Source organism: Mesonia aquimarina, assembly GCF_003667275.1.
In the GTDB taxonomy this organism is placed as follows: domain Bacteria; phylum Bacteroidota; class Bacteroidia; order Flavobacteriales; family Flavobacteriaceae; genus Mesonia; species Mesonia aquimarina.
On the sequence record NZ_RCNV01000007.1, the window covers coordinates 115,344 to 173,014 of the forward strand.

General features: G+C 32.8%; 54 protein-coding genes and 5 tRNA genes (2 of these 59 cut by a window edge). 44 read left to right on the plus strand and 15 right to left on the minus strand.

Annotated elements, in window-relative coordinates:
- Positions 1–120, minus strand: the start of a protein-coding gene (locus D9R05_RS10340) for a hypothetical protein (RefSeq protein ID WP_121667150.1). It extends 498 nt beyond the left edge of the window; only the first 120 of its 618 coding nucleotides appear in the window; it begins with the start codon at positions 118–120; its stop codon lies off the left edge, out of view.
- A 109-nt stretch (positions 121–229) separates the two neighbouring features.
- A complete protein-coding gene (kdsA, locus tag D9R05_RS10345; protein WP_121667151.1) occupies positions 230–1,048 on the minus strand; it encodes a 3-deoxy-8-phosphooctulonate synthase in 819 nt (272 codons plus the stop codon).
- A gap of 145 nt (positions 1,049–1,193) precedes the next feature.
- Between kdsA and D9R05_RS10350 the strand changes: the two genes are divergently transcribed.
- The 3 genes from D9R05_RS10350 to D9R05_RS10360 are packed head-to-tail and all read left to right on the plus strand — an operon-like array spanning position 1,194 to position 3,371.
- A complete protein-coding gene (locus D9R05_RS10350; RefSeq protein WP_162984951.1) occupies positions 1,194–1,841 on the plus strand; it encodes a hypothetical protein in 648 nt (215 codons plus the stop codon).
- A 4-nt stretch (positions 1,842–1,845) separates the two neighbouring features.
- Positions 1,846–2,145, plus strand: a complete 300-nt coding sequence (locus D9R05_RS10355; protein ID WP_121667153.1) for a hypothetical protein — start codon at positions 1,846–1,848, stop codon at positions 2,143–2,145.
- Positions 2,146–2,147: 2 nt separating this feature from the next.
- A complete protein-coding gene (locus D9R05_RS10360; protein WP_121667154.1) occupies positions 2,148–3,371 on the plus strand; it encodes a patatin-like phospholipase family protein in 1,224 nt (407 codons plus the stop codon).
- 5 nt (positions 3,372–3,376) lie between these two features.
- On the opposite strand, the gene D9R05_RS10365 is transcribed toward D9R05_RS10360, so the two are convergent.
- Positions 3,377–3,655 (minus strand): hypothetical protein, encoded by a 279-nt coding sequence (locus tag D9R05_RS10365; protein ID WP_121667155.1) that lies wholly within the window; start codon positions 3,653–3,655, stop codon positions 3,377–3,379.
- Between the two features lie 10 nt (positions 3,656–3,665).
- Positions 3,666–3,842 (minus strand): hypothetical protein, encoded by a 177-nt coding sequence (locus D9R05_RS10370; RefSeq protein ID WP_162984952.1) that lies wholly within the window; start codon positions 3,840–3,842, stop codon positions 3,666–3,668.
- A 239-nt stretch (positions 3,843–4,081) separates the two neighbouring features.
- On the opposite strand from D9R05_RS10370, the gene typA reads away from it, so the two are divergent.
- The 4 genes from typA to D9R05_RS10390 all read left to right on the plus strand — a co-directional run bounded on the left by typA (position 4,082) and on the right by D9R05_RS10390 (position 10,017).
- Positions 4,082–5,884, plus strand: a complete 1,803-nt coding sequence (gene typA, locus D9R05_RS10375; protein WP_121667157.1) for a translational GTPase TypA — start codon at positions 4,082–4,084, stop codon at positions 5,882–5,884.
- Between the two features lie 144 nt (positions 5,885–6,028).
- Positions 6,029–7,321, plus strand: coding sequence for an O-antigen translocase (locus tag D9R05_RS10380; RefSeq protein WP_121667158.1), 1,293 nt, complete (start codon positions 6,029–6,031; stop codon positions 7,319–7,321).
- A 506-nt stretch (positions 7,322–7,827) separates the two neighbouring features.
- The gene (locus D9R05_RS10385) at positions 7,828–8,916 is read left to right on the plus strand and encodes a sulfatase-like hydrolase/transferase (RefSeq protein WP_205589284.1); all 1,089 of its coding nucleotides are present in this window, start codon (positions 7,828–7,830) and stop codon (positions 8,914–8,916) included.
- Positions 8,917–8,925: 9 nt separating this feature from the next.
- Positions 8,926–10,017: a glycosyltransferase gene (locus tag D9R05_RS10390; protein WP_121667160.1), complete on the plus strand. Its 1,092-nt coding sequence runs from the start codon at positions 8,926–8,928 to the stop codon at positions 10,015–10,017.
- 27 nt (positions 10,018–10,044) lie between these two features.
- On the opposite strand, the gene D9R05_RS10395 is transcribed toward D9R05_RS10390, so the two are convergent.
- From D9R05_RS10395 to D9R05_RS10405, 3 genes are read right to left on the minus strand one after another with little or no spacing between them, the layout of a single operon-like run.
- Complete coding sequence (locus tag D9R05_RS10395) at positions 10,045–10,977, minus strand: glycosyltransferase family 2 protein (RefSeq protein WP_121667161.1); 933 nt, start codon at positions 10,975–10,977, stop codon at positions 10,045–10,047.
- A 1-nt stretch (position 10,978) separates the two neighbouring features.
- Positions 10,979–11,869 (minus strand): glycosyltransferase, encoded by an 891-nt coding sequence (locus D9R05_RS10400; RefSeq protein ID WP_121667162.1) that lies wholly within the window; start codon positions 11,867–11,869, stop codon positions 10,979–10,981.
- A gap of 12 nt (positions 11,870–11,881) precedes the next feature.
- The gene (locus D9R05_RS10405) at positions 11,882–12,565 is read right to left on the minus strand and encodes a cell division ATP-binding protein FtsE (RefSeq protein ID WP_121667163.1); all 684 of its coding nucleotides are present in this window, start codon (positions 12,563–12,565) and stop codon (positions 11,882–11,884) included.
- Positions 12,566–12,785: 220 nt separating this feature from the next.
- Between D9R05_RS10405 and D9R05_RS10410 the strand changes: the two genes are divergently transcribed.
- The 4 genes from D9R05_RS10410 to D9R05_RS10425 all read left to right on the plus strand — a co-directional run bounded on the left by D9R05_RS10410 (position 12,786) and on the right by D9R05_RS10425 (position 20,089).
- Positions 12,786–15,821 carry a tetratricopeptide repeat protein gene (locus tag D9R05_RS10410; RefSeq protein WP_121667164.1) on the plus strand — a complete coding sequence of 1,012 codons (3,036 nt, stop codon included), beginning with the start codon at positions 12,786–12,788 and terminating at the stop codon, positions 15,819–15,821.
- Between the two features lie 31 nt (positions 15,822–15,852).
- Complete coding sequence (locus tag D9R05_RS10415; protein WP_121667165.1) at positions 15,853–17,601, plus strand: porin family protein; 1,749 nt, start codon at positions 15,853–15,855, stop codon at positions 17,599–17,601.
- Positions 17,602–17,682: 81 nt separating this feature from the next.
- A complete protein-coding gene (locus tag D9R05_RS10420; RefSeq protein ID WP_121667214.1) occupies positions 17,683–19,305 on the plus strand; it encodes an amidohydrolase in 1,623 nt (540 codons plus the stop codon).
- Between the two features lie 10 nt (positions 19,306–19,315).
- Positions 19,316–20,089, plus strand: a complete 774-nt coding sequence (locus D9R05_RS10425) for a hypothetical protein (protein ID WP_121667166.1) — start codon at positions 19,316–19,318, stop codon at positions 20,087–20,089.
- Positions 20,090–20,138: 49 nt separating this feature from the next.
- Here the strand turns inward: D9R05_RS10425 and D9R05_RS10430 are convergent, their stop codons facing one another.
- Positions 20,139–20,897 carry a hypothetical protein gene (locus tag D9R05_RS10430; RefSeq protein WP_162984954.1) on the minus strand — a complete coding sequence of 253 codons (759 nt, stop codon included), beginning with the start codon at positions 20,895–20,897 and terminating at the stop codon, positions 20,139–20,141.
- Between the two features lie 66 nt (positions 20,898–20,963).
- Entirely contained in the window at positions 20,964–21,677 is a 714-nt protein-coding gene (locus D9R05_RS10435) for a class I SAM-dependent methyltransferase (protein WP_121667168.1), read from the minus strand.
- Between the two features lie 32 nt (positions 21,678–21,709).
- Here D9R05_RS10435 and D9R05_RS10440 point away from each other — a divergent pair, with 32 nt between their 5' ends.
- Positions 21,710–22,201: a YkgJ family cysteine cluster protein gene (locus tag D9R05_RS10440; RefSeq protein WP_121667169.1), complete on the plus strand. Its 492-nt coding sequence runs from the start codon at positions 21,710–21,712 to the stop codon at positions 22,199–22,201.
- On the opposite strand, the gene D9R05_RS10445 is transcribed toward D9R05_RS10440, so the two are convergent.
- The 3 genes from D9R05_RS10445 to D9R05_RS10455 form a co-directional block, all read right to left on the minus strand.
- On the minus strand, positions 22,198–22,833 hold the full coding sequence (locus D9R05_RS10445) for an outer membrane beta-barrel protein (protein ID WP_162984955.1): 636 nt from the start codon (positions 22,831–22,833) through the stop codon (positions 22,198–22,200). The two genes, D9R05_RS10440 and D9R05_RS10445, sit on opposite strands and share 4 nt — an antisense overlap.
- Positions 22,823–23,524: a carboxypeptidase-like regulatory domain-containing protein gene (locus D9R05_RS10450; RefSeq protein ID WP_121667171.1), complete on the minus strand. Its 702-nt coding sequence runs from the start codon at positions 23,522–23,524 to the stop codon at positions 22,823–22,825. The genes D9R05_RS10445 and D9R05_RS10450 overlap by 11 nt, the downstream gene beginning before the upstream one ends.
- 69 nt (positions 23,525–23,593) lie before the next feature.
- Positions 23,594–24,808 carry an exo-beta-N-acetylmuramidase NamZ family protein gene (locus D9R05_RS10455; RefSeq protein ID WP_121667172.1) on the minus strand — a complete coding sequence of 405 codons (1,215 nt, stop codon included), beginning with the start codon at positions 24,806–24,808 and terminating at the stop codon, positions 23,594–23,596.
- A gap of 8 nt (positions 24,809–24,816) precedes the next feature.
- Here D9R05_RS10455 and D9R05_RS10460 point away from each other — a divergent pair, with 8 nt between their 5' ends.
- The 27 genes from D9R05_RS10460 to D9R05_RS10590 all read left to right on the plus strand — a co-directional run bounded on the left by D9R05_RS10460 (position 24,817) and on the right by D9R05_RS10590 (position 51,475).
- Positions 24,817–26,055, plus strand: a complete 1,239-nt coding sequence (locus D9R05_RS10460) for an ABC transporter permease (RefSeq protein ID WP_121667173.1) — start codon at positions 24,817–24,819, stop codon at positions 26,053–26,055.
- Between the two features lie 202 nt (positions 26,056–26,257).
- Positions 26,258–27,238 (plus strand): PLP-dependent cysteine synthase family protein, encoded by a 981-nt coding sequence (locus D9R05_RS10465; RefSeq protein WP_121667174.1) that lies wholly within the window; start codon positions 26,258–26,260, stop codon positions 27,236–27,238.
- Between the two features lie 69 nt (positions 27,239–27,307).
- A complete protein-coding gene (locus D9R05_RS10470) occupies positions 27,308–29,407 on the plus strand; it encodes an alanine/glycine:cation symporter family protein (RefSeq protein WP_121667175.1) in 2,100 nt (699 codons plus the stop codon).
- A gap of 138 nt (positions 29,408–29,545) precedes the next feature.
- Positions 29,546–30,238: an SGNH/GDSL hydrolase family protein gene (locus D9R05_RS10475; protein WP_121667215.1), complete on the plus strand. Its 693-nt coding sequence runs from the start codon at positions 29,546–29,548 to the stop codon at positions 30,236–30,238.
- Positions 30,238–31,515, plus strand: a complete 1,278-nt coding sequence (locus D9R05_RS10480; protein ID WP_121667176.1) for a DUF2851 family protein — start codon at positions 30,238–30,240, stop codon at positions 31,513–31,515. Before D9R05_RS10475 ends, D9R05_RS10480 begins: the two co-directional genes overlap by 1 nt.
- A gap of 17 nt (positions 31,516–31,532) precedes the next feature.
- A complete protein-coding gene (locus tag D9R05_RS10485) occupies positions 31,533–31,763 on the plus strand; it encodes a PspC domain-containing protein (protein WP_121667177.1) in 231 nt (76 codons plus the stop codon).
- A 131-nt stretch (positions 31,764–31,894) separates the two neighbouring features.
- Positions 31,895–33,991, plus strand: a complete 2,097-nt coding sequence (locus D9R05_RS10490; protein WP_121667178.1) for an amino acid carrier protein — start codon at positions 31,895–31,897, stop codon at positions 33,989–33,991.
- An 11-nt stretch (positions 33,992–34,002) separates the two neighbouring features.
- Positions 34,003–34,878, plus strand: coding sequence for a ComEA family DNA-binding protein (locus tag D9R05_RS10495; RefSeq protein ID WP_121667179.1), 876 nt, complete (start codon positions 34,003–34,005; stop codon positions 34,876–34,878).
- 49 nt (positions 34,879–34,927) lie between these two features.
- Positions 34,928–36,097: an acyl-CoA dehydrogenase family protein gene (locus D9R05_RS10500; RefSeq protein ID WP_121667180.1), complete on the plus strand. Its 1,170-nt coding sequence runs from the start codon at positions 34,928–34,930 to the stop codon at positions 36,095–36,097.
- A 157-nt stretch (positions 36,098–36,254) separates the two neighbouring features.
- Entirely contained in the window at positions 36,255–36,449 is a 195-nt protein-coding gene (gene rpsU, locus D9R05_RS10505) for a 30S ribosomal protein S21 (protein ID WP_121667216.1), read from the plus strand.
- Positions 36,450–36,521: 72 nt separating this feature from the next.
- The gene (locus D9R05_RS10510) at positions 36,522–37,409 is read left to right on the plus strand and encodes a tyrosine-type recombinase/integrase (RefSeq protein WP_121667181.1); all 888 of its coding nucleotides are present in this window, start codon (positions 36,522–36,524) and stop codon (positions 37,407–37,409) included.
- A gap of 35 nt (positions 37,410–37,444) precedes the next feature.
- Positions 37,445–37,747, plus strand: coding sequence for a ribosome hibernation-promoting factor, HPF/YfiA family (gene hpf, locus D9R05_RS10515; protein WP_121667182.1), 303 nt, complete (start codon positions 37,445–37,447; stop codon positions 37,745–37,747).
- 115 nt (positions 37,748–37,862) lie between these two features.
- Positions 37,863–37,936 (plus strand) — tRNA-Thr (locus tag D9R05_RS10520).
- A gap of 44 nt (positions 37,937–37,980) precedes the next feature.
- Positions 37,981–38,063, plus strand: a tRNA-Tyr gene (locus D9R05_RS10525).
- 46 nt (positions 38,064–38,109) lie between these two features.
- A tRNA-Gly gene (locus tag D9R05_RS10530) sits at positions 38,110–38,182 on the plus strand.
- Between the two features lie 35 nt (positions 38,183–38,217).
- Positions 38,218–38,289 (plus strand) — tRNA-Thr (locus D9R05_RS10535).
- Between the two features lie 118 nt (positions 38,290–38,407).
- Positions 38,408–39,595 carry an elongation factor Tu gene (gene tuf / locus D9R05_RS10540; protein ID WP_121667183.1) on the plus strand — a complete coding sequence of 396 codons (1,188 nt, stop codon included), beginning with the start codon at positions 38,408–38,410 and terminating at the stop codon, positions 39,593–39,595.
- Positions 39,596–39,664: 69 nt separating this feature from the next.
- Positions 39,665–39,737 (plus strand) — tRNA-Trp (locus D9R05_RS10545).
- Between the two features lie 16 nt (positions 39,738–39,753).
- Positions 39,754–39,951: a preprotein translocase subunit SecE gene (gene secE / locus D9R05_RS10550; protein ID WP_121667184.1), complete on the plus strand. Its 198-nt coding sequence runs from the start codon at positions 39,754–39,756 to the stop codon at positions 39,949–39,951.
- A gap of 12 nt (positions 39,952–39,963) precedes the next feature.
- Complete coding sequence (gene nusG, locus D9R05_RS10555; protein WP_121667185.1) at positions 39,964–40,515, plus strand: transcription termination/antitermination protein NusG; 552 nt, start codon at positions 39,964–39,966, stop codon at positions 40,513–40,515.
- A gap of 75 nt (positions 40,516–40,590) precedes the next feature.
- Positions 40,591–41,028: a 50S ribosomal protein L11 gene (gene rplK / locus D9R05_RS10560; protein WP_121667186.1), complete on the plus strand. Its 438-nt coding sequence runs from the start codon at positions 40,591–40,593 to the stop codon at positions 41,026–41,028.
- An 18-nt stretch (positions 41,029–41,046) separates the two neighbouring features.
- Complete coding sequence (gene rplA, locus D9R05_RS10565; RefSeq protein WP_121667187.1) at positions 41,047–41,745, plus strand: 50S ribosomal protein L1; 699 nt, start codon at positions 41,047–41,049, stop codon at positions 41,743–41,745.
- 10 nt (positions 41,746–41,755) lie between these two features.
- A complete protein-coding gene (gene rplJ / locus D9R05_RS10570) occupies positions 41,756–42,277 on the plus strand; it encodes a 50S ribosomal protein L10 (protein ID WP_121667188.1) in 522 nt (173 codons plus the stop codon).
- A gap of 59 nt (positions 42,278–42,336) precedes the next feature.
- Entirely contained in the window at positions 42,337–42,714 is a 378-nt protein-coding gene (rplL, locus tag D9R05_RS10575) for a 50S ribosomal protein L7/L12 (protein WP_121667189.1), read from the plus strand.
- Positions 42,715–42,885: 171 nt separating this feature from the next.
- Positions 42,886–46,698 carry a DNA-directed RNA polymerase subunit beta gene (gene rpoB / locus D9R05_RS10580; RefSeq protein WP_121667190.1) on the plus strand — a complete coding sequence of 1,271 codons (3,813 nt, stop codon included), beginning with the start codon at positions 42,886–42,888 and terminating at the stop codon, positions 46,696–46,698.
- 79 nt (positions 46,699–46,777) lie between these two features.
- On the plus strand, positions 46,778–51,079 hold the full coding sequence (rpoC, locus tag D9R05_RS10585) for a DNA-directed RNA polymerase subunit beta' (protein WP_121667217.1): 4,302 nt from the start codon (positions 46,778–46,780) through the stop codon (positions 51,077–51,079).
- Positions 51,080–51,160: 81 nt separating this feature from the next.
- A complete protein-coding gene (locus D9R05_RS10590; protein ID WP_121667191.1) occupies positions 51,161–51,475 on the plus strand; it encodes a DUF3467 domain-containing protein in 315 nt (104 codons plus the stop codon).
- Positions 51,476–51,549: 74 nt separating this feature from the next.
- On the opposite strand, the gene D9R05_RS10595 is transcribed toward D9R05_RS10590, so the two are convergent.
- Positions 51,550–53,136 carry a peptide chain release factor 3 gene (locus tag D9R05_RS10595; protein ID WP_121667192.1) on the minus strand — a complete coding sequence of 529 codons (1,587 nt, stop codon included), beginning with the start codon at positions 53,134–53,136 and terminating at the stop codon, positions 51,550–51,552.
- Between the two features lie 124 nt (positions 53,137–53,260).
- Here D9R05_RS10595 and idi point away from each other — a divergent pair, with 124 nt between their 5' ends.
- From idi to D9R05_RS10620, 5 genes are all read left to right on the plus strand, one after another.
- Entirely contained in the window at positions 53,261–53,773 is a 513-nt protein-coding gene (gene idi, locus D9R05_RS10600) for an isopentenyl-diphosphate Delta-isomerase (protein ID WP_121667193.1), read from the plus strand.
- A gap of 2 nt (positions 53,774–53,775) precedes the next feature.
- Complete coding sequence (locus D9R05_RS10605; RefSeq protein ID WP_121667194.1) at positions 53,776–54,189, plus strand: 6-pyruvoyl trahydropterin synthase family protein; 414 nt, start codon at positions 53,776–53,778, stop codon at positions 54,187–54,189.
- A 1-nt stretch (position 54,190) separates the two neighbouring features.
- The gene (locus D9R05_RS10610) at positions 54,191–54,652 is read left to right on the plus strand and encodes a peroxiredoxin (RefSeq protein WP_121667195.1); all 462 of its coding nucleotides are present in this window, start codon (positions 54,191–54,193) and stop codon (positions 54,650–54,652) included.
- A 93-nt stretch (positions 54,653–54,745) separates the two neighbouring features.
- Positions 54,746–55,012 (plus strand): hypothetical protein, encoded by a 267-nt coding sequence (locus tag D9R05_RS10615; protein ID WP_121667196.1) that lies wholly within the window; start codon positions 54,746–54,748, stop codon positions 55,010–55,012.
- 95 nt (positions 55,013–55,107) lie between these two features.
- A complete protein-coding gene (locus D9R05_RS10620; RefSeq protein ID WP_121667197.1) occupies positions 55,108–56,013 on the plus strand; it encodes a carboxypeptidase-like regulatory domain-containing protein in 906 nt (301 codons plus the stop codon).
- A 3-nt stretch (positions 56,014–56,016) separates the two neighbouring features.
- Here the strand turns inward: D9R05_RS10620 and D9R05_RS10625 are convergent, their stop codons facing one another.
- Entirely contained in the window at positions 56,017–56,751 is a 735-nt protein-coding gene (locus D9R05_RS10625; protein ID WP_121667198.1) for a DUF4369 domain-containing protein, read from the minus strand.
- A 47-nt stretch (positions 56,752–56,798) separates the two neighbouring features.
- On the minus strand, positions 56,799–57,671 hold the 3' portion of the coding sequence (locus tag D9R05_RS10630; protein WP_121667199.1) for a DUF819 family protein. 393 nt of this gene lie beyond the right edge of the window; only the last 873 of its 1,266 coding nucleotides appear in the window; its start codon lies off the right edge, out of view; it ends in the stop codon at positions 56,799–56,801.

A 57,671-nucleotide genomic window follows, 5' to 3' on the forward strand; every position in this document is an offset into this window, starting at 1 on the left:
AATTAATGCGTAAACTCCAGCCATTATTCCTGCTAAACCGCTTAATGAAATAAATCTAGAAGAGCGATTCATTAAATTTCTAATATCAGAAATTTCTTGATGATAATTTTTTTCTTTCATACGATTAAAGTGCTTTGAAAAACAAAGTAAATAAAATATATCCTGATATACAATTTATTAGCTCATTTTTTAAAAAATGAAATTTTTAGATAAAAATAAAATAGAGATTTTAAAGCGTATTTATTGTTTTTCGAATAGCTACAAGATTACTTAATAACTTTTCTAAATATTGGAGATCAAGCATATTTGCGCCGTCACTTTTTGCGTTTGCAGGATCAAAATGAGTTTCAATAAAAAGTCCGTCAACGTTATTAACTACTCCTGCACGCGCAATGGTTTCAATCATATCGGGTCTTCCACCGGTAACGCCACTACTTTGGTTGGGTTGCTGTAACGAATGTGTTACATCTAAAACAGTTGGTGCAAATTCACGCATTGTAGGAATTCCACGAAAATCTACCAACATATCTTGATAGCCAAACATCGTTCCCCGGTCAGTAACCATAACTTGTTCGTTGTTACAATCGGTTACTTTTTTTACCGCATGTTGCATACTTTCGGGACTCATAAATTGTCCTTTTTTCAAGTTGACTACTTTTCCGGTTTCTGCTGCAGCAACTACCAAATCGGTTTGACGAACTAAAAATGCAGGAATCTGCAAGACATCTACATATTCTGCAGCTAGTTTCGCATCGCTTACTTCGTGAATATCAGTAACAGTAGGAATATTGAATGTTTCTGAAACTTTACGTAGTATTTTCAGTGCTTTTTCATCGCCAATGCCGGTAAAACTATCAATTCTGCTACGGTTTGCTTTTTTAAAACTTCCTTTAAAAATATAAGGAATCTCAAGCTTATCGGTAATTTCTACCACCCGTTCTGCAATGCGCAAGGCCATATCTTCATTTTCTATGGCACACGGTCCGGCGAGAAGAAAAAAGTTACCTGAATTTATATGTTTTAACTGCGGAATTAAATCAAGTTTCATAACATCATTTTTGAAAGGCTAAAGATACTGTTTTTAACTTATTCAAAAAAAAGATGTGACCTTTCTCGATAATTATATTTTATCAAAAATTAGCGCTTTACAAAGTGAAAGAAATTGATTAACTTCATAACATAATATCTTAGTTATGAAAAAGTTTCTATCTATATTTTTGCTACTTTTTATTTCAGCTTGTGCCAGTATTCCTAAAGAAGCACCGGAACTTTCACAGCATTTGGGTGTGGAGTTACAAGAATTAGAAAATGCACATCTCAATTTGGTTAAATCATTTTTTCAGCAAGAAAAGCAGAAAGTACGAAAATTTGTAGATGAAAAATGGTTGCCTTTATATGCTACAAATTTTTTTGAAGAACCCGCTATAGAAAATGTTTGGCAGCAGGTTGTTGTTTCGGGAAATAAGGAAGATCGACTTCAATTTATTGTAAAAACTGCGCCAAAACTTCAGCAGCAAATTAATTTAAAATATCAAGAGTTAATAACGCCATTAAATCAATTAGAACTAGAATTAACAACTTCAATTCGTGCAAAATATAACAATGCAAAAAGCATCAACCAAAGTTTAACTTCTTACTTGTATTCAGCGGCAGATGTAGCCGAAAACAGACAGCGATATTTAGATATGGTGGGTGTTTCTGAAGAAGGAAATAATCAATTGATTCATGAAACTGAACAAATTACAGCACAACTTTTAAAAGGAGCAGAGACTGTAGAAGAAGCAGAAGAAAAAATTAGACTTTTTACTGAAAAAATGGAAGAGTTACTGGCAAAATTATAAGATTATGGCAAAAAAAAGCACAAAAATAGATTGGGATGGTTTTGATGAAAAAGTAAAAGAAGCTTCAAAAAAAGCAGCCCAAAAAACCGATGATCAATTAGCATTGCAATTGGCTTCTATTACAAGTTTGACCCAAAAAGAAATTCAAGAGATTTTTCCCGAAAAAGCCGATGTTGAAAAATTGTCTGAGCTAATGGGTATTGTAAAATCCAGTACTTCTAGGAATAATAAAATCAATAAAATTGTTGATGATTCAGAAAAATTTGCCGGTATTATTGTAGATCTTTTAGGTAAATATTTTTAAGTATGGCAGCAGAATTTTTAGAAGACGAGCGCTTAACTAAGCTGGTAACAAGAGCTCGAAATTTGCAGAAACAACAAAAAGTTTTTTCTGATGTGGTAGACGATAAGGGCAATCAATATGTAGATTTAGTGCAAGAAGGTGGCGGCGTTTTAGGAATAGGATTGGTGGGTTATGCCTATATTTTAGAGCAAGCCGGGATCAGGTTTTACAGCTTAGCAGGAACTTCTGCAGGAGCCATTAGTACACTTTTGGTTGCTTGTATGGGTAAAATTGGGGAGCCGGTTTCTATGAAAATATTAGAAATTTTAAGTCAGAAAAATTTATTCGATTTTGTTGATGGACCAAAAGGAATTAAAAATTTAATTCAGAAAAAGATCGAAGGGAAGTCCGGCCTGTTTTGGAATGTTCTTTGGAATAGCTGTTCCATTTATTATTCAATTAAAAATAAGTTCGGATTAAATCCTGGAAAAACTATTGAAGAGTGGTTTTTTACCAAATTAAAAGAAGAAAATATTACCACCTTATCAGCTTTACAAAAACACAGAACAGATTTACCGAAGCTAAAAAATAGACTGGATAAAAAATTACCGGTAAGTGAACCTCGTTTGGCTATTATAACTTCTGAAATTACCACACATACAAAAGTAGATTTCCCGAGAATGGCAAGCTTGTATTGGGAAAATGTAGAAGAAATATCTCCGGCAGAATTTGTAAGAGCATCCATTTCAATTCCTGCGTTTTATTATCCATACAATAAAAGTAACATTCCGTTTGCTGGAAAAAAGGCAACAAATAATTGGCAAGAAATGGCAGGCTACTATGGAAAGATCCCACCTGAGGTAAAGTTTGTTGATGGCGGTTTGTTATCTAACTTTCCTATTAATATTTTTCATAGAGCGTATGTGCCTTCGCGTCCAACTTTTGGTGTTCGCTTAAGCACTTATCGTCAAAATTATAGTAAAACGCAGTCATTTTTCAGTTATACGTGGGCAATCGTAAATACAATGCGTCAAATTCATGATTATGATTTTATTCATCAAAATCCAGACTATAAACAATTAATTTGCCATATTGACGCCGATGAAGAATTTAATTGGCTAAATTTTGATATGAAAAAGGAGCGTCAAAAAGAACTTTTCTTACTTGGTGCTGAAAAAGGGATAGAGTTTTTAGAAAAATTTGATTGGGAAGCTTATAAAAAAACTAGAGAAAAAACTTTAGCTTAAAAATTTTATAATATGTAATAAAGAAAAACTACAGTGCTAATAGTTAAAAAAATGATTAACCTTATTAGTTTTTGCTTTACCAATTTTTTATTTCCGCCTTTCCAATCTCTTTTCATTAACAAGTAAAAAGATGCAATAGCCAAAACAGCCATTACACAAGAAATAAGCATTGTTTGAAATTGAGCAAAACTTCCTAAACTTTTAATACTGAAAAACAGAAATAAAAGTAAAAAAGGAAATATGCGTAGCGTTTTGTTCGATATTTTTTCTAAATAATTTTTCATAGTAAATTATTTAAAATTCGGTTACTTCAGTTTTCCTCTTTCTTTTATAAGCAACTAAAAAAGTCACCGAAACAGGAATAAGCGGTAATAAAATGTAAAGCTTTGTTAAATGACTCAACATATCTAAATCTCCAATTATAATAGCTAAAAACATAATTAATATCGGAACTGTTTGAAGTATTTTCATTGGAACTTTCTGTAGATATTTAAACATACTAGTAGCTTGTTTTACACAAATATATAAAATCTATTATTTAAAGATTACGGAGTTTTAAAATTTTCAACATAATCAACTGAAAATCAAATAATAGTTAAATTTTTACACTAAAAAATAATTTTGTGCAAAACCTTTTCAGAAAATAAAAATATACCCCGATAAAACAGAAAATAAAGCCTACATTTGCAGCCTTTTAAACAAGGCTTTTTATGACAGCGATAAGAAATATTGCAATTATTGCACACGTTGACCACGGAAAAACAACCCTGGTTGATAAAATTATGTACCACTGCCGCTTGTTTCGTGACAACGAAAACACAGGAGATCTTATTCTAGATAATAACGATTTAGAGCGTGAACGTGGAATTACCATTACATCTAAAAACGTATCGGTAACCTATAAAGATACAAAAATCAATATTATTGACACTCCTGGTCACGCCGATTTTGGAGGAGAAGTTGAGCGTGTTTTAAACATGGCCGATGGTGTTTTACTATTAGTAGATGCTTTTGAAGGACCAATGCCACAAACGCGTTTTGTACTGCAAAAAGCAATTGATTTAGGATTGAAACCTTGCGTGGTTGTCAATAAAGTAGATAAAGAAAACTGTACACCAGATGAAGTGCACGAAAAAGTGTTTGATTTGATGTTTGAGTTGGGTGCAGAAGAATGGCAGTTAGATTTTCCAACTGTTTACGGTTCAGCAAAAAATAACTGGATGAGTGAGGACTGGAAAAATGAAACCGAAAATATTGAGCCATTATTAGATATGGTTATCAAACATATTCCGGCTCCTAAAGTAGATACCGACGGTACGCCACAAATGCTGATTACTTCTTTAGATTTTTCATCATTTACAGGACGTATTGCTATTGGGCGCTTGCAGCGTGGTATTTTAAAAGAAGGAATGCAGGTTTCTTTGGTAAAACGCGATAAGAGCATCAAGAAAACTAGAATTAAAGAATTACAGGTTTTTGAAGGTTTAGGTCGGAGAAAAGTAGAAGAAGTTACTGCTGGAGATATTTGTGCAATTGTAGGATTAGAAGGTTTCGAAATTGGTGATACTATTGCTGATATTGAAAACCCTGAAGGACTTAAAACTATTGCTATAGACGAGCCAACAATGAGTATGTTGTTTACTATTAACGATTCGCCTTTCTTCGGAAAAGACGGAAAGTTTGTAACATCAAGACACATTAAAGATCGTTTGTTTAAAGAATTGGAAAAGAATTTAGCGCTTCGTGTAAATGAAACGGATAGTGCAGATAAATTTAACGTATTTGGTCGTGGTGTACTTCACTTATCGGTTTTAATAGAAACCATGAGAAGAGAAGGTTACGAGTTACAAATTGGTCAGCCGCAAGTAATCATCAGAGAAATTGATGGTGTAAAATGTGAGCCAGTTGAAGAATTAACTATTGATTTACCAGAAGAAGTTTCAGGTAAAGCAGTAGAGATGGTAACTATGCGTAAAGGAGAAATGTTGAGTATGGAAGCTCGTGGAGACCGTATGGTTTGTGAGTTTATTATTCCATCGCGCGGTATTATCGGTTTACGTAATCAATTGTTAACCGCAACCGCCGGTGAAGCAATTATGGCACACCGTTTTAAAGAGTATCAACCTTTAAAAGGTGATATTCCACAACGATTAAACGGTTCATTAGTTTCTATGGAAAAAGGAAGTGCGATTCCTTATTCTATTGATAAATTACAAGACCGTGGTAAGTTTTTTGTAGATCCGGGAGAAGATATTTATGAAGGACAAGTAATTGGTGAAAATTCTCGTCAAGATGATATGGCAGTAAATATTACCAAAACCAAAAAACTTTCTAACGTACGTTCATCTGGAGCAGATGATAAAGCTAAAATTGTTCCTGCAATTAAATTTAGCTTAGAAGAAGCTTTAGAATATATTCAAAAAGATGAGTATGTTGAGGTAACGCCAAATCACTTACGAATCAGAAAAATTTTCTTGACAGAAAACGAACGTAAGCGTAATAAGATTATATAATCTTTTATATACGATTAATTTTGAAAACCCTGAATTTTAAAAGTTCAGGGTTTTTTAGTTAATTTTTTTATGCTCTTATTTTATAGAACTACTTAGGATTGAATTAAAATGTCTTATTTTTGTTTATGAAATCCAATCATTTTTATGAAGAAACGTCTTTTAGAGATTTTTCAAAAAAATAAACTTTTAAAAGTTACTTCTCAGAATAGTGCTGGTATTTTAGTTAAACTTTTTACTGGATTGGCTACTTCTAAAATTGTAGCGTATTTTTTTGGACGTTCAGGAATGGCGCTCTTAGGTAATTTAAAAAACTTCCAGAGTGTTGTAAATAGTTTGTCAATAGGAGGTTTAGAAAAAGGTGCTATACGTTATTCGGCAGAATATAAAGATGACTCTAAGCGTCTTAAAAGTTTTGTGTCAACCTTATTAGTGATAGGGATTTCAATTTGTTTTTTGTTAGGAATTATATTGTTTATTGGTAGTAGTTTTTTTAACCAACTTATTTTTCCAACTAAAAATTTTGACTATGTTTTTAAACTTTTAGCGATAATTTTGCCTTTACATATGCTCAATGTGTATTGTTTATCAATTCTAAAAGGCTTAGGAGAGTTTAAAAAAGTAATTTTTATAAATGTTTTTAGTAATATTATAAATCTTGCTTTAATGGGATTGTTAGTCTGGCAATATGGTTTTGAAGGGGCTATTCTTACTGTTGTTATTTTACCTTCTGCTATTTTGATAATTACTTTAATTGTTGCTAATAAAAAGCTAGATGTAATAAGGAACTTTAGGTTTATAAATATTTCTCGTATATTCAGTAAAAATTTAAGTCATTATGCATTAATGACACTAATTTCTAGTGTGACATTTCCTATTATATTTTTGCTAGTAAGGAACTTTATTATTGCTGAAGTAGGAATTGATGAGGCTGGTTATTGGGAGGCTTTAAACAGGATTTCCAATTACTATTTATTATTTGTGATGTCATTATTGTCTCTTTATATATTGCCTGAATTAGCAGCTGCAAAAACAGATGATGGTTTTAAAGCAATTATTTTTAATTTTTATAAAACCATACTCCCATTTTTTGGTATAGGTTTAATACTAATATATATATTCAGATACTGGATTGTTAAAGTAATATATTCAGAAGAATTTTTGCCAATGATATCTCTTTTTAAATGGCAATTGATAGGTGATTTTATAAGGGTGTCTGTTATTGTTATAACACATCAATTACACGCAAAAAAAATGATATGGAAATTTATTTTATCAGATATGTTTTTGGCAGCAACAACATACTTAAGTAGTGTTATATTTATAAAACAATTGGGATTAGAAGGGGTTACAATAGCTCATACAGTAACTTGGTTTCTTTATGGTTTAGTGATATTATTTATCTTCAGAAAAACATTTTTAAGCAAATGGATCACTTGAAATTAATAAAAAAATCACTTGTTTTTTGGGTCCTACCTATACTTGTAAGTTTTCTATTTGAAATTTTTTGTGCAGACTTTAATTCATATAGTTTAAATAATTTGTTAGAAAACTTATTGTTTTTTAGTATACTTTTTTTAATCGTTCCACTATTTAGTAATAGGACGATAAAGCTTTTTTTAACCCGGTATCTCTATATTTTATTTGTTTTTGGATTGTTTGTAGAAACAGTTTTTTATTACATTTTCCAAACAAATTTTACAGCTTCTGCAATTTTTATATTATTAGAAACTAATTTTTCTGAAGCTAAAGAGTTTTTAGACTTTTATATAAACGTTTACATTATATCCTACCTTTTTATTTTAATAGTAGTTGTTTCTATTTTTTTTAAGACCATTAAAAAAAAGGATATTATTCAATTATCGTTGCCGTATAAACTTTTTGCGGGAGTCTTTGTTTTGATATTCTTAGTTTTACTAAAGCTCAGCGGATTAATTTCCTATAATATGCCTTACCTTATAATAAAATCTACTAAAGCATACTGGGTTGAACAGCAAAAAATGAATAATTCTAATATTTCATCTTCAAAAGGACATTTTACTCAAGTAAGTAAAAAAAATAAAAAAGAACAGGAGCTATTTGTTTTGGTAATTGGAGAATCTACCACGAGAAATCATATGAATATTTATGGTTATCCAAGAGAAACAACCCCTAGATTAAATTTGCTGAAAAATGAACTAGACTTATATCAAAATGTAATTAGCCCCCATACCTATACTATTGAAACTTTAAAACAAAATTTAACTTTAAATGGTTTTAAAAAATCAAAAGAATCCTCAATTGTACAATTAATGAATCAAGCTGGTTTTAAAACTTTTTGGTTCTCTAATCAACAACCAATTGGTCCTTTTGATAGTATGGTTACTGAAATAGCAAAAGCATCTGATATTCTAAAGTTCACTAATTTAAATAGACATTCGCATAACACACCATATGATGGTGTTTTGTTGGATAATTTAATAGCAGCAGTAAAAGACCCTGCGAAAAGAAAATTTATAGTTATACACTTATTAGGAACACATTTAAATTATGGATATCGTTTTCCTGAAAGATTTAATAAGTTTAATAAGTCACCTGAAGGTAAATATAAAGATAAAAAAGCCATAGAAACTATTAATAATTATGATAATGCCGTTTTGTATGTAGATTATGTATTAGCTGAAAGTATAGAAATTTTGAAACAAGCAAATTTAAAAAGTTATTTGTTGTATTTTTCAGATCACGGAGAAGAGGTTTATCAATCACGTTATTTTTCTGGGCATACATTATCAAAAGCAACAAAAAATATGTTTGAAATTCCATTTATTTTGTGGCGTTCAGAAAAGTTTAAAAAAGCGAAATTTATTTCAAAAGAAAATTATAGTAAACCTTATGTTACAGATGATTTGATTCATAGCATATCAGATTTGTCAGATGTTGACTTTGAAGAGTTATTACTTAATAAAAGTATTTTTTCAGATCAGTTTATACCTAAAAAAAGAATTGTTGGGGAAGGTATTAATTTTGATAACTATCGTTGGAATAAATCAAAATAAAATTAAAAATTGAAAAGTAATTCTTCTATTAAAATTTGTTTAGTAGGTATTTCTTTAGGAGGAGGAGGTGCAGAAAAATCTATAGCCCTACAATCTAAAATGCTTGATTCTATTGAGAATATAGAAGTGCATTTAGTTATTTTAACCAATAATATAGCTTACGATTATAAAGGTGAATTACTAAATTTAGGCGCTTTAAAGGAAAGTAAAAATACTTTCTTTTCAAGATTATATCGTTTTTCTCATTTTAGAAAATATTTAAAGAAACATCAATTTGATTATATAATAGATAATCGCCCTAAAAATAATTTTCTCAAAGAATATTATTATGCAAATTATATTTACCGTGGTTTTAAGCGTGTTTACGTTGTACATAGTAGTAAACAAGAAAATTATCTTACTCAGAAATTAAGACAAGGAGTCAAATTATATAATAAGAACTTTGCTACAATAGCAGTTTCTAATTATATAAAAAACACTGTGCTAGAAAAAAACGGAGTAAACAAAGTAAAGTGTATTTATAATACTTTTGATGAAGAAAAAATTGAAATAGCACCTCAAAAAGAGTTGCCCCAGAAGTATATTCTAGCTTATGGGAGAATGGTAGATGATATCAAAGATTATTCTTTTTTAATAAAATCTTATAATCATTCAAAACTATGGCAAGAAAATATTTATTTGATGCTAATGGGAGAAGGAAAAGATAAAACGGTACTTCAATCTTATGCAGAAAGCTTAGATTGTGCTCCATTTATAATTTTCAAACCTTTTTTGTCAAATCCTTATTCAATAGTTAAAAGCAGTCTTTTCGTAACCTTAACAAGTAAGTATGAAGGTTTTCCTATGGTTTTAGTAGAGTCACTTGCTTCAGGTGTTCCATTAGTTTCGTTAGATATAAAATCCGGTCCTTCTGAAATTATTCAAGACAGAATAAATGGACTACTTGTAAAAGATAGAGATTTTAAAAAATTTGCTCTAGCTTTAAGAGACATGGCTTTAGATGATAAACTTTATATTACTTGTAAAAAAAATACAATAAAAAGTATCAGTAAATTTAGAGAGAAAGAAATAGTAAGCCAGTGGAAAAATTTACTTTTTTAAATTTACCACTTATAAAATCAGGGAAATTTACTTTTCAAAAGCAGTCAATCTAATATTAAACTTTTTCAATAATTCTTTTAACCTATAAAGTGTTATTAACTGTGTACTGCTTAATTTTAAGAGCATAACTTGCTTTTTAGATAGTAAGTTAGGATTAATTTTCTTCTTTAACAATTTGGCATTCTTATAATCTTTTACAATCATACATTTTAAGTATAATGAAAATCTATTTATGATTATATATTTCTCTAAAGGGAAATTATTTTTAGCAATCTCATCAAATTTAGAAAAGTCTGTTTTATTTTTAAATTGAAATTTTTTTTGAGATAGACTACCCTCTACAAAGGTATAACTAGATGTGACAGTAGTAGAAAATGCAATCTTATAGCGTAGACCGATTCTAATCCAATAATCAGTATCCTGTCCGCTAATTATTCTCTCATCAAAAAAACCGATTTTTTTGGGTACAGTATGATTAAAAACAGTAGTAGATCCTGATAAAATAGGAGCTCCGTAACTGTGCTTTAGAAAATCCAAAAGTTGGTGATTTTTTGTATCGGGAACACCATTATAATTTGCTTTATATTTGCCTTGTTTGTCATGTATTTCTAAGGCTGTAGAAAACACCAAAGCAGAGGGGAATTCATTAATTAATGAACTAATTTCTTGTAAATGAATTTCATGCCAAATATCATCTGCATCTAAGAGTGCTAAATACTGTCCCTGAGCTTCTTTCATAGCTCTATTTCTACCAGCAGAAGCACCTTTATTTTCTTGTGAAAAATATTTTATTTTATCAGAATTAAATGATTTTATTATTTTTTCACTTTCATCTGTGGAGCCATCGTTAACAATTACAATTTCAAAATCTTTTATTTTCTGAGCAAAGACTGAAGTTAATGTTTGGGCTATGTAGTCTTCTTTATTGTAGACACTTATAATAACAGAGAATTTAGGCATCTTAGTAGTCCTTAAGTTTTACTAAATAATATAGACGATAAAGATCAAATAAAAATAAAGGGGGCGTTTTAGTTTGTAGTATTTTTTCAATTTTTATGTTAAAAGGGTTGATGATATATTTAAAAATTTTGGTTAACCCATTTTTTTTAAGTTTCAAATAAGCTTTTTGTAAGGATGAATAATTGTTAGGAAGTAATTCTTTTTCTTCAAAATGAATTAAAGTTTCGATTGCTTTTTTTGATTTTCTCAAAAATTTTTTATTATGCTCTAACCCTAAATGATAAACAGGATTATTAATATGTAATACGTTTATTCTATTGATTTTTAAATTATAAGTAAATAAAATATCTGTGCCATAAAAATCATCTAAAAAACTATTGAATTCTATGAAACAGTCTTTTTTTATAAAAATACATCCTGATATGATAGATAAATATGGGTTTTTATTTCGTTGTTGAACATTTTTTTCTTCACGTTCATTACCAAATTTCCATCGTAGAGAGCAGTCAGGATTAAATGACTCTTTTTTGTAAGTAATACCTCCAAAAATCAAATCATTTTTTTCTAGAGAAGATTTTAAAAACAAATGGATAAAATTTTTATGCCGAGGCATAATATCAGCATCGAGAAATAATAAATTATCAAAAACCGCTTTTTTTGCTAATAAATTTCGAGTTGCTGTTCTACCTATATTTTTATGATTTTCAATATAAATGCAATCGGTAATTCGTGAAAGGAACTCTTTGTTTTTTATAGAAACTTTTTTATTAGTGGAAGAATCATCTGCAATAATTATCTCAAAAGGTACTTCAGTTTCTTTTATTTGTTGATATAATTCCTGAACTAAATCAATTATAGAATAATTATATGTCGGGATGAGCACAGAAATCATAGAAGAAATTAGTTAAGCACTTTTCTGAACAACCTCAAAAACTCTTTGTCCGTCGCACTTTAAGGTTTTAGATGGGTATTTTAGTAGTAAAGCATAATCGTGCGTGGCCATTAGAATAGTATTTCCATTTTTATTGATCTCTTGCAAAACTTCCATAACTTCTACAGAAGTTTGCGGATCTAAATTTCCTGTAGGCTCATCAGCTAAAATTAATTCCGGATCGTTTAATAAAGCCCGTGCAATTGCAACACGTTGTTGCTCTCCACCGGAAAGTTGATATGGGAATTTAAAATTTTTGGTTTTCATTCCAACCTTATCAAGCACTTGGTCAATTTTATTTTCCATTGCTTTTTTCTCTTTCCAACCGGTTGCTTTAAGTACAAAGAGCAAATTGTCTTTTATGGTACGATCATTTAAAAGTTTAAAATCTTGAAAAATAACACCTAATTTTCTTCGCAAAAAAGGAATTTGTTTTTCTTTTAGTGTTCGTAAATTAAAGTCAACAATATTTCCTTCGCCTTCTTTTAACGGAATATCGCCATAAAGTGTTTTCATGAAACTACTCTTTCCCGTTCCGGTTTTTCCTATCAAATAGACAAAATCTCCTTTTTTCACCTCTACATCTACTTCAGAAAGAATTAAACTTTCACGTTGATAAATTGCTGCATTTTTTAGCGATAAAATAGTTTCGGCCATAGTTAAACTTTTAAAGTTTAAAGGTACTTCATTATTTTTAAAGAAAAAACAAGCTTTTTTACATTCAAAAAAGTGTTTTTCTTAAGTGGTTGAAAGTCAATTTTTTTGATACACTAAATTTCAACTATTTTCTATTAACATAATTATCACAGATTTGTTGCGTTATGAGAAGGTAGATTAATTTATATTTGGTTTTGTTTAAGAAAATTGTTTTATCCTTATGTTCAAAAAAATATGCTTAGGATTCATTTTTGTGTTTAGCTTGATTTTTTCAAGTTTTGCGCAAGAATCTGCTCAATACACAAACGATTTAGTTCAGTATAACCGCGCGGTAAAACTTTACCAAGACAATCAGTATAAAGCTGCCCAAAAACTGTTTAGAGAAGTCAAAAAAACAGACATTAGTACAGGTGTAGAGGCTGATTGTGCTTATTATATTGCCAATTGTGCTGTTAGACTAAATCAGGCAAATGCAGATGAATTAATGCAAGATTTTGTTCGCAATTACCCTACAAGCACTAAGCGAAATTCCGCTTATAAAAGTGTAGCAGATTATTATTTTTCTAATGGCGATTACAGTTATGCTAGAAAATGGTTTGCAGAAGTAGATCAAAATTCACTCTCGCAAACAGAATTACAAGAATTTTATTTTAATAATGGATATGCTGCTTTTAAAACAGGGCAAAAAGAGGAGGCGAAAAAATATTTTAATCGTGTTAGAGATTCTAAAGAATATGGTTCTCAAGCCAAATATTATTTAGGTTTTATAGCTTATGAAGGCGATGATTATGAAGAAGCCAACCAGATGTTTGAAGAAGTGAAAACAGAAGGCAGAAATAATAAAAACCTATCTTATTTTCAGAGCGATATGAATTTTAAACTCGGGAAGTTTGAACAAGCAATTGCGCTTGCAAAAGAACAATTAGACAGGTCTAATCGTCAAGAGCGTTCTGAATTAAATAAAATTATTGGCGAAAGTTATTTTAATTTAGAAGAATACGAAGCGGCAATTCCGTATTTAAAAGAATACCAAGGTAAAAACGGAAAGTGGAATAACACCGATTATTACCAATTAGGTTATGCGTATTATAAACAAGGCGAATATCAAAACGCCGTTTCTGAATTTAATAAAATTATTGGGGGTCAAAATTTTGTTGCTCAAAATGCTTATTATCATTTAGCGCAATCTTACATTAAACTCGACCAGAAACAACAAGCCTTAAATGCATTTAAAAATGCTGCTGAAATGAGTTTTGATGAAAAAATTCAAGAAGATGCGGCTTTAAATTATTCAAAACTCAGTTATGAAATCGGGAATAATTACAAAAGTATTCCTGAGGTTTTGACAGATTTTTTGAATGATTATCCAAACTCAAAAGAGAAGGAAACAATTTCTGCTTTGTTAGTTGATTCTTATATCACTTCAAAAAATTATAAAAAAGCGATGGACTTACTTGAAGGGAGTAAGGCTTACGAAGATAAAATTGTTTATCAAAAAGTAGCTTATTATCGCGGTGTAGAATTGTATAATGACGGAAAATATCAAGAAGCTTCAGCACTTTTTAATAAATCTCTTTCAGAAAGAAACAATCAAACATTTACAGCAAAAGCAACTTATTGGAAAGCAGAAACTGCTTACAATTTAGAAGAATACCAAGATGCGCTTATTGGTTATAAAGAATTTAAAGGTATGAGCGCTGCAAAAAGCACCTCAGAATTTAAAAATATAGATTATAATATTGGCTATACTTACTTTAAGAAAAGAGATTATTCCAATGCAATTAGTCATTTTAAAGCATATACCTCAAAAAATAATGAGCAACAAAAAGCGCAATTAAACGATGCTTATTTAAGATTAGGCGACAGCTATTTTGCTACAAGCGATTATTGGACCGCTATGGAATCTTATAATGAAGCGATAAAAATGGAAGGAATCGATAGCGATTACGCTTATTTTCAAAAAGCAATTAGCTATGGATTTGTAGATAAAAACGATCGAAAAATTGACGATTTAAAAAGTTTTTTAAGTCGCTATTCTAAATCGATTTATAGAGATGACGCGCTTTACGAATTAGGAAACACCTATGTTGCCGAAGAGCAAACCGATAAAGCAATCAGCGCTTATCAAGATTTAATAGATAATGTTCCTATGAGTTCGTTTGTTTCAAAAGCATTATTAAAGCAGGGACTTATTTATTATAATAATGATCAAGGAAATAAAGCCTTGGACAAATTTAGAAAAGTTGTTGCAGATTATCCAAATACCGAAGAAGCAAATCAGGCGGTAAAAACTGCTCGTGGAATTTACGTAGATTTAGGAAGAACAGATGAATATGCTGCTTGGGTAAAACAATTAGACTTTGTTGAAGTAGCCGATTCAGATATTGATAATGCCACTTTTGAAGCAGCTGAACAGAAATTCATTAACAGTGAAAATGAAGCAGCAAAAAAAGGCTTTAAAAAATATTTAAAAGATTTCCCAAATGGACTACATGCATTACCTGCACATTTTTATTTAGCACAATTACAATATAAAAATGGCGATAAAACAGATGCGATTCCACATTATCGTTATGCAATTGAACAACCGCGAAGCGAATTTACCGAGCAAGCTTTAGCGCGTTTATCACAAATTTTATTAGAAAAAGAGAATTATCAGGAAGCTATTCCGGTATTAAAACGTTTAGAAAGCGAAGCAGATTTTCCTCAAAATATAACTTTTGCACAGTCCAATTTAATGAAGGCATATTATCAGCAAGATAATTATGAGCAAACTATTGCTTATGCCGAAAAAGTATTGAGAGATGCCAAAATCGAAGATCAAGTAAAAAGTGATGCGCAAATTTTCACAGCACGTGCAGCAATGCAAACCGAACAAGAAGAAAAGGCAAAAAAAGCATATGCAGAAGTTTTAAAAATTGCAAAAGGGGCATTAGCCGCAGAAGCTCAATATTACGATGCTTACTTTAAGCGAAAAGATGGAAATTACGAAGCTTCTAATGAATCGGTTCAGGTAATTGCTAAAGAATATTCAGGTTATAAAAAATTCTCTTATAAAGGTTTGTTACTAATGTCTAAAAACTACTATGATTTAGATGATCCGTTTCAAGCTACAGCAATTTTAGAAAACATGATTAAAAGTGTTTCCGGTTATCCAGAAATTGTTGAAGAAGCTAAAACAGAGTTATCGCGCATTAAAGAAGAAGAAGCAAAAACAAACGCTTCTGTAGATGCTGAACAAACCGAACAAAACTAAACCCATTTCTTGAACATCTAATTGTCTATTTATGCAATTTTTATCTTTTTATAAAACCCTATTTTTAGTCGCTATTTGTTTAAGTACAAGTTTTGTATTTGCCCAAAAAGATGATAAAGAAGAAGCTGAAATTGATACCGAGCGCTTAATTATTGTTAAGCCTTATTCTCCTTCAGTTAGTGATGCTTTTAAGGTGAAACAAACACCAAGTATCAATGATTCTACTGAACGAAAAAAGAAGAAAGTTACCTATGATATTTTTTCATTTCCGGTGGCTTCTACATTTACACCGGCAAAAGGTAAAGCAGCTGGTGTTCAGCAAAAATCAAGACCCTATTTATATGATAATTATGCCTCGTTAGGCGTAGGCAATTATCTCAATATCTTGGCTGAGTTTTATGGTACGCTTCAGTTAAATCAAAATCAAGAATTGGGAATAGCATTTAACCATAATTCTTCACAAGGCGGAATTGATAATGCAGTGTTAGATGATAAGTTTTACAATACAGATTTAGACCTTTCTTATGAAAGTCAGGCGCGCGGCTATACTTGGGGAACAGACTTGGGTGTAGAACACCTAGTTTATAATTGGTATGGAGCGCCAAATTATTTACCCATTACAAATGCAGATTATGATGGGATAGATCCGCAGCATTCTTATTATGCGATTTCTGTAGGAGCAAATATAGATGTAGAACAAGGAATTTTTGACAAAGCTGATTTTAATTACCGTCGTTTTGGAGATAATTTTGGAAGCGGAGAGAATCATGTTTTATTAACTCCGAAATTTCAATTTCCTATAGGGAATGAAAATGTTGTGAATGCAGATTTTTCAGTAGATTACGTTAATGGAAATTTTGATCAAGCACTTTATAATGATTCGTCTTTAAAATACAGCTATTTAAACTTAGGTATTTTGCCAAGTATTCAAGTTAGTGAGGGTGACTTTGCTTTTGATATCGGAGCGCAATTAGTATATTCTATGAATGCAGAAAATGATGAAAACACCATTTATGTTTATCCTAAGGTAACAGGAAGTTATAGAATCGCAGGTGATTATTTTATTGCCTATACCGGCGTAGAAGGTGGTTTACAACAAAATACTTATTATGATTTTGTACAGGATAATCCGTTTGTATCACCAACTTTAGGAATTGCTCCAACTGATAAGCAGTACAATGTTTATGTAGGAGGTAAAGGTAAATTTACCGAAAACATCAGTTATGATGTTCGAGCAAATTATTCAGCAGAAAAAGATAAAGCCCTTTTTATTCATAATCCCTATCAGAGTTCATTAGCTTCTGAAGGATTTGAATATTTTAACTCATTTAGTACGGTTTACGACGATGTAAAAACCCTAGGAGCTTTTGGAGAATTGCAAGTTGCTTTTAATGATAAATTGCAACTAAAAGCAAATGTGGAACTGCAAACCTACGATGTAGAAAACCAAGAAGAAGCTTGGAACTTACCACAATTAAGCGGTTCTTTTTTAGCAGATTATCAAATTACTGAAAAATGGAGTGCAGGCGCTACTATATATTATATGGGCGAACGTAAAGATTATTTTAGTTATACAGCATCTTCATTAACCGAAGATAAAACAGTTACTTTAGACGGTTTTGTAGATGTTAACCTAAATGTAGGTTATCAACTAAATAATAGATTAGGCTTCTTTTTAAGAGGAAATAATTTACTCGAAGGAAATTACCAGCGTTGGATGGGATATTCTGTTCAAGACATACAAGTGATGGCAGGAGCAACATATCAATTCGACTGGTAAAAATTATATGTACAACATTTCTCTATAGCGTTGAGGTTAACTTCAGCGCTTTTTTTATTTTTACACAAATCACATTTTTATATGAAGCGAGCTTTAATTTTATTAGCACCTATCTTTTTTCTTTTCTCATGCGAAGAAAAAAAAGAAGTTGATTTGTTAGTTATGAATGCTAAAGTTTATACGGTAGACAAAGATTTTTCAATTCAACAATCTTTTGTGGTAGATGATGGTAAAATTTTAGAAATAGGTGAGTTTGGTAAACTAGAGTTACGCTATACCCCAAAACAAACTTACGATGTTGATGGTAAATTTGTTTTTCCGGGCTTAATAGATGCACATGCGCATTTTTACGGTTTAGGTTTACAACAACAAAAAGTTAATCTTACCGGTACCAAAACTTTTGAAGAGGTAATAAAACGTTTACAGTCTTATCAAAAAGAAAAAAAATCAACTTTTATTGTTGGTAGAGGATGGGATCAAAATGATTGGGAAAATAATGATTTCCCTACAAAAGACACCCTAGATATTCTTTTTCCTAATACGCCTGTTGTACTTACAAGAATTGATGGACACGCGATGTTGGTAAATAGCAGAACACTTCAACTGTCAGGTATTTCTGAACAAACCAAAATTGAAGGTGGTGAAATTCAACAAAAGAATGGAGAATTAAGCGGAATCTTAATAGATAATGCAATGAGCTTGGTTGGCAAGATAATTCCCAAGCCTACTAAAAAAGATAAAATTTCTGCCCTTAAAAAAGCAGAAGAAACCTGTCTTGACTACGGTTTAACAACCATTGATGATGCTGGTTTAGATAGAGCGACTATTGAATTGATAGATAGTTTACAAAAAACAGGCGACTTGAATATCCGAATTTATGCGATGATAGCCAACTCACCTGGAAATGTAGAATATTACTTAAAAAATGGAATATATAAAACTCCAAAACTCAACGTTCGCTCTTTTAAAGTTTATGCCGATGGAGCTTTAGGTTCCCGCGGAGCTGCTTTAAAAAAGCCCTATTCTGACAAAGAAAATCATTTTGGCGCGATGTTAATCAATCCAAAAAAGTTTAAAAAGCTAGCCCAAAAAATTAGTCAATCACCGTTTCAGATGAATACGCACGCTATCGGAGATTCTGCAAATGTGGTAGTTTTAAAAACCTATGATTCGTTGCTTAAAAAAGAAGAAGACCGAAGATGGCGTGTAGAACATGCGCAAATTTTAGATCAGCCTGATTTTAATTACTTTAGTGAAAATATAATTCCTTCAGTACAGCCTACTCACGCAACAAGTGATATGTATTGGGCAGAATCACGTTTAGGAGAAAAACGTTTAAAGGATGCTTATGCGTATAAAAAGCTTTTAAAACAATCTGGAAAAGTTGCTTTGGGAACCGATTTTCCTGTAGAAGAGGTGAACCCTTTCTTAACTTTTTATGCGGCAGTTAGTAGAAAAGATACTAGCGGATATCCCGAAGGAGGTTTTCAAAAAGAACAAGCATTAAATCGAGAAGAAGCTTTACGCGGCATGACCATTTGGGCGGCTTACGCTAATTTTGAAGAGGATGAAAAAGGAAGTATAGAGCAAGGTAAATATGCTGATTTTATTGTGTTAGATCGTGATATTATGACCATTCCATTAAAAGATATTCCAAAAACAAAAGTACTACGAACATATATTAATGGAGAACAAGTGAATTAAAAAAATACTAATGAATAAAATTTTATTAATAGGAATATGTTCACTGTTTCTTATTGGATGTTGTCATAAAAGTGTATCGCCAAAAAGTAGGCTTAATGGTAATGTGAAAAAGATTACTGAACATTTAATAACAAATAGATATAACTCAAATGATAAAGTGATTAGAGATACGCTTTATATTACAGAGAAATTATATAATCAGCAAAATCAAATAATTGAGCTAGATCAAGATATTTTATTTGATAATGAAAATATGCATATAACCTATATCTATGATCGTTGTGGAAAACTTAAAAAAGAACACGTTAAAATGTCATTTCAGGAAAGTGGATTTGATGTTTTTTATATTTATAAAAATTCATTACTACATAAAATAACTACAAAATCTATAGAAGATAGTTTGAAGTTTGTGCAAATGAGCTTAAATGAATACGATATTAATAGCAAATTAATTAAAAGTACTACTTCGCAGACACTTTTTAATTTAAAAAGCAGAGATACTATTAAAAACTCAGTACAAACAGATTTTTTTAATGAAAAAGAATTAATCTTTAAATCTGAATTGCAGTATTATAAAAACTTAAATCAAAATTTAACTATAAAAAATTTTTACAAGAAAGATGTTTTAGTTAGAACAGAAGAATTTGATTATAAAGACTCTTTAATTACCGTATTTCATTTTGAATATAAAATGGATTCTTTGAGTAACTGGATTTCAAGAAAAAAGTATGAAAGTGATTCTTTAAGATCTATCACTACAAGAGAATTTTTATACAAGAATTAGGCTTAAAACAAAAATCATTAATTAGTTAAATCACTTTATTTTAAAAAATTTACCTCCCACCATTAGCACGCAAATCTAATAAACACTCGGCGCCTAAATCAGGAATTCCGTTACCAAACATACCCATAATTCCGCTAGAAAATTCTACTTCAGCACGCATTAAGCAATCTTCAGTTGTACAATGCGCTTCAGCATTTGGATCTTCGTGTTCATTTTGTTGTTCAGAACCAATTCCCACCAAACCAAATAAATGCCCAAATTCGTGGGTTAATGTGGCGGTTTCAATGATAACTTTATTTGGTGCACCCACAGCATTACTTAAATTGTTTATTGTTTCTTGAAAAATCACCATAGAGGTGTTTTGGTAAGCGGTACCCAAGGTATTACTGGTTCCTTCATCACTTTGTCTTGCTCCGTTTGCAAAAAAGATAAAAACACTAATTTTATTTTCTGTGTTAAATGATGTTCTTAGATCATCTTCTATAGATCTAATTTGATCAATTGTATATGGCCCTTCATTTTCTAAGCTAATCTCTCTGGGAGAAATAGTAACTTCTGTTTTATTGGTGCGGCTTAAAATAAATTGCTCTAAATTCTCTAAGCTTTCTGATTGCGGTTTAAATCCGTTTGGATAAACAACTTCAATTTCCATCGTAGAAAAAATATCATTGGATAAAAGATCGTGGGCAGAAGCTCCAAGATTTAAATTGTTTCCGGGAATAGTATTACCGTCGTTACTGTCATCGTTGCTACAACTGATGAACATAAAAATGCTAAGAATGTAAAAAAGACGTGTACTATTTTTCATAAAAAAGAGCTTAAGGTTAGTTAAGATTTTCAAACTAACAAGATAAGCAGGTCAAAAACAAAGCTTTTAGGAAAGTTTTAGCATAGCTAAATAATCGTAATGTTCTCCTTTTTTGAGTAATGTGCAGGTAAACCCATTACTTTCTGCAGCAAATTCTAAGGTGTTAAAATCGATATAAAGCCAATCAAACTTTTCTGATTTTTCGTTCTTATATTGAATTTGATAAGTCAATTCTCCGTAATATTGGTTGGGATTTACCCAAATCCCGCCATCTTCATCGGCATCAAAAAGGTATTGCAAATCTGAAGAATCTATCAGTATTTTTCCGTTAGGTGCTAAAATGTTTTTTAGGTGATTAAAAAAATCGGTGAGATTCTTCAATTTACCGATAATTCCGCTACCGTTCATCAATAGTAAAACAGTATCAAATTCTTGATTTTTTAGGTTGAAAAAATCTTGAACCGCTGCATTTTTAATTCCGCGTAAGCGAGCAACTTCTATTGCTCCCGGCGAAATATCAATTGCTGTAATATTTTTCCCTTTTTCTTGAAGGTATAACGCATGGCTTCCGGCGCAACACCCTACATCTAGAATTTTTCCTTCGGCTAAATCTAGGGCTTTTTGTTCTAGTAATGGCATTGTTGCATAGTTTCTAAAAAGATACTCAACAGGTATTATATCTTCATCAAAATCATCACTAAAAACAATAATATCTTCTGGTGAATTTTTATGAAAATAATCTAAAACGGCTTTGCCAAAAATATCGGGTGATTTCAAAATTGTGTGTCTTTTTTTAAGCTTATCTTTGCGCTATGGAAGAAATATTAAAAAATCTACCAAAACTTGCCAAAGATAAGCATAAGTCTTCTAAAAAATTCTTTGCCAAATTAAAAAAGAAACCACCAAAGCACTTAGATGTGTTGATGCAAGAATTGCACGAAGAAGAGTTTGAGCGAACCGATTGTTTAGATTGCGCGAATTGTTGTAAAACTACCGGACCGTTATTTCTTAATAAAGATATTGAACGTATTGCGAAGTTTTTAAAAATGAAGCCGCAAGCATTCATAGATCAATATTTACGTATAGATGAGGAAAACGATTATGTGTTGCAGCAAGTTCCGTGTACATTTTTAAGCCACGATAATAAGTGTTTAATTTATGAAGTGCGACCAAAAGCTTGTGCAGAATTTCCGCACACGGACAGAAAAAAGTTTCAGCAAATCTCTAATTTAACCTTAAAGAATGTTGCTATTTGTCCGGCAGCTTACAATATTGTAGAAAAAATGAAAAAGCGCTTGCCTTAAAAAAGCACGCGAATTCCAAATTCTAAATTTACATAATTAGCTGAACCAAAAAAATCTTCTAAATCTCCGGGAGCTTTTGTTCTTAAAAAATCTCTTCTAAGTGTTGGCGAAAAATATAAGCCTAAGGTTTTATTAAAATGATAACTGACTTCTGGTGTTAACCAAACGCTGACACCATTATCACTAAAACGGATATCATCTGGCGTGTTATTATTGTAGCTTACTGCACCAACCCCAGCGGTAAGTAAGAGTCTAAAATCATTTCTTTCAAAAAAATGATAACCAGCTAAACCTCCAACTAAAATAGCATTACTGCGATTGTAATTTCCTAATTTAGTGATATTTTCATTAGATTGATAAAGAACGCTGTAATGAATACCGATAACAATAGGAAGCTCAAATAAATTGGCGAGTAAACTAAAATTTGTACTTACTTTCCCCTGTAAACCTTTATTGGCAAAATTATTTCCAAACGCAATAGGGGCAGAAAGTCCGAATTTAAAAATACCGTAATGATCGTCTTTTTCAAATTTATGGGTCGAAGGTTTTTCCGGCTGATTTTCTTGCGCTATTAGTTGAAGCGAAAAAAATGCAAGGCAAAAAAATAGACAGGTAATTTTTTTAATATTCAAAAACATAGGTGTTTAATTGGTCAGTTATTGGGATATTGATGCTTTGCGAAGCTGAATTTCCTAAGCTATATGTAAACATTACGGTCTTATTTTTTAAGGTGGTAAATGTTTGCGAAAAATTTGGGTTCTCATTGCTTAAAATATTTCCCTTCTCAAATCCTTGAGGACAGCTTCCTTCAATTTTCACAATATTATTTTTATAGGAATATTGACAATTAGCCATAAATAAAGATAAGGACCACGTAAGCTCTAGATCTTCTGCAGAGGTTTTTTGAATTGTAAAATCGAGTAATGCTTTTTCGGGTAAAATTATAGTTCCTAATGTATACTGATCTACATTTAGAATATCATCTTCTTGAAAATTTAAAATAGTAGCGGCGGAATAATTAGCTTTATCTAAAGAAAACGTGCTAGGACCAATATTTTCTTTATTTATATAAATTAAAAAGTCATTGCTCTCACTTTGCAAAGATGTAAATAAGAAATTTCCATTCTCGTCCGTAATGCCTTCGCCTAATCGATAACTTTCAACTTCTGTGTTAATGGGGATGTTGGAGATCGGTTTTCCTTGGCTGTCTATCAATCTGCCTGAAACCGTAACGCGCTTGTCGCTTTCTATATTAATTTCTTCACAGCTGTAAAAACTGAAAAAAATAAGGCATAAAAAAACACTTAAAAATTTTAATTTCATAAACTAACTTTTTTGTTAGATGAATAAAATTAAGAAACGTTGCGTAAGCTAACGTGAATTAATATAAACTTAATATAGCAAATATTTTTTTCGTATTGTTTCGTAATTCTCTAAGCCTTTTTTCCAAGTGGCTTTAATTTCTTTTTTGCTCATTCCAGCTTCAATTTGCTGCTGAAGTGTTGCCGTTCCCGCCAATTTTTTAAAGAAGTTATTAAAAAAATCATCCTTATTTTTTGTGTTTTTATACGCCTTTATTAACCAGTCTAAATTAATTGCTGAAAGTTTTTCCACTGAAGATAAATCCATTCCATAACAAGTTTTTCCTTCATTTTTAGGATATTTTGCCCCTTCATTTGATTGCGGAATATAATTATAATCGAAAACAGAATTCGGTAAATCTGGCGAACCAAATACTTGAAATTGTTTATCGGTTCCGCGTCCGGCATTTACGTTTGTTCCTTCAAAAAAGCATAAACTCGGATATAAGTTAATAGCTTGGTCGTTTGGTAAATTTGGTGATGGTTTTATGGGTAAGGAATAATTTTTTTGATGATTATAATGCTTCATTTTTATCACCATTAAATCACAACTAACCTTATTTTTTAACCATTTTTCGCCATTAATCATTTGTGCATATTCGCCAATCGTCATTCCGTGAACAATCGGTACCGGATGCATCCCGACAAAACTTTGCATTTCTTTTTCTAAAATCGGTCCGTCAATATAATGTCCGTTAGGATTTGGTCGATCTAAAACCAATAACGGAATATTGTTTTCCGCACAAGCCTCCATCACATAATGAAGCGTAGAAATGTAGGTGTAAAACCGAACACCCACGTCTTGAATATCAAAAATCACAAAGTCTAAACCTTTTAACTGTTTATCGCTTGGTTTTTTATTATTTCCGTACAATGAAACAATAGGTAAACCTGTTTTTTGGTCGATGCCGTCAACCACTTTTTCGCCGGCATCTGCTTTACCTCTAAAACCGTGTTCTGGAGAAAATACTTTTTTTACCTGAATTTTTTCTGCTAAAAGCGAATCAACCAAATACGTATAATTTCCGTTTCCTTTAAAAATAACCGAAGTCTGATTGCCAACAATTCCCACATTTTTTTCCTTTAAAAGTGGCAAATAAGCCGAAGTTTGGTTAGCACCAACAATAATTTCGTGTGTTTTTTGTGTAAGACTTTTTGTCTTATTTTGTTTTTTTGTTTGCGCTTGACAAGAAAGCATAGCCAAAGCAAGAATAAAAAATGTATTTTTGAACAATCGGTAAAACATAATTTCTTTTGAATTTCGAGTTTTTTATTTCTAAACGCCTCATCAGCGCAAAAGATTATAAAAGTAGTATTTCGGCACCAATAATAAAAATTGCTGTTAGTGCCATTGCTATTGGTGTAATTATGATGTTGGTTTCTGTAGCCACCGGCGTTGGACTTCAACAAAAAATTAGAGATAAAATTGCCGCTTTTAACGGGCATATTAGCATCAGTAATTTAGACAATAACAACTCGCAAGATTCTCGTGTACCTATTTCTACCGATCAAGATTTTTATCCAGAATTTGATGAAATTAACGGGATTAACCACATACAAGCCGTTGCTACAAAATACGGAATTATACGAACGGAAACCGACTTTGAAGGCATTGTTGTAAAAGGAGTAGGTCCAGATTACCGCTGGGATTATTTACAAGAATATTTGGTTGAAGGAAAATTACCAAGCTACAATAAAGAAGATTACGGAAAAGAGATTTTAATTTCTCAATATTTGGCTAATCGTTTAGGATTTACATTAAACGATAAAGTTGTGATTTATTTTATGGGTGATAGTGCAGAAGATCGTCCGCGACTTACGGCCTTTACCATTAGCGGGATTTTTAATTCCGGATTTCAAGATTTTGATGAAACCTATTTAATTGCTGATATCAACCAAATACAACGCCTCAATAAATGGAAAAAAAATGAAGTAGGAAATTTCGAGATTTTTATAGATGACTTTACTCAAATAGATAAAAAAGGAGGCGAAGTTTATCAGCATATCGATTCTTTTTTAGACGCCAAAACCATAAAACAAGCTTACCCATCAATTTTTGAATGGCTCTCTTTATTCGATTTTAATATCGCGCTCATTATCGGCATTATGATAATTGTCGCAGGCATAAATATGATTACCGCACTTCTCGTTCTCATTTTAGAACGTACCCAAATGATCGGGATGCTAAAAGCGCTGGGGAGTACCGATTGGAGTGTAAGAAAAATATTCTTGTACAACGCCGGTTATTTAATTTTAAAAGGACTTTTTTGGGGAAATTTATTCGGTTTAGGATTGCTGTTTCTTCAAAAATATTTCAAATTAATTCCGCTAAATCCAGAAACCTATTACGTAACTGAAGCGCCGGTTTATATTGGTTTGCAGTATGTTTTACTTATCAATATCGGTACCTTATTACTATGTTTATTAATGCTGCTTATTCCGTCGTATATCATCACAAAAATAAGTCCGGCAAAGTCAATAAAATTTGAATAGATTTTTTAGCGGCTTGCGCATTTTTCATCAAAATACGCCGGGCTATTCGCTATATCTTTTTATATTTTTTGCTAGCGTATAAATATAAAAAGGATGCCGCTGCTATCCCTAAGCCAAAACCCATCTAAAAACGATCAGATTTCTATCTCCCATTTACTTTCCTATATTTGCAAATCTATTTTTAGAATTCGAAAAAAAAGCTATGGATTATAAAGAAAATATACTAGGAACTATCGGTCATACTCCTTTAGTTAAAATTAATAAACTAACTGAAGAAATACCCGCTTTAGTTTTAGCAAAATACGAAACTTTTAATCCCGGAAATTCAGTAAAAGACCGTATGGCGGTAAAAATGATTGATGATGCTGAAAAGGAAGGACTCATAAAACCCGGAGGTACAATTATAGAAGGAACTTCTGGAAATACCGGAATGGGCTTAGCCTTAGCTGCAATTGTACGAGGTTATAAAATGGTTTGTGTGATAGCAGACAAGCAGAGTAAAGAAAAAATAGATATTTTACGAGCGGTTGGGAGCGAAGTAGTAGTTTGCCCAACAGATGTAGATCCAGATGATCCTCGTTCGTATTACTCAACTTCAAAAAGATTGGCAGAAGAAACTCCAAATTCTTGGTACGTAAATCAATATGATAATTTATCGAATACCAAAGCACATTACGAAAGCACAGGACCCGAGATTTGGGAACAAACTGATGGAAAAATAACTCATTTTGTAGTTGGCGTAGGTACAGGAGGAACAATTTCTGGTGTAGGAAAATATTTAAAAGAGAAAAATCCAAATATCAAAATTTGGGGCGTAGATACCTATGGAAGTGTTTTTAAAAAATACCACGAAACCGGCGAGTTTGATGAAAATGAAATTTACCCTTATGTAACCGAAGGAATAGGCGAAGATATTTTACCTAAAAATGTAAATTTTGATATTATAGATGGATTTACAAAAGTAACCGATAAAGATGCAGCGGTTTACACTCGACGTTTAGCGCAAGAAGAAGGGATGTTTTTAGGAAATTCTGCCGGAGCAGCCATAAAAGGCTTACTGCAATTAAAAGATCAATTTAATGAAGACGATGTAGTAGTGGTACTTTTTCACGATCATGGAAGTCGTTATGTAGGTAAAATCTACAATGATGAATGGATGAAAAAGCAAGGCTTTATTGACTAAAAAAAATACAAATCCTGTTTAATTAAACAGGATTTTTTCATGAATAAATGTTTAATTAAAAAATACCTTATGAGAAAATTATGGCTTTTTACCAGTATAATAATAATGTTATCAGCCATTGTATCAGCACAAAATATAAATCAACCCAACGCAGGCTTACATATAAAAGTAGATATAGAGAACCCGTCAAGAGAAATAAATAACGGGATTGCAAAAGTGCAAGTGAAAGGAGGAAAAGCGCCTTATAAATATAAATGGAGCAATCAATCTACTTCTTTAGAATCTGAAAAAGCTACAGGACTTATAGAAGGAATGTTGCATTCAATCATTGTAACCGATGCCAATGGAAAAAAAGCAAGTAAAAGCTTTACAATTCCGGCAAAATCAATTACCGAAATATTCAATAGCAATGTACAACCCGCAGTAGATGTTTTAGGAAGTGTATTGTTTTGGGATCCTTTTGCAGCAATTGGTATATACGATCCGGTGGTGTATACGGAGCATAAACAAATACCAATTCCTAATTGGGATGCTAAAACTAATGAAAAATACACCTTAAAAAAATGGGTGGTAGCTGAAGGAGAACGAGTAGAAGAAGAACAAGAAGTAGCGCAAATAACTACTAGTTCAGGAAAAGTAACTTCAGCAAAAGCTCCAACAAACGGAACGCTAGAGCATTTGGTAGAAGAAGGGAACGTGATTTTTAATCCAAATAATGCTACCGATGTTATCGAGCAAGGGGCGCATATTTTTGCACAAATAAAATATGATGAGCCACAGCCATTATTACATCCTAATGGTGAAGTTAAAACTAACACCATTCCGTTTATTGTAATTTGGTTAATTATAGGGAGTATATTTTTTACGTTTCGTTTAGGTTTTGTAAACCTAAGAGGATTTCGTCATTCAATAGATTTAGCAAAAGGAAAATATGATGACCCTACGGCACCGGGAACAATTACGCATTTTCAAGCAATGGCGACAGCTGTTTCAGCAACCGTTGGTTTAGGGAATATTGCCGGTGTAGCGGTAGCAATTTCTTTAGGTGGTGCAGGAGCTACTTTTTGGATGTTTATGGCAGGTTTTTTTGCGATGTCTTTAAAATTTACTGAATGTACCTTAGGTGTAAAATACCGTTTCATTAATAAAGAAGGTCGAATTTTCGGTGGACCGATGAATTATTTGCGTTATGGTTTGGAGAAAAAGAATTTAAAAGGCTTAGGAAAATTTTTAGCTGGACTTTTTGCTGTATTAGGAGTAGGCGCTTCTTTTGGAGGCGGAAACATGCTTCAGTCTAATCAAGCATTTGAAATCGTTTCTGAACAAATTCCATTTTTACAAGGTCAAGGATTTTGGTTCGGGATTATTTTTGCCTTGTTAGTCGGAGTAGTTATTATCGGTGGAATTAACAGTATTGCACGTGTTACCGGGAAAGTAGTTCCTTTTATGGCAGCGGTTTATATTATTGGTTGTTTAATTGTAATAGGTACACACATCGAAAATATTGGTGGAGCTTTTTCAGCAATATTCAACGGAGCTTTTTCTGCTGATGCGTTAAAAGGAGGTTTTATAGGCGTTTTAATTGTAGGCTTGCAAAGAGCAGCATTCTCTAGTGAAGCGGGAGTTGGATCCGCAGCAATTGCGCACAGTGCTTCGAAAACAAATCATCCTATTGCAGACGGATTTACATCCTTAGTAGAACCATTTATTGATACTATGGTAGTTTGTACGATGACGGCTTTAGTACTTATTTTTACAGGAATGCACGAAGTAAACGGCTTAGGCGGTGTAGAACTAACTTCTGATGCTTTTGGAAGTGTTATTTCTTGGTTTCCCGCGGTATTAGCATTTGCTGTGTTTTTATTTGCTTTTTCAACCATGGTTTCGTGGTCGTACTACGGAATGCGATCATGGACTTATTTATTCGGGCAAAGTAAAAAATCAGAAATGCTTTACAAAGTTTTATTTTTAGCCTTTGTTGTGTTGGGAGCTTCAGTAAGTTTAGGCGCTGTATTAAGCTTTTCTGATATGATGATTTTAGCAATGTCTTTCCCGAATATTATTGGATTATATATTATGTCTTCAGAAGTGAGAGCAGACATGAAAGCCTATTGGATTAAATTGAAAAAAGGAGAATTATATACCAATCCTAATTTTACTAAATCTTAATTTTTTAAGCGAAAGTTTTTTAGAAAGCCACACTGTTTATAAGGAGTGTGGCTTTTTATACTTTTTTAGTAGAATACGGATCTCTCGGTTTCTTGTATGCTGAAGTTTATAAAAAATAGTACCTTTAAGAAAAAAGTAATGCATAAATTTCTATATCTTTTTTTAGGGCTGCTTTTATGTCTTTCTTCTTGTAAGACTTCTAAAATAGGTGAACAAAACTCTGCCCAAGAAAAAAACTACCTCGCTTTAGGCGATTCTTATACAATTGGTGAAAGTGTTCCGGAAAATAGACGTTGGCCGGTTCAATTAACTTCAGCCTTAAATGAAGCAGGTTTTGCCATTTCTTCACCAAAAATAATAGCAAAAACCGGTTGGCGTACCGATGATTTGTTAGCTGCAATGAATGAAGAATTAGACAGTGAAAAATACGATTTGGTTTCGGTGTTGATTGGTGTAAATAATCAGTATCAAGGAAAGCCGATTGAGATTTACAGAAAAGAATTTCGTCAAATTTTAGACGATGCTATTGGTTTTTCTAAAACTGGAGAAAATGGTGTTTTCGTGGTGAGTATTCCCGATTATGGCGTAACACCTTTTGGGCAAGAATCTGGTAAAAAAAATATTAGTCAAGAAATAATTCAATACAATTCAATTGCAAAAAATATATGTCAAGAAAAAGGGATTCCGTTTTATAATATCACTCCAATTTCATTAGAAGCAGAATCAAATCAAGACTTAGTAGCTCAGGATGGATTGCATCCTAGTGGAGAAATGTACAAACGTTGGGTAGAAATAATTCTTCCTGAAGTAAAGAAAATGATGGTAAATTAATGCGCGAAGATTTTCTACATTACATATGGAAATTTAAAAAGTTTGATTTTCTACAAGCAGAAACAGTTTCGGGTAAAAATGTAGATATTTATAATATGGGAATGCATAATCAAGACGAATCTGGACCGGATTTTTTTAACGCCAAGCTAAAAATAGAAGAACAACTTTGGGCCGGTAATGTAGAAATTCATGTGAATTCTAGCGATTGGTACGCGCATCAACACGAAGAAGATAAAAATTATGATAACGTTATTCTTCATGTAGTCTGGAAACACGATGTTGAGGTTTTTAGAAAAGATAATACCGAGATTCCTTGTTTGGTTTTAAACGGATTGGTGAAACCAAGAGCAATAAAAAATTATCGAGCTTTACTTGCTGATAAATATAGGTGGATTAATTGCGAAAAACAGTTTTCGGATTTTTCGGATTTTACATTCAATAACTGGTTAGAGCGCTTGTATGTTGAGCGACTTCAGGAGAAATCCTTATTGATAAATGAATTACTACATGAAAGTACAAAAGATTGGGAAGCTGTCTTATTTCAACTCTTAGCAAAGAGTTTTGGTTTAAATAAAAACGGAGATGCTTTTTTGCAGATGAGTAAGACAATTCCGTTTACTGTTATTCGTAAACTAGATAATGTTTTTCAGTTAGAAGCTTTGTTTTTTGGCCAAGCTAATATGTTGCTTTTGCCAAAAGAAGATGCTTATTATCAAGAATTACAAAAAGAATATACTTACTTAAAACAGAGATTTTCCTTAGTTGAAAACCCAAATATTCAAGTAGAATATTTTAGGTTGCGTCCGCCTAATTTTCCAACCATTAGGTTATCGCAATTGGCAAATTTGTATGCTAATAAATCAAATTTATTTAGCAAGTTAATTTCAGTAAAAGATAAAACAGAATTATACAAAATTTTTGAATTAGAAACATCTGAATATTGGAAATCACATTATTCTTTTGAAAAAGAAACTTCTTCAAAAAATAAAAAAATATCAAAAAAACTAATTGATTTATTTATCATCAACACTATTGTTCCATTGCAATTTTGTTATGCAAATAGCAAACATAAAAATAAAGAGATTTCTTTTGATTTGATAAAAAGTGTAGCTCCTGAAAAAAATAGTATTACCCAAAAATTTACAGTTTTACGAAAACAAAAAATAGAATCAGCTATGCACACACAAGCTTTACTACAATTAAAACCAAATTATTGCGACAAAAATAGATGTTTAAATTGTAGTTTAGGCTTATCTTTATTGCAAAAAAACACTTGATAAAGTAAATTTGCAGTATGCAAAAAATAATTTATAGGCTTCGCTATTATTTTGAACGGAACGGATTTTATGTAAGTTCCCGTTTTGCAGATCGTTTAGGGATGCGTGTAAAAAGTGTTCGTTTATTTTTTATTTACTTATCTTTTGCTACGCTAGGGATAGGTTTTGCTTTCTATTTAACCTTAGCTTTTTGGCTTAGACTAAAAGATTTAGTGTATACAAAACGAACTTCTGTTTTTGATTTGTAGAAATTAATTCACTAACTTTTTAACATCTCCTTCACATTTTAACCTAGAAACCTTTGAAAAAGACCATTTTTTTAAGATATTGGCGTTTCAATTAATTTTAACATTAAATTAAATAAAAATAACGATATCTTATGAGAAAGTATTTACTTTCAACTTTACTTGTTCTAGGAGCAGTAATTGGTCTGTATGGTCAAGAAAATAATAAGCAATTAGAGGTTGAGGCAGAACTAGGAAATCCATCAAGTATAATAAATGATGGATTTATTGATTTAAACGTAACTGGCGGAGTGCCTCCTTATACTTACAAATGGACTAATCAAAAAACTTCTTTAAAATCTAACAAAGCAATTGGACTTGTTGAAGGTATCGATTATGATGTTGTTATTACAGATGCTGAACAAAACACGATAACTAAATCTTACCGTGTAAAAGCAGAATCAATCACTGAAAATTTTAATGGTTTCTTTACACCGGTTGTTGGAAATATGGCCGCTATTTTATTTTGGGATCCATTTGCAGCAATTGGTCTTTACGATCCTGTTGTTTATGCTGAAGAAAAGCAAGTGCCAATTCCTGAATGGACCGCACAAACAGAAAGTGTTTCTACATTAAAAACATGGTTAAAACCTGAAGGGGCAAAAGTAAAAAAGGGCGACAGAATTGCTGTTGTTTCTAAAGATAATGGAGAAGAAGTTGAAGTTTTAGCCCTAGCTGGAGGAGAATTAAAGCATTTGGTAAAAGAAGGAAACGAAATTTTTGATCCAAATAATACGGAGGATGTTATTCAGCAAGGAGCACACTACTTGGCTCAAATTAAATATGAAACCCCGGTACCGTTAACACATCCTAACGGAGATATTAAAAAGAATGCAATTCCATTTATTGTAGTATGGTTAATTTTAGGAGCTGCTTTTTTCACTATAAGAATGGGCTTTATTAACCTTCGCGGATTTAGACACTCTCTAGATTTAGCAAAAGGGAAATATGACGATCCTAATGCACCTGGTAAAATTACTCACTTTCAAGCATTATCTACTGCTGTTTCAGCAACCGTAGGCTTGGGTAATATTGCAGGAGTTGCAGTAGCTGTTTCTTTAGGTGGAGCAGGTGCAACGTTTTGGATGATTGTTGCCGGTTTATTAGGAATGTCATCAAAATTTGTAGAATGTACTTTAGGAGTTAAATATCGTTTTATAGACGCTGAAGGAAGAATTTTTGGTGGACCAATGAATTATTTACGCTATGGTTTAGAGAAGCGTAATATGAAAGGTTTAGGTAAGTTTTTAGCTGGATTTTTTGCTATTCTGGGTGTAGGTGCATCTTTTGGAGGAGGAAATATGTTCCAAGCAAATCAATCTTTTGAGATCTTATCGGGTCAATTTCCTATGTTAGACGGAAATGGCTTTTTATTCGGTTGTGTTGTAGCAATATTGGTAGGTGTTGTAATTATTGGCGGTATTGATAGTATTGCAAAAGTTACCGGAAAAGTAGTTCCGTTTATGGCAATCGTTTATGTAATAGGTTCATTAACAGTAATTGGTTTTAATATAGAAAATATAGGTCCTGCTTTTTCTGCGATCATTGACGGAGCTTTTTCTCCAAATGCATTAAAAGGAGGTATTTTAGGTGTTTTAGTTGTTGGTTTTCAAAGAGCAGCTTTCTCTAATGAAGCAGGAGTTGGTTCTGCCGCTATAGCGCACAGTGCAGCAAAAACAAATCACCCGCCATCTGAAGGTTTTGTGGCTTTGTTAGAGCCTTTTATTGATACCGTGGTGGTTTGTACACTTACCGCATTAGTATTAATTTTTACCGGAATGCACGAAGTTGACGGTATTGGAGGTGTTGAATTAACTTCTCAAGCATTTGCAAGTGTAATTTCTTGGTTCCCTTATGTGTTAGCGGCGGCAGTATTTTTGTTTGCTTTTTCAACAATGATTTCTTGGTCTTATTATGGAATGAGAGCTTGGACATATCTTTTCGGAAAGAGTAAAAAATCTGAAGTGATCTATAAAGTAATCTTCTGCATCTTTGTAGTTGTAGGGGCTTCCATTAGTCTTGGTGCCGTATTAGATTTTTCAGATATGATGATTCTTGCAATGTCATTCCCTAATATTATTGGACTTTACATTATGTCTGGTGAAGTGAAAAAAGACCTTAATGAGTATTTCAAGAAATTAAAAGAAGGGAAATTATTTAAAAAAGATAATCCTATAAAAGAAGCTTCCTAAAAATAAACTTTATGAATTATAAAAAATCCCATTTCGTTTACAACAGAAGTCAACGAAATGGGATTTTTCTTTTAATAATAATTATAGTTGCTCTTTTAGGAGGCATGTTTTATGTAAATAATTCAAGTGAGAATTTTACAGAAATAAATAAAACCGAAGAAGAAAAATTTTATCAAAAATATATTGATTCGCTGAAAAAAATAAAGGATAAAAAATCTTCAACTTTTAAAATTTATCCATTTAATCCAAATTTTATAACCGATTATAAAGGTTATACTTTAGGAATGACGCCAGAACAAATTGATAGATTGCATCAGTTTAGATCTAACGAAAAATGGATTAATTCAAAGGCAGACTTTCAGCGAGTAACAAAAGTTTCAGATTCATTATTAAAAGAAATCTCTCCTTACTTTAAATTTCCAGATTGGGTTGTAGAGCAAAGAAAAAGCAAACAAAAATCATTATCAACTAAGCTTTCTTTTGCTCAGAAGAAGGACTTAAATGTTGCTACAGCTAAAGATTTGGAAGCAATTAATGGGATTGGAGAAACCTTTGCGTTAAGAATTATAAGGTATAGAAATAAATTAGGAGGTTTTGTAGATAATATTCAACTAAAAGATGTTTATGGAATTCCTTTTGAAACTGAAGAAAAATTATTAAATAAGTTTACGGTAAAAACACCAAAAGCAATAAAAAGAAAAAATATAAATACAGCTTCAATAATAGATCTTTCGGAAATTGTTTATTTTAATTATGAGTTGGCAAGAGAAATTATTAATTATAGACTTTTAAACGAAGGAATTGATACTTTTGAGGAATTAGCAAAAATAGATGACTTTCCTAGCCATAAAATAGAAAGAATAAAATTATATTTGCGGATAGACTAAAAATTGAGCAATTTTCAGTTTTTAAAAATAATAGCTTAATACAAAATAAATGAACAGCATGTATTTTACAGAAGAGCACGAGCTTTTTAGAAAAAGCCTTCAGGAATTTCTTCAGAAAGAAGTCGTTCCACATATAGAAGAATGGGAGAAGACAGGAACAATAGAACGTTTTATTTGGGAAAAATTTGGAGAAATGGGCTATTTTGGCCTTAACTCTCCAGAAGAATATGGAGGTTTAGATCTTGATATTTTTTATACAATAATATTTCTAGAAGAATTACAGAAAATAAATTCTGGTGGATTTGCAGCAGCCATGTGGGCGCACGCTTATTTAGCAATGACACACATCAATAAAGAAGGAGATCATAGAATTAAAGAAGAATATTTGACTCCAAGTATCGCTGGTGAAAAAATAGGCTGTCTTTGTATTACAGAACCATTTGGTGGTTCTGATGTAGCAGGAATGAAAACTACTGCCGTTAAAAAAGGCGATAAATATATTATTAATGGCTCTAAAACTTTTATAACTAATGGAGTTTATGCAGATTACTTGGTAGTAGCTGCTAAAACAAATCCTGAATTAGGAAATAAAGGGATGAGTATTTTTGTATTAGATCGTGATATGAAAGGAATTTCGGCAACTAAATTAAATAAATTGGGTTGGCGAGCTTCAGATACAGCAGAATTAGCTTTTACTGATGTAGAAGTTCCTGCTGAAAATTTAATGGGTGAAGAAGGAAAAGGTTTCCCATACATAATGCAGCATTTTGCGTTAGAGCGATTAATTATGGGAGTAAATGCACACGCTAGAGCAGAACATGCTTTAGATTATGCACTTTCTTATATGGCAGATCGTACAGCATTTGGAAAATCAATAGATAAATTCCAGGCATTACGTCATAAAGTAGCAGATATAGCTAGCGAAGTAGAAATGTGTAAAGAATTTAATTATTCTATTGCAAAGCGTTTAAATGAAGGAGAATACGTAGTGAAGGAAGCGAGTATGTCTAAATTGATGTCAACTAAAATTGCTGATCAAGCTATTTACGATTGTTTACAATTTTTAGGCGGTTACGGTTATATGGAAGATTATCCCTTAGCACGTATGCTTCGTGATAGCCGTTTAGGACCAATTGGAGGAGGAACCTCTGAAATTTTAAGAGAAATTATCGCTAAAATGATAATCGACAAGAAGGAATATAAACCAGCAGCAAAGTAATTTTTTTAAAGCTAATAATTTAAAAGACTCGTTTTTATAATATATTGAAAACGAGTCTTTTTTGTAAGCTAAAAAAAATGAATTGATTTGTTGCAAATTTCAAAATTAGAATTAATTTTGCCGCCTGCAATTGCAAAAGAAAGGAGGTGATGAAAACATGTTAATCATACCAGTAAAAGACGGAGAAAATATAGAAAGAGCATTAAAGCGTTTTAAGCGAAAGTTTGATCGCACAAAAACTATGCGTCATCTACGTGATCGTCAAACATTTACGAAGCCTTCTGTAGCAAAAAGAGCACAAGTTCAAAAAGCACAGTACATACAGCGTTTAAGAGATCAGGATAATATTTAAAAATGCTATTGTAGAATTTATAAAACTGTTGATCGATAAAGTTTAGTAACTTTGTTAGTCAACAGTTTTTTTATGGATTTTTCTCAATACACAGATTACCTTCGGTTAGAAAAAAAATATTCAGAACATACGCTCATAGCTTATGAGAAAGATCTAAAACTCTTTTCAGATTTTGTTGAAGAAGAATTTCAACTAAAAACACTAACAGCAGTTAGTTATAGCATAATTCGTAGTTGGATTATCGCTTTAGCTGAACAAAATATAGCAAACCGAAGCATTAATAGAAAAATAGCTTCGCTAAAAAGTTATTATAAGTTTTTATTGAAAACACATCAAATAAAACAATCTCCTTTAGCAACACATAAAGCTTTAAAAACAGAAAAAAAAGTGCAAGTACCTTTTTCAGTTAAAGAGCTAGAGGAAGGCTTAGCGCTTTTTACGGGCAATAATTTTGTTGATCTCCGTAATAAACTAATAATTGAGTTACTTTATACCACAGGAATGCGGCGAGCAGAATTAATAAATATAAAAATACAAAACATCTCCTTCGCAACACAAACCATCAAAATTTTAGGAAAACGAAATAAAGAGCGTATCCTTCCATTGCTAAATTCGGTAATAAAAACTATAGAGGCTTATTTAGAAAAAAGAGATTTACTCAATAAAATTGAAGATGAAACGTTATTATTAGTAACAGAAAAGGGTGATAAAATTTATGAAACACTTGTTTACCGAATTATAAATAATTATTTTAGTAGGGTATCAACAAAAACAAAAAGAAGCCCACATATAATTCGGCATAGTTTTGCTACGCATTTGTTGAACGAAGGCGCTAATTTAAATGATGTAAAAGAACTTTTGGGGCATGCAACTTTAGCCTCAACACAAGTTTATACACACAATAGCATGGCGGCATTAAGTAAGGTATATAAAAAATCACACCCTAGAAATAAGAAATAAACCAAAACCCGAATATTAACCAAATACTAAAACACATGAAAGTAAATGTTCAATCCGTAAATTTTAATGCAGATCAAAAACTGATTAACTTTATAGAAAATAAACTAGGCAAACTGGAAAATTACTTTGACAAAATTATTTATGCTGATGTTTACTTAAAATTGGAAAATACGACCGAACCAAAAAATAAAATAACAGAAATTTTATTAAGTGTTCCAGGAGATGAAATGGTCGTAAAAAAAAACCATAAAAAATTTGAAGAAGGTGTAGATGAGGGAGTTAATACTTTAAAAAGACAGTTAAAGAAACGAAAAGAAAAGATAAGAGCTTATGCTTAAAAAAACTTTTTTTAAAAAAAGTTGAAAAAGTTTTTGCAGAAAACATAAACAGTCTTATATTTGCAGTCCGTTAGCGATAACGGGCTTTTTTTTAGTGAAAAGTTGAACTAAAAAAGCCGATGTAGCTCAGCTGGCTAGAGCAGCTGATTTGTAATCAGCAGGTCGTGGGTTCGAGTCCCTCCATCGGCTCTGTTCTATGAAATTTTGATTTGATTGCTTCGGTAATCAAGTTTGGGGAGATACTCAAGCGGCCAACGAGGGCAGACTGTAAATCTGCTGTCTTTCGACTTCGCAGGTTCGAATCCTGCTCTCCCCACTAATGTTGCTTTTTTAATGTAAATTTAAAGAGCGTAAATAATAATGCGGGAGTAGCTCAGTTGGTAGAGCGTCAGCCTTCCAAGCTGAATGTCGCCGGTTCGAACCCGGTCTCCCGCTCTTTAAAAATTCTCGAGGAGAATTAACGGTTTTACGCCGACGTAGCTCAGGGGTAGAGCGTTTCCTTGGTAAGGAAGAGGTCACGAGTTCAATTCTCGTCGTTGGCTCTAGATGGGTGATTTCGTTAGGGGTATTTTTTAAAACCTAGCTCTCTTGAGCTTTAGGTTTTTTGTATTGAATAAAATTGAACACTAATATATAACTAAGATTAAATAAGTATTAATTATGGCAAAGGAAACTTATGATCGTTCCAAACCGCACTTGAATATTGGTACGATTGGACACGTAGATCACGGAAAAACGACTTTAACTGCAGCGATTACGAAAGTGATGGCTGATGCTGGATATTCTGAAGCTAGTGCATTTGATCAAATTGATAATGCTCCTGAAGAAAAAGAAAGAGGTATTACTATTAACTCTTCACACGTAGAGTATCAAACTGCAAATCGTCACTATGCGCACGTTGACTGTCCAGGTCACGCCGATTATGTGAAGAACATGGTAACTGGTGCTGCTCAGATGGACGGTGCTATTCTTGTTGTTGCTGCAACAGATGGTCCAATGCCGCAAACTCGTGAGCACATCTTATTAGGTCGTCAGGTAGGTATTCCTAGAATTGTTACTTTCTTGAATAAAGTTGATTTAGTAGATGATGAGGAATTATTAGAGCTTGTTGAGATGGAAGTAAGAGATTTGCTTTCTTTCTATGAGTATGATGGAGATAATGCTCCTGTGATTTCTGGATCTGCTTTAGGTGCTTTAGAAGGTGAGGAGAAATGGGCTAAGACTGTTTTAGATCTTATGGAAGCTGTAGATGAGTGGATTGAATTGCCTCAACGTGATGTTGATAAGGATTTCTTGATGCCAATTGAAGATGTATTCTCTATTACTGGTCGTGGTACTGTTGCAACTGGTCGTATTGAAACAGGTGTGGCTAACACTGGAGATCCTGTGGAAATTATCGGAATGGGAGCTGAAAAATTAACTTCTACTATTACTGGAGTTGAGATGTTCCGTAAGATTCTTGATAGAGGAGAGGCTGGAGATAATGTAGGTATTTTGTTAAGAGGTATTGAAAAGGCTCAAATTTCAAGAGGTATGGTGATCTGTAAGCCAGGTTCTGTAACTCCTCACGCTAAATTTAAAGCAGAGGTTTATATCTTGAAAAAAGAAGAAGGTGGACGTCATACTCCATTCCATAACAATTACCGTCCTCAGTTCTACGTTCGTACAACTGATGTTACAGGAACAATTAACCTTCCTGATGGAGTTGAGATGGTAATGCCTGGAGATAACTTGACAATTACTGTGGAGCTTATCCAGACAATTGCAATGAATGTAGGTCTTCGTTTTGCTATCCGTGAAGGAGGTAGAACAGTAGGAGCTGGTCAGGTAACTGAAATTTTAGACTAAATAAGTTAGTCAATTAGATATATCTAAGTTAAGGTGTTCCGTGAAAGCGGAATACCTTGACTTGTATTTACGGGTTTAGCTCAGTTGGTAGAGCACTGGTCTCCAAAACCAGGTGTCGGGAGTTCGAGCCTCTCAACCCGTGCAAACATAGAATAACAATGGCAGGAATTGTAAATTATATATCTCAATCATACGATGAATTAAAAAACCATGTAACTTGGCCTTCATTTGCCGAAGCGCAACGTTTGTCAGTATTGGTTTTAGTTTTTTCGGTGATCTTTGCCTTAGCGATCTGGGGAGTAGATACTGTTTTCGGTGAATTAGTCGAAGAGTATTTCAAATGGGTGAAATCCTAAAATTAGCGGAGAATGGCTGAAGATAAATTGAAGAAATGGTATGTTGTTCGTTCAGTAAGCGGGCAAGAGAATAAGATTAAAGATTATATAGAAAAAGAAATTGCTCATCAAGGTCTTGAAGATTATGTTGAGCAAATTTTGGTTCCTACTGAGAAAGTAATTCAGGTTCGTAACGGAAAAAAAATCAATAAAGAGCGTGTTTATTTTCCTGGTTATGTAATGGTTAAGGCTAATCTTGGCGGAGAAATACCTCATATAATTAAAGGTATTAATGGTGTAATAGGCTTCTTAGGTGAAACAAAAGGAGGGGATCCTGTTCCTTTAAGAAAGTCTGAGGTTAATAGAATGTTAGGGAAGGTTGATGAGTTGGCTGTTAAGGAAGATAACATTGCGATCCCTTATACTGTTGGAGAGACTATTAAGGTGATTGATGGTCCGTTTAACGGATTTAATGGAACGATAGAAAAAGTAAACGAAGAGAAACGTAAGCTTGAAGTTATGGTTAAGATTTTCGGAAGAAAAACACCTTTAGAGCTTAGTTATATGCAAGTTGAAAAAGTTTAAGTTGTTACGCTTATATAATTAGAATTATTCTTAATGCTTCCACTTTTAAAAATAATTCAAATTTAAAATTAGAAAATGGCAAAAGAAGTAAGTAAGGTTGTAAAACTACAAGTACGCGGAGGTGCAGCTAATCCTTCACCACCAGTTGGACCTGCTTTGGGTGCTGCCGGAGTTAATATCATGGAATTCTGTAAGCAATTCAATGGTCGTACTCAGGATAAAGCAGGAAAAGTATTACCGGTTGCAATTACAGTTTATAAAGATAAGTCTTTTGACTTTGTTATTAAGACTCCACCAGCAGCCGTACAAATATTAGAAGCAGCTAAAACAAAGAAAGGATCAGGTGAGCCTAACCGTAAGAAAATAGCTAGTATTTCTTGGGATCAAGTGAAAGCTATTGCCGAAGATAAAATGCAAGACTTAAATGCATTTACTGTAGAATCAGCTATGAAAATGGTTGCAGGTACAGCTCGTTCAATGGGAGTAACTATCAAAGGTGATGCACCGTTTTAATCCAAAAAGAAATTAAAAATGGCAAAGTTGACAAAAAAGCAGAAAGAAGTTCAGGCAAAAGTAGATAATTCTAAATTATATACAGTTGCAGAAGCTTCAGCTTTAGTAAAAGATATATCTAACGTAAATTTTGATCCTTCAGTTGATTTAGCGGTACGTTTAAATGTAGATCCTAGAAAGGCTAACCAAATGGTTAGAGGTGTTGTAACACTTCCTCATGGAACTGGTAAAGACGTTAAAGTTTTAGCTTTGGTTACACCAGATAAAGAACAAGAAGCTAAAGATGCGGGAGCTGATTATGTTGGTTTAGATGAGTACCTTGAGAAAATTAAAGGAGGTTGGACAGATGTTGATGTGATTATTACCATGCCAAGCGTTATGGGTAAATTAGGTCCTTTGGGTCGTATTTTAGGTCCAAGAGGTTTAATGCCAAACCCAAAAACCGGTACGGTAACAATGGATATTGCAAAGGCTGTATCTGATGTGAAAGCCGGTAAAATTGACTTTAAAGTTGATAAAACAGGAATTGTACACGCTGCAATTGGTAAAGCATCATTTGATTCTGAAAAGATCGCAGGTAATGCAAGAGAATTATTAACTACGCTGGTAAAGTTGAAGCCTCAGGCTGCCAAAGGTATTTACATAAAGAGTATACATATGTCTAGTACCATGAGCCCGAGTGTGGCAATTGACACTAAAAAGTTTACTGAGCAATAATTAAATTATTATGACAAGAGAAGAAAAATCACAAGTAATAAAGGATTTAACTGCCCAGTTAGCTGACACTTCAACGATATATTTAGCAGATATTTCAGGGTTAGATGCTGGAACAACTTCAAATTTAAGAAGAGCTTGTTTTAAAGCTAATGTGAAGTTATCGGTAGTTAAAAATACATTGTTAGCTAAAGCAATGGAAGCCGCTGAAAAAGATTTTGGTGAGTTACCATCTACTTTAAAAGGCAATACATCTATAATGATTGCTGAAACTGGAAATGCGCCAGCAAAAGTAATCAAAGAGTTTAGAAAGAAAAATGAGAAGCCTGTTCTTAAAGGTGCTTTTATTGATGAAGCAATTTATGTTGGAGATGAGTATTTAGAATCATTATCTAATATTAAATCAAAAGAAGAGGTTATCGGAGATATTATTGGATTATTACAATCACCGACTAAAAATGTTATTTCAGCACTTAAGTCAGGTGGAAGTAAACTTTCTGGTATATTGAAGACACTTTCTGAAAAAGAAGCATAAATTACGTACGCACTTTTTAACAATTATAAATTAAATTACACATTTTAAAACGATAGAAAATGGCAGATTTAAAAGATTTCGCAGAACAATTAGTTAACTTAACAGTAAAAGAAGTTAATGAGTTAGCTGATATTTTAAAAGAAGAATATGGTATAGAGCCTGCAGCTGCTGCAGTAGCTGTTGCTGGTGGCGGTGCTGCTGGTGGAGGTGAAGAAGCTGAAGAGCAAACTGAATTTGATGTAATTCTTAAAGCTCCAGGTGGTTCTAAGTTAGCAGTTGTAAAACTTGTTAAAGAACTTACAGGTCTTGGACTTAAAGATGCTAAAGGATTAGTAGATGGTGCACCTGCTCCAGTAAAAGAAGGTGTAGCAAAAGACGAAGCTGAAGCACTTAAATCACAGTTAGAAGAAGCAGGAGCTGAGGTTGAGCTTAAGTAAGCTTACCAAGCAATATTATTTAGGTTTAGACCTCAGGAAATGCTCCTGAAGGTCTAAACCATTTTGCGTATTTATGCGCAACGTGTACTTTACACAACATATTTATAAGTTAATTATGCTTTCAAAACCCTGGTCTTGCAGCGTTTTGAAAACCTCAAATTCCGTCCATAGATGTTAGAAACGCAAACTGAAAGATTGAATTTCTCTTCTGTAAAGAACAGACCTGATTATCCGGATTTTCTTGATATCCAGATAAAATCATTTCAGGATTTCTTTCAATTAGAAACCAAATCAGAAGAAAGGGGAAATGAAGGACTTTACAATACCTTCAAAGAGAATTTCCCGATTACGGACACCCGTAACCAATTCGTATTAGAGTTTTTAGATTATTTTGTTGATCCTCCACGTTATTCTATTCAAGAATGTATTGAGCGAGGATTGACCTATAGTGTGCCGCTTAAAGCTAGATTAAAGCTTTATTGTACAGATCCAGAACACGAAGATTTTGAAACTATTGTTCAGGATGTTTATTTGGGGACAATTCCTTATATGACTCCAAGTGGTACTTTTTGTATTAATGGCGCAGAACGCGTAGTGGTTTCACAGTTGCACCGTTCTCCTGGAGTTTTCTTTGGACAATCGTTCCACGCTAATGGAACAAAATTATACTCTGCCCGAGTTATTCCTTTTAAAGGATCTTGGATAGAATTTGCAACCGATATTAATAGCGTTATGTACGCTTATATCGATCGTAAGAAAAAATTACCGGTAACTACACTTTTCCGTGCAATCGGTTTTGAAAGAGATAAAGATATTCTTGAAATTTTTGACCTTGCAGAGGAAGTGAAAGTTTCAAAATCTGGTCTTAAAAAAGTATTGGGACGTAAGTTAGCTGCGCGTGTGCTTAATACTTGGTATGAAGATTTTGTAGATGAAGATACAGGAGAAGTAGTTTCTATTGAGCGTAATGAAATCGTTCTTGATCGTGATACTGAATTAGAAAAGGATCATATTGAGGAAATTTTAGAAACCGGAACAAAAACAATTCTTCTTCATAAAGAAGATAATTCTACGGGTGATTATGCTATTATTCATAACACTTTACAAAAAGATCCTACTAATTCTGAAAAAGAAGCAGTAGAACATATATACAGACAATTACGTAACGCAGAACCGCCAGATGAGGAAACTGCTAGAGGAATAATTGATAAATTATTCTTCTCAGATCAACGTTATAACTTAGGAGAAGTTGGTCGTTACCGAATGAATAAAAAACTAGGTCTTAATATCGAAATGGATAAGCAGGTGCTTACCAAACAAGATATTATCACCATTATAAAATATTTAATTGAGCTGATTAATTCTAAAGCTGAGATCGACGATATTGATCATTTATCTAATCGTCGTGTAAGAACAGTTGGTGAACAATTATCTCAACAATTTGGTGTAGGTCTTGCTCGTATGGCAAGAACAATTCGTGAGCGTATGAATGTACGTGATAACGAAGTGTTTACACCAATTGATTTAATTAATGCAAAAACACTTTCTTCTGTAATTAATTCATTTTTTGGGACTAACCAATTGTCTCAATTTATGGATCAAACCAATCCACTTGCGGAAATCACGCATAAGCGTCGTCTTTCTGCTTTAGGACCAGGAGGTCTATCAAGAGAAAGAGCAGGTTTTGAAGTTCGTGATGTTCACTATACACACTACGGAAGACTTTGTCCTATTGAAACACCTGAAGGTCCAAACATTGGGTTAATTTCTTCACTTTCTGTTTATGCGAAAGTAAACGGAATGGGCTTTATCGAAACACCTTATCGTAAAGTTGAAGATGGGAAATTAGATATAGAGAATGAACCAGTTTATTTCTCTGCTGAAGAGGAAGAAGGAAAATTAATTGCACAAGCCAATATTCCATCTAAGGATGATGGAACAATTGACACGGATAAAGTTATTGCAAGAATGGAAGGTGACTTCCCGGTAGTAGATCCTAAAGAAGTTCATTTTACTGATGTAGCACCAAACCAGATTTCTTCAATTTCCGCTTCATTAATTCCATTTTTGGAACATGATGATGCGAACCGTGCGTTGATGGGATCAAATATGATGCGTCAGGCAGTACCTTTATTACGTGTAGATTCTCCAATTGTTGGAACAGGTCTAGAACGTCAAGTTGCTTCTGATTCTCGAGTGTTAATGAATGCTGAAGGAGACGGAACAGTAGAATATGTAGATGCAAGACAAATTACCATTAAGTATGACCGTACTGATGAAGAAAGAATGGTAAGTTTCGATTCAGATTCTAAAACCTATGATCTTATTAAGTTCAGAAAAACCAACCAAGGTACTTCTGTAAACTTAAAACCAATCGTTCGTGTAGGAGATCGTGTTAAAAAAGGACAAGTACTTTGTCAAGGTTATGCAACTGAAGCCGGAGAATTAGCTCTAGGACGAAATATGAAAGTTGCTTTTATGCCTTGGAAAGGATATAACTTTGAGGATGCAATTGTAATTTCGGAAAAAGTCGTACGTGAAGATATATTTACTTCTATCCACATTGATGAATATTCACTAGAAGTTAGAGATACCAAATTAGGTAATGAAGAACTGACTAATGATATTCCTAATGTTTCTGAAGATGCTACTAAAGATCTTGACGAACACGGAATGATTAGAATAGGAGCAGAGGTAAAACCTGGAGATATTTTAATTGGAAAGATTACACCTAAAGGAGAATCGGATCCAACTCCAGAAGAAAAATTACTTCGTGCAATTTTTGGTGATAAAGCCGGAGACGTTAAAGATGCTTCTTTAAAAGCCTCACCATCTCTAGAAGGTGTTGTAATTAATAAAAAGTTATTTGCAAGAGCAATTAAAGATAAGCGTAAACGTGCTCAAGATAAAGAAGAGATTGCAAATTTAGAAGATAAATACCGAGTGAAGTTTGAGGCTTTAAAATCGGAATTAATCGATAAGCTTTTTGCAATTATTGGAGGTAAAACTGCTCAAGGCGTTAAAAATGATTTAGGGGAAGATGTTTTACCAAAGGGTAAAAAATATACCTTAAAAATGTTAAATTCTGTTGATGATTACACGCACCTTACACAGGGAACTTGGACAACGGATGATCATTTAAATGCACTCGTAGCAGATTTAATTCACAACTATAAAATTAAAGAAAACGATCTTCAAGGTAATTTACGAAGAGAGAAATTTACAATTACTGTAGGAGATGAGCTTCCATCTGGAATTATAAAATTAGCAAAAGTTTATATTGCTAAAAAGCGTAAACTTAAAGTTGGTGATAAGATGGCAGGGCGTCACGGTAACAAAGGTATTGTTGCTCGTATTGTACGTCAAGAAGATATGCCATTCTTAGAAGATGGAACTCCTGTTGATATCGTATTAAATCCACTTGGGGTACCATCGCGTATGAATATTGGTCAGATTTATGAGACTGTTTTAGGTTGGGCTGGTCAAAAATTAGGTAAAAAATATGCGACTCCAATTTTTGATGGAGCTACAATTGATCAAATTAATGATCTAACTGATGAAGCTGGAATTCCAAGATATGGACACACTTATTTATATGATGGAGGAACAGGAGATCAATTTGATCAACCAGCAACTGTTGGTGTGATTTATATGCTGAAATTAGGACACATGATTGAAGATAAAATGCACGCGCGTTCTATCGGTCCTTATTCACTAATTACACAACAACCATTAGGAGGTAAAGCACAGTTTGGAGGTCAGCGTTTTGGTGAGATGGAAGTTTGGGCATTAGAAGCCTATGGAGCTTCTGCGACACTTCGTGAAATCTTAACTGTAAAATCTGATGACGTAATCGGTAGAGCAAAAACATATGAGTCTATCGTTAAAGGAGAACCAATGCCAGAACCTGGTTTACCAGAATCTTTCAATGTGTTAATGCACGAGTTGAAAGGACTTGGATTGGATATAAGACTTGAGGAGTAATAACGTTGCCTTCGGTTTTTACAAACCGAAGGCAATAGTTATCGCATAATTATTGAATAATTCTTTAGTACCATTTATTATGGCAAGAAATAATGATAAGAATACACAAAAGAGATTTAACCAAATCTCTATTGGCTTAGCTTCACCAGAGTCGATTTTGGCTGAATCGAGAGGGGAAGTATTAAAGCCAGAAACTATTAATTACCGTACCCACAAACCAGAACGTGACGGGCTGTTTTGTGAGCGTATTTTTGGTCCTGTAAAAGACTATGAATGTGCTTGCGGTAAATATAAAAGAATTCGCTACAAAGGTATTGTTTGTGACCGTTGTGGTGTAGAAGTAACCGAAAAGAAAGTACGTAGAGACCGTGTTGGGCACATCAATTTAGTTGTTCCTGTAGCTCATATTTGGTATTTTCGTTCGTTACCAAATAAAATTGGTTACTTATTAGGAATACCTTCTAAAAAATTAGATATGATTATTTACTACGAACGTTACGTAGTAATTCAAGCGGGTATTGCAAAAGATGAAGAAGGAGAGCCATTAAAGAAAATGGACTTCTTAACAGAAGAAGAGTATTTAAATGTATTAGATAGTCTTCCTCAAGAAAATATGTATTTAGAAGATTCAGATCCTAACAAGTTTATTGCTAAAATGGGAGCTGAATGCTTAATTGAAATTTTAAATCGATTAGATTTAGATGAGCTTTCTTATGAATTAAGACATAAAGCAAATAACGAAACTTCTAAGCAACGTAAAACTGAAGCTTTAAAACGTCTTCAGGTTGTTGAAGCTTTCCGTGATTCTAATAAAGAACGAGAAAATAAACCATCTTGGATGATTATGAAAGTAGTTCCGGTTATACCACCAGAATTACGTCCATTAGTTCCATTAGATGGAGGTCGTTTTGCAACATCAGATTTAAATGACCTTTACAGACGTGTAATTATTAGAAATAATCGTCTTAAAAGATTAATGGAGATTAAAGCTCCTGAAGTAATTTTACGTAACGAAAAACGTATGCTTCAAGAGTCGGTAGATTCATTATTTGATAATACTAGAAAATCTTCAGCAGTAAAAACTGACTCTAATCGTCCGTTAAAATCTCTTTCTGATTCGTTAAAAGGAAAGCAAGGACGTTTCCGTCAAAACTTACTAGGTAAACGTGTAGATTATTCAGCACGTTCAGTAATTGTTGTTGGACCTGAGATGAAATTGTTCGAATGTGGTATTCCAAAGAATATGGCAGCCGAACTTTACAAACCTTTTGTTATTAGAAAATTAATAGAAAGAGGGATTGTAAAAACAGTAAAATCTGCAAAGAAAATAATTGATAAAAAAGAGCCGGTAGTTTGGGATATTTTGGAAAATGTTCTTAAAGGACATCCAATTTTATTAAACCGTGCTCCTACGCTTCACCGTTTAGGAATTCAAGCTTTTCAACCAAAATTAATTGAAGGAAAAGCAATTCAGTTACACCCATTGGTTTGTACAGCATTTAACGCCGATTTTGATGGTGATCAAATGGCGGTTCACTTACCTTTAGGGCCAGAAGCTATTTTAGAAGCACAATTATTAATGTTGGCTTCACATAATATTTTAAATCCTGCAAACGGTTCGCCGGTAACGGTACCTTCTCAGGATATGGTTCTTGGTCTATATTATATGACCAAAGAACGTAAGTCTACTCCTGAAAAGCCAATGAAGGGAGAAGGCTTGACTTTTTATTCTTTTGAAGAAGTTAATATAGCTTACAATGAGAAAAAAGTTGACTTAAATGCCTCTATTAAAGTAAGAGCTAAAGATTTTAATGAAGATGGTGAATTAGTTTACCAGATTATTGAAACTACCGTTGGACGTGTTTTATTTAATGAAGAAGTTCCTGAACAAGCAGGATATATCAATGAAGTATTGACGAAAAAGACGTTGAGAGATATCATTGGTAGAATCTTAAAGGTAACAAGTGTACCGGAAACGGGAGAATTCTTAGATAAAATTAAGAGTTTAGGTTACGGTTTTGCATTTAGAGGTGGACTTTCGTTCTCATTAGGAGATATTATTATCCCTCAAGAGAAATACGAAATGATTGATGAGGCAAACGGTCAAGTTGAAGGTATTATGGCTAACTATAATATGGGTCTTATTACCAATAACGAGCGTTATAATCAAGTTATTGATATCTGGACAGCGACAAATGCTAACCTTACAGAATTAGCAATGAAACGTATTCGAGAAGATCAACAAGGGTTTAACTCTGTGTATATGATGCTTGACTCTGGAGCACGTGGATCTAAAGAACAGATTCGTCAGTTAACCGGAATGCGTGGATTAATGGCGAAACCTAAAAAGTCTAATTCTGGTGGAGGAGAAATTATTGAAAATCCAATTCTTTCTAACTTTAAAGAAGGACTTTCAATTCTTGAGTACTTTATTTCAACTCACGGTGCGCGTAAAGGTCTTGCCGATACCGCATTAAAAACTGCCGATGCAGGTTACTTAACACGTCGTTTAGTTGATGTTTCTCAAGATGTAATTGTAGGAGAAGAGGACTGTGGAACATTACGTGGAATAGAAATAAAGGCTTTAAAGAAAAACGAAGAAGAAGTTGAATCTTTAGGGGAACGTATTGTAGGGCGTACTGCTTTAAATGATATTGTAGATCCAATTACACAAGAAGTAATTGCTTTAGCAGGAGATGAAATTGATGAAGAGATTGTATCCAAAGTAGAAAACTCTGCTTTAGATGCAGTTGAAGTTCGTTCTGCATTAAGCTGTGAAGCTAAGAAAGGAATTTGTGTTAAATGTTATGGTAGAAATCTTGCTACCGGAAAAACGGTTCAAAAAGGAGAAGCTGTTGGTGTTGTAGCCGCACAATCCATTGGAGAGCCTGGTACGCAGTTAACGCTTCGTACATTCCACGTGGGAGGTATTGCCGGAAACATTTCAGAAGAAAATAAAGTGATTACCAAGTTTGATGGTATTGCAGAGATTGACGATTTAAAAACTGTAAAAGGTGAAAATTCAGAAGGAGAAGAAGCAGAAATAGTTATCTCTAGAACTTCAGAAATAAAAATCGTAGATCCTAAAACAGGAATTGTATTGAGTAACAATGTTATTCCTTATGGAGCGCAATTATTTGTTAAACCTGGAGATAAAATTAAAGAAGGTACAACTGTTTGTCAGTGGGATCCGTATAATGGTGTGATCATTTCTGAATTTGCTGGAAAAATCAAGTTCGAAAATATTGAGCAAGGAGTTACTTACCAAGTAGAGACTGATGAACAAACCGGTTTCCAAGAAAAGGTAATTTCTGAATCTAGAAATAAGAAAAAGATTCCGACTTTATTAATTATGGGTAAAGGAGACGAAGTAATACGTTCGTATAACTTACCGGTTGGAGCTCACTTAATGGTAGACGATAACGAAAAAATTAAGATTGGTAAGATTTTAGTGAAAATTCCTCGTAAATCATCTAAAGCCGGAGATATTACCGGAGGTCTTCCGCGTGTAACCGAATTATTTGAAGCACGTAATCCTTCAAATCCAGCTGTAGTAAGTGAAATTGATGGAGTTGTTTCTTTCGGAAAAATTAAACGTGGTAACCGTGAAATTATCGTAGAATCTAAATTAGGAGAGGTTAAAAAGTATTTAGTAAAACTTTCAAACCAAATCTTAGTTCAGGAAAACGATTATGTTCGTGCTGGAATGCCACTTTCTGACGGATCTATTACACCAGAGGATATCTTAAATATTAAAGGACCAAGTGCGGTTCAGCAATATTTAGTAAATGAAGTTCAGGAAGTATATCGTTTACAAGGGGTGAAAATTAACGATAAGCATTTTGAGGTAGTTGTACGTCAAATGATGCGTAAAGTTAAAATTCAAGATCCGGGTGATACAATCTTCTTAGAGAATCAATTAGTTCATAAATCAGATTTCATCGAAGAAAATGATGATATCTTTGGAATGAAAGTAATTGAAGATGCTGGAGATAGTGAGAACTTGAAGGCAGGTAAAATTGTTACAGCTCGTGAGTTGAGAGATGAAAACTCTATTTTACGTAGAGAAGATAAAGTTCTTGCTACGGCAAGAGATGCTCAACCCGCAACAGCAACACCTATTTTACAAGGTATTACAAGAGCATCGCTTCAAACCAAGTCATTTATCTCTGCTGCTTCCTTCCAGGAAACAACTAAGGTTCTTAACGAAGCTGCGGTTAGTGGAAAAATTGATACCTTAGAAGGTTTAAAAGAAAATGTTATTGTTGGACATAAAATCCCTGCAGGAACAGGTATGCGTGAATACGATAATATTATTGTAGGTTCTAAGGAAGAGTTTGATAAAATGACCGAAGAAAAACAAGAGGTTAATTTTAATTAATCCTTAAATAAATAAACGCTGTGGTCTTTCCACAGCGTTTTTTAATTATGGCAAATTTGATTTGCTTTAAATGAAACAATTATGAGTGAAGAAAAAAAATCTAAACAAAAGCAACTAAATATAGAATTAGATGAAAGTACTGCGCAAGGAGAATATAGTAACCTTGCTATTATCAATCATTCTGCATCAGAATTTGTAGTTGACTTTGTAAATATTATGCCGGGTGCTCCTAAAAGCAAAGTAAAATCTAGAATTATTTTAACGCCCCAGCACGCAAAGCGTTTGCTAAAAGCTCTGGGTGGAAATATTCATAAATTTGAACAGGCTCACGGAGAAATTAAAGATTATGATAAGCCTAATATGCCTTTAAATTTTGGTCCAACCGGACAGGCATAAATTTAAAAATACAGTATAAAAAATCCGAAGTTTTTTAGCTTCGGATTTTTTTTATTCATAATATTTAGCCCAAATTAAAATTCTGATGTAAAATGGAATTTTATACTCGGGTATTTTTGCTGTGTCATTTGCAATGAAAATTGAGAATCGGCTAAAAAGACTAGTTGTCCACGTTTGTCTTTTGCTAGAAATTTCGCTTTTACACGTTTAAAATCTTTAAATTCTTCACTTTTTTCATCTTCTGGTTCTATCCAACAGGCTTTATGAACATTTAAATTTTCGTAGGTACATTTTGCACCATATTCGTGTTCTAATCGGTATTGAATTACTTCATATTGTAAAGCCCCAACGGTTCCGATTATTTTACGATTATTCAATTCCAGTCGAAATAATTGCGCTACACCTTCATCCATCAATTGATCGATTCCTTTTTCCAATTGTTTAGATTTCATTGGATCAGCATTGTTGATGTATCTAAAATGTTCGGGTGAAAAACTTGGAATTCCGCGGTAATTAATTTCTTCACCTTCGGTTAAAGTATCACCAATTTTAAAATTTCCGGTGTCATGCAAACCAACAATATCGCCGGGATAAGAAACATCTACAATTTCTTTCTTTTCAGCAAAAAAAGCGTTCGGACTGCTAAATCTTAATTTTTTATTATGACGCACGTGTAAATACGGTACATTTCGTTCAAATTTCCCCGATACAATTTTTACGAATGCTAAACGATCGCGGTGCTTAGGATCCATATTAGCGTGAATTTTAAACACAAATCCGGTAAATTTTTCTTCTGTCGGTTGTACAGTTCGTTCTTCACTTTCTTTAGGAAGTGGAGTAGGAGCAATGCTTACAAAGCAATCTAGCAATTCGCGAACGCCAAAATTATTTAAGGCAGAACCAAAAAATACGGGTTGCAAATGTCCTTCTTTATAGGCTTTCTGATCGAATTCCGGATAAACGCCTTGTGCCAATTCTACTTCTTCCCGTAAATTATTAGCTGCATCAGAACCAATTAATTCATCTAAATCTGGCGTGTTTAAATCAGTAATTTCAATAGTTTCTTCAATATCTTTTCGCGGATCACCCGTAAAAAGATTTACGTTTTGTTCCCAAATATTGTAAATTCCTTTAAAATCATATCCCATTCCAATTGGATAGCTTAACGGCGTAACTTTAAGATTTAGTTTTTGTTCAATTTCATCTAATAGATCAAATGCATCTTTTCCTTCCCGATCTAATTTATTGATAAAAACAATCATCGGGATGTTTCGCATTCTACAAACTTCAACTAATTTTTCAGTTTGTTCCTCAACACCCTTAGCAACATCAATAACCACAATCACACTATCAACAGCTGTTAACGTTCTAAAAGTATCTTCAGCAAAATCCTTGTGACCGGGCGTGTCTAAAATATTTATTTTTATGTCTTTATATTCAAAACCAAGAACAGAAGTAGCTACAGAAATACCACGTTGGCGTTCAATTTCCATAAAATCACTCGTAGCTCCTTTTTTAACTTTATTAGATTTAACAGCGCCTGCTTCTTGAATAGCACCTCCAAATAATAATAATTTTTCTGTCAAAGTTGTTTTTCCGGCATCGGGGTGAGAAACAATACCGAAGGTTCTTCTTTTGTTTATTTCGTCTTTCAATTTCATTTTGCAAATGTATTCTTTTTAAGAGCTTGTTCAAAGTTTTCAAGTTGAAGTCTCTACAGAAATTTTATAGGATGTGTGCTTTAATTTCTAGCTAATACCTCCCTTTTTTGTACTTTTGATTTCTATGAAAGAAAAAGTTATTCTTGTTAATGAAAAAGATGAGCAAATTGGCTTGATGGAAAAGATTGAAGCCCACGAAAAAGCTTTGCTCCACCGTGCATTTTCTGTATTTGTTTATAATGAAAAAGGCGAAATGATGTTGCAACAACGTGCTTTGGGCAAATATCATTCTCCGGGTTTATGGACCAATACTTGTTGTAGCCATCAACGTGAAAATGAATCTAATATTGAAGCCGGCAAAAGACGCTTGATGGAAGAAATGGGTTTTACGACAGATTTAGAAGAAACCATTTCGTTTATTTATAAAGCTCCTTTTGAAAATGGTTTAAGTGAACATGAATTTGACTATATTTTAGTGGGTAATTTTGAAGATGATCCTAAGCCAAACCCTGATGAAGTTGCCGATTGGAAATGGATGCACCCGGAAGAGGTAAAAAAAGATCTTGAAGAAAATCCGGATAATTATACAGCTTGGTTTAAAATTATTTTTGATAGACATTACCAGACAATTTCCTAAATATGGCTAAAAAAGTAACGGTTCATAGAAAGGCTCATTTTAATGCGGCACACCGTTTGTATAGAAAAGATTGGGATGATAATAAAAATAAAGCCGTTTTTGGGAAATGTAGCAATCCAAATTTTCACGGTCATAATTACGAGCTGATTGTTTCGGTTACTGGAGAAATTGATCCAGAAACCGGTTTTGTGATAGATATGAAGTTTTTAAAAGAATTAATTGCTGATGAAATTGAAACAGCTTTTGATCATAAAAACTTAAATATAGAAGTTGAAGCTTTTAAAAATCTCAATCCTACAGCTGAAAATATTTCGGTTGTAATTTGGGAAAAATTAAGAAAAAAATTGGATTCAGGATTAGCCTTAGAAATTACTTTATACGAAACCCCAAGAAATTTTGTAACCTATAGCGGATAATATGAAATTAGAAGTTGGAGATAGAATACCGAGTTTTACTTTAACAGATCATCATGGAAACATTTTTAAATCTGACCTAAGGCTGGGAGAAAAAATATGGGTAATTTATTTTTATCCTAAAAACTTTACACCCGGCTGCACAAAAGAAGCATGTAGTTTTAGAGATCATTATAAAGAGTTTCAGAGATTAGGTGCAGAGGTAATTGGTATTAGTTCAGATTCGGTAGAATCTCACCAAAAATTTAGTGAAAAATATGATTTACCGTTTACATTTCTTTCAGATCCTACAGAAGATATCCGTCAGAAATTTGGAGTAAAAGGACATTTGTTAGGGATAATTCCTGGTAGAGATACTTTTGTTATTGATAAAGACGGTATTGTTCAATTTAAGTTTCATAACTTGAGTTCTGCGGAACATATGCAAAAAGCATTAGATAAAGTTAAGGAACTGCAAGCTGAATAAAGGTCTAATTTATTTCTATTAATACTTTTATTTTTTAGCATTTACTACTAAATTTTGGTGTAATTTTGCGGCATAAATTTTAGTAGTAAAACTATGGCAAGTATTAAGCATTTAAAAAGAGATTTAAATTATGTAATGGGCGATATTATTGAAGCCGCTTACATTCATCAGATGGCAAATCCCAAAGCCGATCCTAAGACTATTGATCAGATTGTAGATGAAGCAGTAGTTACTTATGATGAAATGATTGTTAAAATTAACGATCGTTCTCAAGAAAATAGAGGGCAATATCTTAAGCAAGTAAATAAAGAGTTAGAGCAAAAAGCAACTACTTTAATTGAAAAGTTGAATACGCTTTAAGAAATCGACAATGATTTTATAAACCCATAGAATTTCTATGGGTTTTTTTATGTCAAAAAAATAGTTCAACTTTAAGTGTTATTTTTCTTTTGGATATGATTAAAAAAAATGTATTTCTTTTACTTTTAATTTTCCTGTTTCAACTTAAAAGTTTTGCACAAACAATTGAAGGTTTTGTTACTGACGAAAAAGGTTTTAAACTGCCTTTTGTAAATTTACTTGTACAAAATACGAAGCATGGTACAGCAACAAATCAGAAAGGTTTTTACTCTTTAGATATTTCAAATTTTGCTACTGATACTTTATTGGTTTCTTTTTTAGGATATAAAAAAGAACTTTTAGCTCTACATGAATTTAAAGCAGATAGCGTTTACACTTTCAATATTACATTAAAAGCTAATGAGGAAATTTTATCTTCTGTAATTGTGAAAAATAGAGAAGTAAAATTTGGTTGGCGGCAGCATATCATTGGAAGGAAAAGAAAAGGTGGCTTTGTAGTATCTAACCCGTTTGGTCATGAAACGATTACATTATTGAAAAATGGAAAAGGACGATTAGGTAAATTGGAAGCGTTGATTTTAAAGTTTAAGAAAAGAGAGACCAATATTTATAAAAGTTTTGGAGCTTATTACAGAATTAAATTTTATCGTTATGATGAAATAAACAAAAAACCGGGAGCAGTTTTATCGGAAAAATCAATTTTATTAAAACCAGAAAATAAAAATCAACGTACAAAAATTGATTTAGCTGAATACAATATTTTATTTCCTAAAAGCGGAATTTGTGTAGGTATTGAAACCATAAACCCTAATGAACAATTACCCGAAAATAATATGTATGTTACAACACCAAATTTATTATGGACACACGATAAAAAAAGTTTAAGTTGGACAAGCTTTAGAGGAGGTGAAAAGCATAAAATAGTGCGGACCTCTGAATTTAAAAAAGGATTCTACCAAAATCCTTTTGTTAAAATTAAAGTGGTATTTGCTAAAGGATAATAATTATTTATTTTGTTTTTCTACTTTCTTGTCAAGCTTGTTTAGTTTTTTTCGCTCTTTTAAAAGATCTTTTAATTCTTTCCCGTATTTAGATTTTCTTATTTCTTTTGGTAAAGAATTATAAACGGTATCTAGGTATTTTACGTTAGCATCAAAAACCTCGCGAATTGTAATGTACGGAGCAATTTCATAATTTTTATTAGTGATAGCGAAATTAATAGTATATAAGTATTTTCGCTTTAATAATTGATCATACTTTTTATTTACCGCTAATATTTCGTCTTCGTTTTCTTTTTGTTGCGCTTCAAAATCTTCCTTGATCAAGTCTAAATGTTGATTGTTGAAACGCTTTATAATTCCATTATATTCATTTAGTTTTTCTTGATTTTTAGAGCCGTTAATAGTAGCATCTGTAGTGAAGTTTTTTAAACTCGTATTGATTTGCATTTCGCCTTTTTCAGCAAAAAACTCAATGATATCATCATTTCGCTGCCCATCAACTTTGTCGAGGTATAAAAATAAAATTTCCGGCTCTTTCAAATTTGTTTGTAATGTAAAATCGCTATCGCCGCTAATTTCAAGAGAATCTACATCTTCTACAATCGTGTCGTTTAAACGTTGTAAATATAAAGTTCCTTTTTTTAGTCCGTCAACATTTCCGGTTAGCGTAAAGTTAGCTTCTTTACCACAAGAAATAAGGCAAAAGCAAGCGAGTATTAATAATGATATTTTTTTCATAGAGTAAAAGTGAGAATACAAAGATGAGTTTTTTTAGCTTAATTTTTCTAGCTTCCTGAAGCTATTTGCATTAAAATAGCGCAAGCATATGCAGACCAAGTTCCTACTACATAACCTAAAACCGCTAATAATACGCCAACTGTAGTAAGCGATGGGTGAAATGCAGATGCAACCACAGGTGCAGAAGCTGCCCCGCCAACATTGGCTTGACTTCCTACGGCTAAGAAAAAATAAGGAGCTTTAATTAATTTGGCTACTAAAATGAGTAAACCAGCGTGAATAGACATCCAAACTAAACCAATGGCAATTAAACCTGGATTATCAAAAATCATGGTTAAATCCATTTTCATACCAATTGTAGCTACCAAAATGTAAATAAAAACACTTCCTAATTTGCTGGCACCAGCACCTTCATATTTTCTGGCTTTTGTAAATGATAATAAAATTCCGATAAAGGTAGCAATAGTAATCATCCAAAAGAACGTAGATGTAAAGGACGCCAACGCGGAAGATTTATCGTTAAAAACTTCAAAATTACTGGTAAGAAAAGCTGAAATACCATCGGCTCCCCAATGTGCAATTCCTGTAGCACCTAAGCCAATTCCTAACATAATCATATAATCGTTAAGCGTAGGTTTTTTGGAAATACTTTCGGTATAATCTGAAACTTTATTTTTTAAACTGGTAATTGCAGAAGAATCAGCTTTTAGCCATTTGTCAATAGCTTTTGTTCTTCCAATGCCAAGTAAAATTATAGCCATCCAAAGATTAGCGACAACAATATCTACGAAAACCATTCCGCCATATTTTTCAGGATTATATTTAAAAATTTCTAGCATAGCAGCTTGATTTGCGCCGCCACCAATCCAACTACCGGCAAGTGTTGCTAAACCACGCCAAGTAGCATCTGGTCCTGCACC

Coding starts and splice junctions, on each gene's coding strand:
- D9R05_RS10430 (WP_162984954.1), bottom strand. CDS start 20,897: ATGAAAAATAGTACACGTCTTTTTTACATTCTTAGCATTTTTATGTTC.
- typA (WP_121667157.1), top strand. CDS start 4,082: ATGACAGCGATAAGAAATATTGCAATTATTGCACACGTTGACCACGGA.
- D9R05_RS10500 (WP_121667180.1), top strand. CDS start 34,928: ATGAACAGCATGTATTTTACAGAAGAGCACGAGCTTTTTAGAAAAAGC.
- nusG (WP_121667185.1), top strand. CDS start 39,964: ATGGCTGAAGATAAATTGAAGAAATGGTATGTTGTTCGTTCAGTAAGC.
- rpsU (WP_121667216.1), top strand. CDS start 36,255: ATGTTAATCATACCAGTAAAAGACGGAGAAAATATAGAAAGAGCATTA.
- D9R05_RS10405 (WP_121667163.1), bottom strand. CDS start 12,565: ATGGCCGAAACTATTTTATCGCTAAAAAATGCAGCAATTTATCAACGT.
- D9R05_RS10470 (WP_121667175.1), top strand. CDS start 27,308: ATGAGAAAATTATGGCTTTTTACCAGTATAATAATAATGTTATCAGCC.
- rplA (WP_121667187.1), top strand. CDS start 41,047: ATGGCAAAGTTGACAAAAAAGCAGAAAGAAGTTCAGGCAAAAGTAGAT.
- D9R05_RS10605 (WP_121667194.1), top strand. CDS start 53,776: ATGGCTAAAAAAGTAACGGTTCATAGAAAGGCTCATTTTAATGCGGCA.
- D9R05_RS10485 (WP_121667177.1), top strand. CDS start 31,533: ATGCAAAAAATAATTTATAGGCTTCGCTATTATTTTGAACGGAACGGA.
- D9R05_RS10350 (WP_162984951.1), top strand. CDS start 1,194: ATGAAAAAGTTTCTATCTATATTTTTGCTACTTTTTATTTCAGCTTGT.
- rplJ (WP_121667188.1), top strand. CDS start 41,756: ATGACAAGAGAAGAAAAATCACAAGTAATAAAGGATTTAACTGCCCAG.
- D9R05_RS10425 (WP_121667166.1), top strand. CDS start 19,316: ATGAATAAAATTTTATTAATAGGAATATGTTCACTGTTTCTTATTGGA.
- D9R05_RS10450 (WP_121667171.1), bottom strand. CDS start 23,524: ATGAAATTAAAATTTTTAAGTGTTTTTTTATGCCTTATTTTTTTCAGT.
- D9R05_RS10620 (WP_121667197.1), top strand. CDS start 55,108: ATGATTAAAAAAAATGTATTTCTTTTACTTTTAATTTTCCTGTTTCAA.
- D9R05_RS10610 (WP_121667195.1), top strand. CDS start 54,191: ATGAAATTAGAAGTTGGAGATAGAATACCGAGTTTTACTTTAACAGAT.
- D9R05_RS10355 (WP_121667153.1), top strand. CDS start 1,846: ATGGCAAAAAAAAGCACAAAAATAGATTGGGATGGTTTTGATGAAAAA.
- D9R05_RS10410 (WP_121667164.1), top strand. CDS start 12,786: ATGTTCAAAAAAATATGCTTAGGATTCATTTTTGTGTTTAGCTTGATT.
- D9R05_RS10590 (WP_121667191.1), top strand. CDS start 51,161: ATGAGTGAAGAAAAAAAATCTAAACAAAAGCAACTAAATATAGAATTA.
- D9R05_RS10380 (WP_121667158.1), top strand. CDS start 6,029: ATGAAGAAACGTCTTTTAGAGATTTTTCAAAAAAATAAACTTTTAAAA.
- tuf (WP_121667183.1), top strand. CDS start 38,408: ATGGCAAAGGAAACTTATGATCGTTCCAAACCGCACTTGAATATTGGT.
- D9R05_RS10490 (WP_121667178.1), top strand. CDS start 31,895: ATGAGAAAGTATTTACTTTCAACTTTACTTGTTCTAGGAGCAGTAATT.
- rpoC (WP_121667217.1), top strand. CDS start 46,778: ATGGCAAGAAATAATGATAAGAATACACAAAAGAGATTTAACCAAATC.
- D9R05_RS10385 (WP_205589284.1), top strand. CDS start 7,828: ATGCCTTACCTTATAATAAAATCTACTAAAGCATACTGGGTTGAACAG.
- D9R05_RS10440 (WP_121667169.1), top strand. CDS start 21,710: ATGGAAGAAATATTAAAAAATCTACCAAAACTTGCCAAAGATAAGCAT.
- D9R05_RS10415 (WP_121667165.1), top strand. CDS start 15,853: ATGCAATTTTTATCTTTTTATAAAACCCTATTTTTAGTCGCTATTTGT.
- rplK (WP_121667186.1), top strand. CDS start 40,591: ATGGCAAAAGAAGTAAGTAAGGTTGTAAAACTACAAGTACGCGGAGGT.
- D9R05_RS10475 (WP_121667215.1), top strand. CDS start 29,546: ATGCATAAATTTCTATATCTTTTTTTAGGGCTGCTTTTATGTCTTTCT.
- D9R05_RS10465 (WP_121667174.1), top strand. CDS start 26,258: ATGGATTATAAAGAAAATATACTAGGAACTATCGGTCATACTCCTTTA.
- D9R05_RS10480 (WP_121667176.1), top strand. CDS start 30,238: ATGCGCGAAGATTTTCTACATTACATATGGAAATTTAAAAAGTTTGAT.
- D9R05_RS10615 (WP_121667196.1), top strand. CDS start 54,746: ATGGCAAGTATTAAGCATTTAAAAAGAGATTTAAATTATGTAATGGGC.
- D9R05_RS10365 (WP_121667155.1), bottom strand. CDS start 3,655: ATGAAAAATTATTTAGAAAAAATATCGAACAAAACGCTACGCATATTT.
- D9R05_RS10400 (WP_121667162.1), bottom strand. CDS start 11,869: ATGATTTCTGTGCTCATCCCGACATATAATTATTCTATAATTGATTTA.
- D9R05_RS10510 (WP_121667181.1), top strand. CDS start 36,522: ATGGATTTTTCTCAATACACAGATTACCTTCGGTTAGAAAAAAAATAT.
- D9R05_RS10595 (WP_121667192.1), bottom strand. CDS start 53,136: ATGAAATTGAAAGACGAAATAAACAAAAGAAGAACCTTCGGTATTGTT.
- hpf (WP_121667182.1), top strand. CDS start 37,445: ATGAAAGTAAATGTTCAATCCGTAAATTTTAATGCAGATCAAAAACTG.
- D9R05_RS10625 (WP_121667198.1), bottom strand. CDS start 56,751: ATGAAAAAAATATCATTATTAATACTCGCTTGCTTTTGCCTTATTTCT.
- rplL (WP_121667189.1), top strand. CDS start 42,337: ATGGCAGATTTAAAAGATTTCGCAGAACAATTAGTTAACTTAACAGTA.
- D9R05_RS10395 (WP_121667161.1), bottom strand. CDS start 10,977: ATGCCTAAATTCTCTGTTATTATAAGTGTCTACAATAAAGAAGACTAC.
- D9R05_RS10370 (WP_162984952.1), bottom strand. CDS start 3,842: ATGAAAATACTTCAAACAGTTCCGATATTAATTATGTTTTTAGCTATT.
- D9R05_RS10360 (WP_121667154.1), top strand. CDS start 2,148: ATGGCAGCAGAATTTTTAGAAGACGAGCGCTTAACTAAGCTGGTAACA.
- kdsA (WP_121667151.1), bottom strand. CDS start 1,048: ATGAAACTTGATTTAATTCCGCAGTTAAAACATATAAATTCAGGTAAC.
- D9R05_RS10420 (WP_121667214.1), top strand. CDS start 17,683: ATGAAGCGAGCTTTAATTTTATTAGCACCTATCTTTTTTCTTTTCTCA.
- secE (WP_121667184.1), top strand. CDS start 39,754: ATGGCAGGAATTGTAAATTATATATCTCAATCATACGATGAATTAAAA.
- idi (WP_121667193.1), top strand. CDS start 53,261: ATGAAAGAAAAAGTTATTCTTGTTAATGAAAAAGATGAGCAAATTGGC.
- D9R05_RS10455 (WP_121667172.1), bottom strand. CDS start 24,808: ATGTTTTACCGATTGTTCAAAAATACATTTTTTATTCTTGCTTTGGCT.
- rpoB (WP_121667190.1), top strand. CDS start 42,886: ATGTTAGAAACGCAAACTGAAAGATTGAATTTCTCTTCTGTAAAGAAC.
- D9R05_RS10495 (WP_121667179.1), top strand. CDS start 34,003: ATGAATTATAAAAAATCCCATTTCGTTTACAACAGAAGTCAACGAAAT.